We start from the raw sequence: 57,671 nt of genomic DNA, 5'->3' as shown, positions 1-57,671 counted from the left end.
AGCAGGGTTAATCAGTGGGCCAAGGATGTTGAAGATGGTGCGCGTTTTCATGGTTTGACGAACAGGCATCGCGTGACGTACACCACCGTGGTATTGAGGAGCAAATAGGAACGCTACACCAAGTTCATCGACAGCTTTACGAGTGTCTTCTGCCGTCATCGCTAGGTTGATACCAAATGAATCCAGTAGATCAGAAGAGCCTGATTTGCTCGATACACTGCGGTTACCGTGTTTCGCAACTTTTAAACCACATGCCGCTGCAACAAATGCTGAAGTCGTCGAAATATTAATGGTGTTGTGACCGTCGCCGCCTGTGCCTACGATGTCTGCAAAATCGTAGTCAGGGCGTGGGAACGGGTTTGCATTAGCAAGCAGTGCTTTCGCCGCACCAGCGATTTCTTCTGGCGTCTCGCCTTTGATTTTCAGAGCAGTCAGTGCAGAAGCCATCAGGATTGGGTCTAGTTCACCCTTGATGATAACGTCGAATAACTGTTGGCTTTCTTCTTGAGTAAGAGACTGCTGTTCGTAAAGTTTATTAATCTGTTCCATGATCGTTTCCTAGTTAGTCTTTTTATCAAGAGTGGCCTTCTTCTTAAGGCAGAGAGGTTTCTCAAGTGCCCATTCGATAGCGTTCGCTAGAAGCGTTGCACCGTAGGTTGTCATAATTGATTCTGGGTGGAATTGGAATCCACATACTTTGTCTTGTTCTTGAACCACAGACATGACCAAACCATCGACTTCAGCCGTTACCATTAGGCTATCAGATACATGCGTAGCAACCAGAGAGTGGTAGCGGGCAATAGCCAGTGGAGAAGGTAAGCCTTGGTAAGTCGCATGATTTTGATGTTCCATCATCGACACCTTACCATGAATGATTTCGCCTGCGCCTGCAACGGTGCCGCCATAAGCTTCAACGATCGCTTGGTGACCTAAGCAGATACCAATCATTGGCACCTTACCTTTTAGCAGCTGAATCAACTCAGGCATGCAGCCCGCGTCAGCTGGAGCGCCAGGACCAGGTGAAAGTAGGGCAACAGGGTTGTCTAGTTCGTTGATTGCCGCTTCCACAACCTTTGCAGAGATGTTGTTACGGTAAATCTTTACGTTGTGACCCAATGAGCGGAATTGGTCTACAAGGTTGTAAGTGAACGAGTCGAAGTTATCGATGAATACAATATCAGCCATGATTACGACTCCTTCTTGTTAGAGATGTTTTTAGTGTGTGCAGCTTGAATCGCTGAGATAACCGCTTGTGCTTTGCCGCGAGTTTCATCCGCTTCTGCTTGTGGGTCTGAATCGAACACCACGCCAGCACCAGCTTGTACTTGTGCCACACCATCTTCAACGTAAGCAGAGCGAATTACGATACAAGTATCTAACGTGCCTTCACCCGTTAGGTAACCCACTGCACCACCGTAGCTACCACGACGCGTTTTTTCTACATCACGGATAAGCTGCATTGCACGGATTTTTGGTGCGCCTGTTAGCGTGCCCATGTTCATACAAGCTTGGTAAGCATGCAGTGCGTCTAAATCTTCACGCAGCTGACCAACGACACGAGAAACCAAATGCATCACATGACTGTAGCGGTCAACTTTCAGTAAATCTGCTACGTGGCGAGTGCCAGCTTTGGCAATGCGTGCAACGTCGTTACGCGCTAGGTCGACAAGCATCATGTGTTCTGCGTTCTCTTTCTTGTCCGTACGCAGCTCAAGCTCGATACGGCTGTCTAGGTCGAAATCGATTTGGCCGTCAGGACGTTTACCACGACGACGAGTACCCGCAATTGGGTAGATCTCAATTTGGTTGGTTTCGGTTTCGTATTTCAGCGCACTTTCTGGAGATGCACCAAACAGCGTAAATAGTTCATCTTGCATGTAGAACATGTAAGGGCTTGGGTTACTTTGTTTTAGTTCTTTGTAAGCGGCTAGTGGAGCTGGGCAAGGGAGTGTGAAGCGGCGTGATGGTACGACTTGGAACACATCGCCTTTTACTACGTACTCTTTTAAGTCACGAACGGTTTGGCAGAAATCTTCATCGGAAACGCTTGGTACTGCTTCCACGTTGTCTAATGGCGTCACTTCCGTGATTGCTTTCAGTGACTGACATTGCGTTTGAATCTCAGCTAGACGCTCTGTTAATTGTGCTTTGATGCTGTCGTCTTGAGCGAATAAGCTTGCGTGAAGCAGGCCTTGGTTTTCTTGGTGGTCGAAGCGAAGCAGGGTTTCAGCGACGTAGAAAACAAAGTCAGGGCAGTTATTGGTTGCCTCTGCATCACCTAGTGGTTCAAAGTTCGCTACGATGTCGTAAGCGAATAGACCAGCCATAAACAATGCATGCTTATTATTAGCATCTTGCTCAAAGCTGTGCTGAACCAAACGCAGTGCATCGAAAGAAGAGGCTTCTCTTAAGCGGGAGTCTTCGTCCAGTTCGTTGCTTGGCTCAACAAAAGTGAGCGTCAAAACGTTATCAGTAAGGTCAGATTTGATCTCTTCTTTCACGTTTTGAGTTAGGTGTTCGATAAGCGCTTGACCGTTTTTCGTCAGGGCTTGAAAGGTTACTTCATGTTCGCGGCATACGATGCGAACAGCAGAGTCGATAAGGAGTAGGCTTGTCAGGTTCTGTTTAGATTCAATCTCAGCAGATTCCAACAGCAAACTGTCCGTTTTGTTTTCACACAAAGTATGGAAAACACTGGTTGGATCTTGCGAGTAAGGAACTGAAGTATTGATGACTTCAATAGTTCCTAGCTTTTTGATTTCAATGGCCTTGTTCACAAGACCTCCTTTATGATTCTTTAAATTTCCTGCCGTACATAGTCGCATAAAGATACCTTTCACCCAATCTAGAATATGGTCAATTCGATGATTTGTTAGTCAGTTGAATGTGAGATGTTCGACAAATTAAAAAGCCCGCTATGGAAGCGGGCTTAGTGATAACTTTTTTATAAACAAACTGTTTAATTAGAAGTATACGTTAGCCCACCAAGAACTTGTCCAAGTGCGCCACCAATTAAGCTCTGAACTTGCTTCTACTGAAGAAAGTTCTAAAACTTTATCTTTATGGTCTTGGTTAAATTCTTGTAACATGGTGAACCTATCAAATGTGACACTTCGTATTTGTGTACTAGTTAACTAGTTTTTCACTTGCGGGTCAAGTGTGTTGACACAAATATAACGATAAAAATTGAAAACAATGAAAAAGAATATATGAGAATTGATCTACATAGTCATACAACAGCCTCAGATGGCCGACTTACTCCACCTGAGCTAATTGACCGAGCGCTGAGCTTTAACATCGAAGCGCTAGCGATTACAGATCATGATACGACTGATGGGCTTGCTGAAGCGCGCAACTATATTGCGGATAACAATCTTCCAATTCAGCTGATTAATGGCATCGAAATCTCCACAGTATGGCAAAACAAAGATATCCATATTGTTGGTTTAAACGTTGACCCTGAGTCTCCAGAACTGAAAGCTCTCATTGAACAACAGAAGCAGCACCGCATTGGCCGTGCAGAACTGATTGCTCAGCGCCTTGAAAAAGCAACCCGTGAAGGGGTGCTAGAAGAGGTGAAGCTGATTGCTGGCGATGCTCCGATCACCCGCGCTCACTTTGCTAAATGGTTGGTTGATAACGGCTACGCGAAAACCATGCAGCAAGTATTCAAGAAGTTCCTAACACGTAATAACCCAGGTTATGTGCCGCCAACTTGGTGTTCAATGAGTGATGCTGTCACAGCCATTCACGCCGCTGGTGGACAAGCGGTATTAGCGCACCCAGGGCGATATGGCTTTACCGCTAAGTGGGTTAAGCGTCTATTGACTGCGTTTGTTGAAGCAAAAGGTGACGCGATGGAAGTGGCGCAACCGCAACAAGCACAACAAGAACGACGCACTCTTGCCGATTATGCTATACAATACAAACTATTAGCCTCCCAAGGCAGTGACTTCCATTATCCATCTCCTTGGATGGAACTTGGACGTAATCTCTGGCTACCTTCTGGGGTCGAAGAAGTATGGAAAGATTGGGAGTTTCAAACAGTTTCACCATCAGATAACGATGACAGTATCTAGGTGAAGCAGCTCCTTCTGATGATAGAGTCGAGAGATTCGATAACGAGGATCAATAATGAGCCAGTTTTTTTATGTACACCCAGATAACCCACAAGCACGCTTAATCAACCAAGCGGTTGCGATTGTTCGTAACGGCGGTGTAGTGGTTTATCCAACCGACTCAGGCTATGCGCTGGGTTGTCAGCTTGAGAACAAACAAGCACTAGAACGTATTTGTAAGATTCGTCGTATCGACGACAAGCATAACTTCACTCTGTTATGCCGTGACTTGTCTGAACTGTCACTGTATGCCCGAGTAGATAACGTTGCTTTTCGTCTGCTGAAGGCTCATACGCCAGGTGCTTACACGTTTATTTTTAAAGCGACCAAAGAAGTGCCAAAGCGTTTGATGAACGCGAAACGTAAAACCATTGGTATTCGTGTACCAGACAACAAGATCGCTCTAGACCTGTTAGAAGCGATGGGTGAGCCATTGATGTCTACGTCTCTTATCTTACCGGGTAATGAGACAACAGAGTCGGACCCAGAAGAAATTCGCGACAGCCTAGAACACGCTGTTGATGTTATTTTGAATGGTGGCTACTTAGGTGAACAACCGACCACAGTGATTGACTTCAGCGACGATGATGCTGTCATTCTACGCCGTGGTGCCGGTGATCCAGCGCCGTTTGAATAATCGCATTACTGGTTAACAGTCTGTAACGATACAGAGCGCCTGCCATAAGTAAATAACAAGTGCTTTTTGGCAGGTAATTTGCGATAATACGCGACCGCGATTTGGTCGCGAAAAATTCATTCGACGTCTGTGAAGACGACAATTAGGTAGAAAAGAGTAAATGAGCGAAAAATTACAGAAGGTTTTAGCGCGAGCTGGTCACGGTTCTCGTCGTGAACTAGAAGGTTTAATCAAATCTGGCCGTGTAAGTGTTAACGGGCAAGTTGCGAAACTGGGCGAGCGTCTTGAAGACGAGAACTCAGTGATCCGTATCGATGGCCATACTGTTTCAGGCAAAGCGTCTGAAGAAGTGGTTTGTCGTGTACTTGCTTACTACAAACCTGAAGGTGAGCTATGTACTCGTCATGATCCTGAAGGTCGCCGCACAGTTTTCGATCGTCTACCTAAGATCCGTGGTTCTCGTTGGATTTCGGTTGGTCGTCTTGATGCGAACACGTCTGGTCTTTTGCTTTTTACTACTGATGGTGAACTTGCAAACCGTCTAATGCACCCAAGCCGTCAGGTTGAGCGTGAATACCTAGTACGTGTATTTGGTGAAGTTACTGAGCAGAAGGTTAAGAACCTTGTGCGCGGTGTTGAACTAGAAGACGGCATGGCTCGTTTCGAAGATGTGGTTTACGCTGGTGGTGAAGGTATGAACCATACTTTCTACGTAGCGATTAACGAAGGTCGTAACCGTGAGGTTCGTCGTCTTTGGGAATCACAAGAAACAACAGTAAGCCGCCTGAAACGTGTACGTTACGGTGATATCTACCTTGATAAGAAACTGCCTCGTGGCGGTTGGAAAGAGCTAGATCTTCAAGAAGTAAACTACCTGCGTGAGCTTGTAGAACTTAAGCCTGAGAAAGAGACACTGTTGGATCTTGATCCTTCAAACACTTCTCGTAAGCGTGAGCGTTCTCGTAGCCAGAAAATTCGTCGTGCTGTTAAGCGTCACGAAGAGCGCGCAAATGCTCCAAAAGGCCGTAGCAATCAAGCTAAACGTAAGAAGCCAGCTACTCGTGGTACTACAACACCTGATTCAGGTCGTGGTGCTCCAGCAGCGAAAGGCAAGCCTCAGGCTAACAAAAGCAAGCCAAAGATGAACAATGGTCGTCCGGCTAAACCAGCTAAGCCAAGAACACGTCAGTAATTACATGACTTCTTAAGCTTAAAGCTTCATTGTCTTAAAGCACTGAATACTAAAAAACCTGCTCATTGAGCAGGTTTTTTTACATCTAAGCAAAAAGAAGATGCGGGATGCGAGTAATCGAGTATCGAAAGCATGCTTCCATAAACGCAGTAAGCATGCCTTTCGTGTACGCGCTCGTATCTCGTATCTTCTACTTATGATTCGAAAAGTTGTCACCCTTCGCCAAGCGGTCATAAAGCACCACGTTCACAGATGCTGCGAGGTTCATGCAGCCATTGGTTGGAACGTAAATCGTGTCTCGGCAGAAATCAGTGATCTCTTTCTTTAGTGTGCCATCTTCTGGGCCAAAAATATAAAACGCGCGCGGTGGGTGTTTGTAATCAGGTAGAGGCTTCGCACCTTCAATCAGATCAACGGCCACAGGCACGCAGCCTACTGGAATAATGTCTTTCAGCTCTTCAACGCCAATCAGTGGCAGCTCTAAGTGCTTCTCTTTGGTATCGGTATTGAATTTTCGCGCATGATCGTAGCGTGTGCCTGTATAGAACACAGAGTTAGCGCCGTAGCAGCCAGCCGCTCGCATTACAGAGCCTACGTTTTCAGGCGTCTTTGGATTAACTAGGCCAATGCAGGCATAGCCCTTGGATTGTGTATCTGTTTTTGCTTTGGTCATATCAGTGAATATAAAGTTGATAATGAAAGAGAGTGCTCATGCAGGGAAGTAGCGTGATAAAAATAGCCGAGCAAGTGGCTCGGCTAGATTTTTAACTCGTTTACATGGGTGCTTGTTTACTCATGAAGTTGAGCGTCAGCAGTCGAATTAGTCGCGCTTCCACAGCATGTGACAGAACTTATGCTCTGGGTCACGGCTGATTAGCATGCGAGCAAATACGTCGTCTAGAACGTCATCAGCTTCATTCACAAGACCAATGCGCACTTCTGCGTAGATTTCTTTGTCGACTTCAAAGCCAACATGTTCAACCCAATCATCACCTGTTTCAACAAGCTCTGCAGCGCCACGGTCTTCAAACTGAGCCGTGAATAGAATCACATCTGCAGGTTCAAGGTTATCGGGTGCCATCTCTAGGAAGATGTCGTATGCAGTATCAATTGCGTCGTCATAAGACATTAGGTCGTTAGCTTCGGTCATAATAAATATCTTAGCTTGCGCGGTTCATGTATTTACGTTCAGCAGTGTTTACTACTACTTTGTCGCCAGTCGCGATGTATTCAGGTACTTGGATAGTAAGACCTGTAGAAAGACGAGCAGGCTTAGTACGAGCAGACGCTGATGCACCTTTGATTGAAGGGTCAGTTTCTTCAATAACTAGCTCAACAGATGTTGGTAGTTCAAGTGTTGCAGCGTTGCCGTCGATAAGGATAGCGTACATGCCTTGAGTGTCTTCGTTGATGAACAGTAGTTCGTCTTCGATAGTTTCACCGTTGAAGATGAATTGTGTGTAATCTTCGTTGTCCATGAAGATGTACTCGTTGCCATCAACGTAAGAGAACATAACTGCACGCTTAGTTACGTCGATAGTTTCAACGATTTCGTCAGCCTTGTGGCGAACTTCAGTTTTCACGCCAGTTGCTACGTCGTTACCACGGAAACGGTAAATCTTTTGACCGCCGCGGCCACCTGGTGTTGTTACTTCGATATCTTTAACAATGACTGTTTTGCTTTCTACAGTGATAGCAAAACCTTTTTTAATTTCACTTGCTCTAGGCATTTTGTGTTTGTCCTTAGTGGGTCTATCCGCTAATTATATCTCGGAGATGCTATAAATAGGAATAGCTTGAATCATAAAGTCACCTAAGCGATCATAGAGTCACAGTTAAATCATGATTTTATTTGCCGAAACGACCTATGCAGTTACCTGTTATTGACCCTACACAGCCTTTTCAATCTGAATTCCAACCTGTGGTTAACGATCTGATTACCTTCTTAAAAGGTGGGTTAGGTTCTAATCTTCACAGTGTCTATATTTATGGCAGTGTTGCTCGTAAGCAAGCCGTAGCTGGTCGCTCAAATCTTGATGTGGTTGTGGTGACACACCGTCCGTTTCCGGATCAGCGAACCACGTTGTTAAACACCATCAAATGGCGTTTCCAAAAGAGCTTTCCTCAAGTCACTCAGGTGGCAATAAAAACCACTTTGGTGTGTGACGTTGTCGACTTCGATAATATCTTCACATGGGGCTTTATGCTCAAGCATCTATCGGTGTGTATATACGGTGAAGATCTATCAGATTGTTATGGTGATTTTGAAACCAGTTGGGAAATTGCCAAGCATTGGAATATGGACATTGAAAACTGGTTAGCGGTATATCGAAACAAAATTGCACGAGCAGCAACGCCTGAACAGCAAGTCGCAGCGCAAGTGATCATCGCCAAGAAACTGCTGCGAGCGAGTTACTCTTTGGTGATGTACCGTGATAAGTCTTGGTTCGATAATCCTGTCGAGTGTGGTCAACAGTTCTTGAAATATCATCCAGATAGAGAAGTCGAAATTCAAAGGTTGGGTATTTTACTTTCAGGTCGACTGATTCCGAAACGTTCAGTGATCGGCATTCTGGATGGGTTTGGGGAATGGCTGGTTAAGCAGTACCAGAAAACTGAATTTCGAATAGGGTAGAGATTCATACTATACAGATTAAAAAAAGCAGAGCGAATTGAACATTCCTCTGCTTTTTTTTCTGATTAAACTCAGACAATAATCTTAGAATAAACCTAATTGCTGCCCGCTAACTCGCTCAAAATCTAATCCAATAAAAGGCAAAATCGCTTCAGCTACCGGCTTAATCTGCTTATCGATGTAATGCTGATAATCGATACCACTCTTCAAATACTCTTTAGGCTCTGGGCCATTCAAGGTAATCAAGTATTCAATACGTCCTTTGTTTTGGTATTGAAGTGGGCGTCCTAGTTTTGCATTGACCTCATCTGCCATTCTAGCTGCTCGAACTTGTGGTGGGATGTTCTTTTGATACTCATGCAGCTTGCGGCGCAAACGCTTCTGGTAAACCAGTAAATCGTCATGTTTACCTGCTGAAGTTTCATCAACAAACTGCCTTACGTAGTCGGTCGGATCTTGGTCGTGGAATACCATTTCATACAAGGTTTGTTGGAACTGTTGTGCCAGTGGTGTCCAGTCTGTTCGTGCACTTTCGAGTCCTTTGAAAATGATCTTCTCTTGGTCACCATGATTGATTAAACCTGCGTAGCGCTTCTTCGAACCGGTTTCCGAGCCGCGAATGGTTGGCATCAGGAATTTGCGATAGTGAGTCTCGTATTCTAGTTCAAGAATTGAGGTCAGGTTATAGGTCTCTTTCAGGTGTTCAGTCCACCAGTTGTTAATATAAGCCACCAGTTGATGGCCAATCTCGTCGGCTTGCTCTTGGTCATAACTGCCATTGAGGGATACGAAGGTCGAATCGGTATCCCCATAAATTACTTGGTAGCCCTTGTCTTCGATCAGAACTTTGGTTTGCTTCATGATCTCATGACCACGCATCGTGATTGATGACGCCAACCTAGTATCAAAGAAGCGGCAACCAGATGAACCTAACACGCCATAGAAAGAGTTCATGATGATCTTAATGGCTTGAGAGAAGGCTTTTTCGTTGTTCTTCTTTGCAACGTCACGTGCAGCCCAAAGGTTTTCGATCATCTCTGGTAAGAAGTGTTTGGTGCGGTGAAATTGCCCACCGCGAAAACCATCAACGGCTTGGTCTTCTGCTGGGCCGATTTCCAACTTCAACCCTTCGATTAGCCCCATAGGGTCAATCAAAAACGAGCGAATGATAGACGGGTATAGGCTCTTGAAGTCGAGCACTAGTACCGAGTCATAAAGATTAGGGATGGAGTCCATCACGTAGCCACCGGGGCTAGCAATCCAGTTCTCAGGCTCTAGGTTAGGGGCAACATAGCCTGCTCTGTGTATCTGAGGTAAATATAAATTGGTAAAGGCTGCAACAGAGCCGCCAACACGGTCTAGCTCAACTCCGGTCAAGCGAGAGCGCTCAATAACAAAATCGAGTAGGTGGGTGTGTTCGAAGATTCGATTTACCAACACACAGTCTTGCAGGTTGTACTTAGCCAATGAAGGCTTATCGAACTTGAACATTCGATTAATTTCATCCATGCGATCATGGACGTTATGGATATCTTTACCTTCACCAAGCAGTTCCCGTGAAACCGACTCAAGCGACCAGGAACGAAAGTGATAGGTGGCTGTCTTCAACATATCAATACCATCCAAAACGACACGCCCGGGAATGGTTATGAAGCCTTGTTGGCTTTGTGCAGAGCTACGGAAGAAGCTAGGTTGATTATCTCGACCAATATTGAGCTTAACTTCATTCCATTCCGCCCGTTTGTGCAAGAGCCTGAAGTCGAAGTCGATGACGTTCCAGCCAATGATGATGTCTGGGTCAAATTCAGAGCACCATGCGATCATCGCTTCAAGCAGCGCTTTTTCATTCGCGACCCATTGGATATTGGTTTCAGCTTGCTGTGGATCACCAATCATAATCACTCGGCTATCCATTGGACTGTCTAAGCCAATGGAGTAGAGCACGCCTTTCTCTGAACATTCAATATCCAGAGAAACCATCGATAATGTTGGTAAGTAATTGCCCGCTCTGCACTTGGCATTGGAGACTCGACGATGCTGATTCTTTTGCACAGCCGTACCAGTAAACTCGATACTTCCTTTGATAAAACGTTCCATTAGGAATCGATCCGCAAGGCGAATATCGCTCTCAAAAGTCTGGATTTCTTCGTTGTTGAAGGCTTGTGCTAATCCCAAGCTGCTTCTCGATAGTGTTGTATAACAAGCCGCGAGAGGGGTTTGGTCGAAAGTTGCGAGCTCAAGAGGTTTAAACTGGCACTCAATGGACTCTTTGGCTGCAATCGATTCGCATGCGGCTACATCAGATTGAGCAACAAAAAATACTGGCTTTTCGTTTTGAATAGTCAGAAGAGTAGGGCCTTCAGGTGTGCTTAACCACAAGTCGATCTGTGTTCGCCCTGAAAAATCTCTCGCCTGTCTTGTAAGTACAAAGCCTTGCTGAATATCCAATGTAATAACCTATTGATACGGGGGAGTGAATACTATCATCTAGCGCCAGATTACGCACAATAGGCTGCAAAGATAGTCATTAAATACTCGTTAGTAGCAGTAAATAACGGGACTCTGTAAGCAAAAAAGTGAAATTGTCGAGAATGGCCATTTAATGGTATTGAAAATATCTTTATCTTATGTAATTTTATTGGGTGTTGTTTTAACTGGTTGATTTTTAGTGAAAGCTTGTGTTTTTAGCGTACCTTTTTATAAATAAGTACTTGCTAAAGTTAGTGTTTCAGCACATATTCAACAGAGCTTTTCTTTAGTAATTAAGTTAAGATGTACTCAATGCTGCGATCCACTGTTCCTTTGTCCGATTGTTTCAAACAGATGAAACGACACAGTGGTTGCAGAGCCAATTAATAGTGTGGAGATACAAGTTTGATAAATGTTTTCCTTGTAGATGATCACGAGCTGGTTCGCACAGGGATACGACGTATTATTGAAGACGTCCGTGGAATGAACGTAGCAGGGGAAGCTGAAAGCGGTGAAGATGCTGCAAAATGGTGTCGTACTAACAATACTGACGTTATTTTGATGGATATGAATATGCCTGGTATTGGTGGCTTAGAAGCAACCAAGAAAATCTTGCGTTTCAACCCTGATGTTAAAATCATCGTTTTAACTGTTCATACGGAAAATCCGTTTCCAACTAAAGTGATGCAAGCTGGAGCTGCTGGTTACCTTACTAAAGGTGCAGGTCCGGATGAAATGGTCAATGCAATTCGTGTGGTCAACAGCGGCCAACGATACATTTCACCAGAAATTGCGCAGCAGATGGCTTTGAGCCAATTCTCGCCTGCGTCTGAAAATCCATTCGCAGACTTATCTGAACGTGAACTTCAAATCATGATGATGATTACCAAAGGTCAGAAAGTGACGGATATTTCAGAACAACTCAATCTAAGTCCTAAGACAGTGAATAGTTACCGCTACCGTTTGTTCAGCAAACTGGATATCAGTGGCGATGTAGAGCTAACGCACTTAGCGATTAGACATGGAATGTTAGATACTGAGACCCTTTAACACTGAGATCGTATAGTGACCAACTTGTTTGACTCAGTCTCATTCCTCAAGACAGTAACCGAGCAGCCCGGCGTTTATAGAATGTATAACGCTGAGGCTGTCGTTATTTATGTCGGTAAAGCAAAGAACCTCAAAAAACGCCTTTCTAGTTATTTCCGTAAAAAAGTCGACAGTGAAAAAACACGCGCTTTAGTCAGCAACATTGACAAGATCGATGTCACTGTAACGCATACGGAAACCGAAGCTCTTATCCTTGAGCACAACTACATCAAGCAGTATCTGCCGAAATACAACGTGCTCCTGCGTGATGATAAGTCGTACCCTTATATTTTTATTAGTGGTCACAAGCATCCTCGTTTATCGATGCATCGTGGAGCTAAAAAGAAAAAAGGTGAATACTTTGGTCCTTACCCTGACTCCGGCGCTGTGCGTGAGACGCTACACCTAATCCAAAAAATCTTCCCCGCTCGCCAGTGTGAAGACACGGTTTATGCCAACAGAACTCGTCCTTGCTTGATGTATCAGATTGGTCGCTGCGCTGCACCATGTGTCAGCTCAATCATTTCTGATGAAGAGTACGGCGAACTGGTCGACTATGTTCGTTTGTTCCTGCAAGGAAAAGACAAGTTAGTGCTGGAAACGCTTATCGAGAAGATGGACACAGCAAGCCGTGAGCTCCGCTTTGAGCAAGCTGCGACTTTCCGTGATCAGATCCAAGCGATTCGACGAGTACAAGAGCAGCAATATGTATCTGACGATTCCATGGAAGATATGGATGTGCTTGGCTTTGCACAAGAAAATGGCGTGGCGTGTATTCATATCTTGATGATTCGCCAAGGTAAAGTCTTGGGTAGTCGAAGTCATTTTCCAAAGATCCCAAACAATACAGTGCGTGAAGAGGTTTTCTCTAGCTTCTTAAGCCAGTATTACTTAGCCCATAATGAGGCGAGAACCATTCCAACTCGTTTGATTCTGAACGCTGATTTGATGGAAGACGTCACTCCTATTCAGGACGCTTTATGTGAAGTGGCGGGTCGTAAGATCCATTTTAATACTAACCCTTCTGGCGTTCGTGGCCGCTACCTTAAGCTATCGAATACCAATGCGTTAACGGCGATTACCACTAAGATTAATCACAAGATGACGATTAATCAGCGTTTCAAAGAACTTCAAGAAGTGCTGTCGATGGATGCAATTAAGCGCATGGAATGTTTCGATATCAGTCATACCATGGGTGAAAGTACCATCGCGTCTTGTGTGGTGTTCAACCAAGAAGGCCCTGTTAAGCCTGAGTATCGTCGTTACAACATCACAGGCATTACCGGTGGTGATGACTATGCAGCAATGGCTCAGGCGCTTGAGAGACGTTATTCGAAGCAGCTTGATGTTGATAAGATCCCAGACATTATCTTTATCGATGGTGGTAAAGGTCAGCTTAATCGTGCTCATGAGATTATCTCTCAATATTGGGGAGATTGGCCGTTCAGACCGAGAATGATGGGTATTGCAAAAGGCGTGACGCGTAAACCTGGTTTAGAAACTCTCATTACCCTTGAAGGGGAAGAGTTTAATTTGCCAAGTGATGCACCAGCCTTGCACCTTATTCAGCATATTCGTGATGAGAGCCATAATCATGCGATTGCAGGGCATAGAGCGAAGCGCGGTAAAACGCGTCGAACCAGTGCCTTGGAAGGAATTGAAGGGATAGGACCGAAGCGTCGCCAAGCTTTGCTGAAATACATGGGTGGCTTACAAGAACTCAAGCGTGCAACTGTTGAAGAAATAGCCAAAGTGCCGGGCATTAGTCATTCTTTGGCAGAAAACATTTATCAAGCATTGAAACAATAGTAAAAATCCCGCACCATTAAAGCGCAATTAATAAGAGCCCAATAATATGCGTTTGAATATACCTAACATTTTGTCCTTACTGAGACTATTTTTGATCCCAGTATTCGTTGTTGTTTTTTACCTACCTTACCAATGGGCTCCTTTTGCTGCAGCGATGGTTTTTTGGGTAGCGGGTTTTACTGACTGGTTAGATGGCATGCTTGCTCGTAAGCTAGGACAAACGTCTCGTTTTGGTGCCTTTATTGACCCAGTCGCAGACAAAGTACTAGTGGCGACGGCTCTTATTTTGATTACCGAGCATTACCACTCAATTTGGGTCACTATCCCAGCTGTGACCATGATAGCTCGCGAGATCATCATCTCTGCACTTCGTGAATGGATGGCTGAAATCGGTAAACGTGCAAGCGTAGCGGTTTCTTGGGTCGGTAAAGTTAAGACGGTTTCTCAGATGTTCGCGTTGTGGGTGCTTATCTGGCGCTATGACGATTGGATGATTTGGGTTGGCTATATCGCGCTCTACGTTGCAACGATTCTAACCTACTGGTCAATGGCACAATACTTAATGGCTGCCAAAGACGATTTGTTAGACGAAAAACACCATTGATGAAGAAGCGAGCTAAGGCTCGCTTTTTTGATCTTTAACCTTAGGTCAAATAATCAATACTTGGATATCTAATGTGATATAGATCTCTTTTGAATAGCCGATACACAGTGTGTTTTGCACATAAAGTCAGCTATTTAGCCCGTTTAGTATGAAATCTATTCAAACGAATTAAAAATACAAAAATATTATTGACTCATCCGCTCGAATCCGTAGAATGCACCCCGTACCCAAGAGGATGGCAATGAGCGATTTGATTGGAATTACTAAGGCGCCTTGGCAGAGTGGCTATGCAGCGGATTGCAAATCCGTGGACCTCGGTTCGACTCCGGGAGGCGCCTCCATTATCTCTCTTGTTTAAGAGAATAATAATGAAATGCGACACTAGCTCAGCTGGTAGAGCGCAACCTTGCCAAGGTTGAGGTCACGAGTTCGAACCTCGTGTGTCGCTCCAAATTTTGTATGTTGATTGGCGTCAACATAAGATGGTGTTTTACTTTTCAGTAATCGGCATCGCAATAAAGAATTGCGTGCCCTGGTGGTGGAATTGGTAGACACAAGGGATTTAAAATCCCTCGACGTTCGCGTTGTGCCGGTTCAAGTCCGGCCCGGGGCACCATCTACAAGTCTTTACATTGATAAAGCAAATGCGACACTAGCTCAGCTGGTAGAGCGCAACCTTGCCAAGGTTGAGGTCACGAGTTCGAACCTCGTGTGTCGCTCCAATTTGAAAAAGGCTCATCAGAAATGATGAGCCTTTTTCGCATCTGAAACACACTAAAGCTTGAGACATCAGGTCACGAGTTGACCCCGTGTCCTAGCCGGTCGCGTCGCTCCAAATTGAAAAGCCCGAACAGAAATGTTCGGGCTTTTTCTATTTCTGCTTTACGGTTTTATTCCAATCTGATTCTAGGTCACGAGTTGACCCCGTGTACCTAGCCGGCCGCGTCGCTCCGAATTAAGAAGCCCGAATCGAAATGTTTGGGCTTTTTGGTTTCTGTCATCAGCTTATTCATATCAGCATTCTTCTTGTTCGAACCTGCACTTAAAATTCATTTCTATCACTTAGCTTTTAAAAGCGAGATTCCCTATGATCTCGTCCCTCGCGCTAGGGAATGACGGAGAAAGATTAAGTTCAAAGCCTTCGTAACACATCTTTTGGATACTTAGTTTGTCACCACCTACCGAAAGAGGCTTAAAGCTTCTCTAACAGCGTTTATATACCCACACCGTCATCCTCGGGCGTGAGGGACGAACGAACCGGGGATCTCGCTCTTCAGTTCTATATTGTCGATATTTAAAGCAATTCCTCACTCACTGCGCGTATTAATTAAGCGTTTATTAAAAACTATTGATAGTTCGTTTCACTTTATGTTACTTTCCCGCGCAATCTCGGAACGGCCGATGTTCAAAAAGAGCCGCGATTGCTTTCTGGGGGATACGCGTAATGACCATTCTTGCTGATTGGGACATTACGTAGGGTAGGTATCGGCTAGTCCTTTAGCTGATAGACGGGATACTTATGGCGCAGTTCGCCATGCTAATGGGAAACCCAACATTGAACATACTAACTACAACATTGCTAATCAGCTCAGCATTTCCAAAGGGACAAGCTCCTCATAGCTGCCCGATCCTGCAAAAATGTCCAATTCTTCAAAACAGTAGCATTACTGAACCTTGAGCTCGCGCTAACAATTTCTCACTGTCTTAAGGCAGCTTAATTTCGTATTCGTCGTTTGACTTATGCGGGCGTACAGCTATATCTCATTTCTAGACAAATATGCGTATTTCATTAAGAACTCTTGTTAATCGAGAGGGCTGGTGTGTATTTGCGTTTACTGGAGGTGAGTATGAACATATTCAAGGGAATTTTTATGACTACCGCCTTTGAAGTCGATATCAACACTATCGCAAATTCATTTTCAACTATGGTTCCTATCGTAGAGGGCACCTATGACCTAACACCTGATGCTATTTTGCTTGAGCAAGAGCAGCACGAATCAGATGTTCGCTCATACCCAAGACGTCTACCAATTGCTATCAAGCGAGCATGCGGTGCCTTGGTTGAAGATACTCGTGGACAACTATTTTTAGATTGCTTAGCCGGTGCGGGTACACTTTCTTTGGGTTATAACCACCCAGAGATTAACCAAGCACTCAAAGACCAACTCGATTCTGGTTTGCCATATCAAACTCTTGATATCACGACTCAAGCAAAAGAGACGTTTATCAAGCGAGTGAAAGCCTTTCTTCCTCAAGAGTTTTCAAACAACTCAGTGATTCAATTCTGTGGTCCATCCGGTGCCGATGCTGTTGAAGCGGCGATCAAGCTAGCCAAGCAAACCACAGGTCGCAATACCATGTTTGCTTTCCGTGGTGCTTACCATGGCATGACCAATGGCACCATGGGCATGATGGGTAACCTAGGTACAAAAGAACGTCGCAGCGGTTTGATGTCTGACGTGCACTTTATGCCTTTCCCATACAACCTACGCTGCCCGTTTGGCATTGGCGGAGAGGCAGGGGCTAACGCAAGTATTCGTTACATCGAACGCATGTTGAACGATGATGAGTCTGGCATCATGAAGCCAGCTGCAATGATCGTTGAGCCCGTACAGGGTGAGGGCGGTGTGATTCCAGCTCCTGCGTCTTGGCTACAAGGCTTGCGTCGCATCTGTGACGAACATGATATCCTACTGATTTTTGATGAAATTCAGTGTGGAGTCGGTAAAGCTGGTCATCGATTTGCGTTTGAAGAGTCGGGCGTTAACCCTGATATCTTGTGTCTGTCTAAAGCGATCGGTGGCGGGCTTCCAATGTCATTGCTCGTGTTTGATAAGAGTATCGACACTTGGAAAGCGGGCGAGCACACGGGTACTTTCCGTGGTAACCAACTGGCAATGGTGTCTGGCGCTAAAGCGTTAGAAATCATCGAGCGTGACGGCTTGGTTGAGCATGCAAAGATTGCCGGTCAACACCTACGTCAAGGTCTAGAAAAAATCCAATCTCGCGTGAACTGTATTGCTGAAGTGCGCGGTAAAGGCCTGATGCTTGGCGCTGAGATCAAGCAACCAAACGGCGAACTTAATAAATTTGGTGAGCCGAAATCGGATGGTGAACTGACATTGGCTATTCAACGTGCAGCACTAGAGCGCGGTTTAATGGTTGAGAAGGGCGGTCGTGACGGCTCAGTGATTCGCTTCCTGCCACCGATGATTATCTCTTTCGAACAGATTGATTTTGCACTGCGCGTGATGGAAGAAGCTATCATTGCGGCTGGTGGCGGTGTTCAAAAACAGCAAGCTTGTGGTGAACAGCCAAACCAAGAATGGCATAAGCATTTCATTCACACTGGCCCTCGTGGTAGTGACGAGTTTGCCAACGTGATGAACCAAACCACTCAGGCGATGAAAGCGGTTTTTGAGCAGGTTGAAACCCCTTATTCAGGACTTGATCCAAAAGCGCTAGAAGCGGCTATCAATGCTATCGACCTCGATAACCACCAACACGCTTTGGTTGATGTTGTGGACAGTACCGCTGACCTAGTCGCGGCTAACTCTATTTTTGTGCAACACCCTGACTGTATCGCACACCTTCATACGCCCCCTCTTATGGCGTCAGTCGCAGCGGAATCGATTATCGCGGCTCTGAATCAATCAATGGACTCATGGGACCAAGCATCTGCTGCAACGTATGTTGAGCAGCGCGTGGTCGATTGGATGTGTGATATGTACCAACTTGGCGAGCAAGCGGACGGTATTTTCACTAGTGGCGGCACGCAAAGTAACCTAATGGGCTTATTGCTAGCGAGAGACTGGGTTGCTGATAAGCACAATGGTCACTCAATTCAAAAGTTAGGCTTACCGGAGTATGCAAGCAAGCTTCGCATCTTGTGCTCAAACAAATCTCACTTCACGGTTCAAAAATCTGCGTCACTACTTGGCTTAGGCGAGAGCGCGGTGTGCTGTGTTGAGACAAACGCAAACGGCACCATTAAACCAGATTTATTAGATGCAGAAGTGAAAGCGCTAAAAGCGCAAGGGCTGATTCCTTTTGCGGTAGTTGGCACGGCAGGTACAACCGACCACGGTGCGATCGACGACCTTGATGCAATTGCAGACATCGCTAGCCAACAAGGTCTTTGGTTCCATGTCGACAGTGCTTACGGTGGCGCGCTTATCTTGAGTAGCCACAAGGCTCGCTTACAAGGCATCGAAAAAGCGGACTCTGTGAGTGTCGATTTCCACAAGCTTTTCTATCAAACAATCAGCTGCGGCGCGGTGTTGTTGAAAGACAAAGCGAACTTTAAGTACCTACTGCATCACGCAGACTACCTAAACCGTGAACACGATGAACTGCCGAACTTAGTCGACAAGTCTATCGCGACCACCAAGCGTTTCGATGCATTGAAAGTCTTCATGACAATGCAAAGCGTTGGTCCAAAACAGTTGGGCGATATGTACGACCATCTTCTTGAGCAAACGCTAGAAGTGGCAGACCTGATTCAAAACCAAGCTGACTTGGAGCTGCTCGCGGAGCCGTCATTATCAACAGTGCTGTTCAGATCTACTCCAAATAGCAAGCTGTCAGCAGACGGTGAGCTTGATTTAGACAAGCTCAATCAGACACTAAGACTAGAAGCGCTGACCCGTGGCGTTGCGGTACTTGGTGAAACGGTAGTGGATGGTAAAAGCGCGCTTAAATTCACCATCTTGAATCCGTGCTTAAAGACTTCAGATTTCCAATCTCTAATTAACAAAATTCAAACTCTAGCGACAGAGCTAGTAGAACAACAAGGATAATTAATACTATGGCTATTCTACAAATTGGTGCAGGCGGCGTTGGTTGGGTTGTTGCACACAAAGCAGCACAAAATAACGAAGTACTGGGTGATATCACAATCGCTTCTCGTACCATTGCGAAGTGTGAAAAAATCATCGAATCAATCAAAGGTAAGAACAACCTTAAAGATTCAACTAAGAAACTAGAAGCTCGCGCAGTAAACGCTGACGATGTTGATGCACTTGTTGCTCTGATTAACGAAGTGAAACCAGATCTAGTCATCAACGCTGGTCCTCCTTGGGTTAACATGGCGATCATGGAAGCGTGTTATCAAGCAAAAGTCTCTTACCTAGATACATCGGTAGCGGTTGACCTATGTTCTGAAGGCCAACAAGTACCACAAGCTTACGATTGGCAGTGGGGTTACCGTGAGAAGTTCGCTGAAGCGGGCATCACAGGCATTCTTGGTGCGGGCTTCGATCCAGGTGTGGTTTCAGTATTTGCAGCGCACGCGGTTAAGCACCTATTCGATGAGATCGACACGATCGACGTAATGGATGTAAACGCAGGTGACCACGGTAAGAAGTTTGCGACAAACTTTGACCCAGAAACCAACATGCTTGAGATCCAAGGCGACTCTTTCTACTGGGAAAATGAAGAGTGGAAACAAGTACCTTGTCACTCACGTATGCTTGAGTTTGATTTCCCTAACTGTGGTACTCACAAAGTGTACTCAATGGCGCACGATGAAGTTCGTTCAATGAAAGAGTTCATCCCAGCTAAGCGCATCGAGTTCTGGATGGGCTTTGGTGACAAGTACCTAAACTACTTCAACTGCATGCGTGATATCGGCCTGCTAAGTCCAGATCCACTAACATTACACGATGGTACTGTGGTTCAGCCTTTACACGTTCTTAAAGCGCTACTGCCAGATCCAACGTCGCTTGCTCCGGGTTACACAGGTTTGACGTGTATCGGTACTTGGGTTCAAGGTAAGAAAGATGGCAAAGAGCGCAGTGTGTTTATCTACAATAATGCCGACCACGAAGTGGCTTACGCAGACGTAGAACACCAAGCGATCTCTTACACAACAGGTGTTCCAGCGATTACGGCTGCACTTCAGTTCTTCCGTGGTGAATGGGCTGATAAAGGTGTATTCAACATGGAACAGCTGAACCCAGACCCGTTCCTAGCAACCATGCCTGAAATTGGTCTAGATTGGCACGTTCAAGAGCTAGAGCCGGGGCAAGGTCTACCTCTAATCCATACTTTGAAGTAATTCTGGCTCTTTGCCCTCGTTGCGTTGTCCATCGTGCTCATTTACATTCGTAAACTCCGCGCGATGTCCTAGCTACAAGGGCAAAGTTCTGCGAATTCGATCCAAAGTCATCGGAATGACAACAACGTATAATGATAAGCCGATGCATCAGCGTCGGCTTTGTTCGATTATCATGTGTCTTCGTTAGCTCGAAGGCCGCAAGGTATTAACATGCAAAACAACGAACTAAAAACGCCTTACTTCATGATCAACGAAAATAAGTTGATCGCGAATCTAGAGAAAGCCAAGCAACTGAAAGAGATTTCAGGTGTGAAGTTGGTACTGGCACTTAAGTGCTTCTCTACATGGGGTGTGTTTGACATCATCAAGCCTTATCTCGATGGCACGACAAGCTCCGGCCCATACGAAGTAAAGCTTGGGCACGAAACGTTTGGCGGTGAGACGCACGCATATAGTGTGGGTTACAGCGAAGATGACGTGAGAGAAGTGGCCGACATCTGCGATAAGATGATCTTCAACTCACAAAGCCAACTGGCCGCTTACCGTCATATCGTTGAAGGTAAAGCTTCACTTGGTTTACGTCTAAATCCTGGTGTGAGTTATGCAGGGCAAGATCTGGCAAACCCAGCGCGTCAGTTTTCTCGTTTAGGTGTTCAAGCGGATCATATCAAGCCTGAGGTTTTTGAAGATATTGACGGTGTTATGTTCCACATGAACTGTGAGAATAAAGACGTTGATGCTTTCATTGGTCTGCTTGATTCAATCTCTGAGCAGTTTGGTGAGCACTTAGATAAGTTAGATTGGGTGAGCATGGGCGGTGGCGTATTCTTCACTTGGCCGGGCTACGACATTGAAAAGCTTGGCCTTGCGCTAAAAGCCTTCTCTGAAAAGCACGGCGTGCAAATGTACCTCGAGCCGGGAGAAGCTATCATTACCAAAACAACGGATTTGGTTGTGACTGTGGTTGATATCGTTGAGAACGTGAAGAAAACCGCGATTGTGGATTCTGCAACCGAAGCACATCGACTTGATACGCTTATCTACAATGAACCAGCATCGGTATTAGAAGCGTCTGAAAACGGCAGTCATGATTATGTGATTGGTTCATGTTCATGTTTGGCGGGTGATCAGTTCTGCGAGGCGAGCTTTGATGAGCCACTGCAGATTGGTCAAAAACTTCACTTGTTGGACAGCGCAGGTTACACCATGGTGAAGCTTAACTGGTTCAACGGCTTAAAAATGCCTTCAATCTACTGCGAGCGCAGCAATGGTGAAGTGCAAAAGCTGAATGAGTTTGGCTATCAAGACTTTAAGCGTTCATTATCACAGTGGTCAGTTAAGTAATTGAGTCGCAGGTTTCGAAAAAGAAAAGAGCAGCCAGGTGCTGCTCTTTTTGATTACTTGTACCGTAGAAGCTAGTTAAATATTTTCACTAATCGAACAAGAGGGTGTGGAATATCATCTGGGTCGGTAATGACTTCTAAAGCTTCTTCAAAATCAATAATTAAACCATCATAATTGCTGTTTATTTTATGAGCGTCGGGTGTGTTAGTCCAATATGGTTCATTGGTTGTGGTTGGGAAGTACGTCAGATTGATTGCTGGTCTAGTACAGCTATAGTCAACGATTGAACTTAACTCTTTGATGTTAGGTAACCGAAAACCAGCCTGGCCGGCAATAGTGGTCAAGTCTGCATCTTTGGTTGCGATGAGCGCATCCTGCCAATTCTGATATTTAATCGCGGTACCATCACATGTGTCATTGGATTGATTATAGATTTCACCTAGGTTGCATTTTGACCAAAGTAAATTAGTCGTTACGTCGAGTAATGTGCCATCTTTACGATCAATAAATTGCCCGTCTTGATGAGAGGGCGTTTGAGTTTGTACGCAGGTTTGTGCGATGGTATTTGCACTTAACAAAGAGGCAGTTACACCTAAGATTAGTTTTAGTCTCATTATTCAATACCCCCACTTACCGCCACAATACCCGTCGAACCTGCAATGTTTTTATTACATAGCTCAAGTTCACCATTTTGAGAGTCGATACATCTAGCACTACCATCTTGCTTAACAGAACTAGAATGTGTGAAGAGTCGCTCTCCTAGATTAGGAAAGAAATCAATGGCGCCAGCAGGGACGCTGCCGACATTGAAGTTAATAAATGAGCGGGCTTCAACAGGAGACGGTAATCGCCAATCTGTAATACCGCAAGTTGAGCGACTGTTTAGGCTATCAATATAGCTAGCTGTATTACAGTAGTTGCTCCCTGAACCATCATTAATGTAAGCGCATTGAGAAGATATCGGGCCTGCGCTATACAAGAGATCATTGGGTGCGCCAGCGTAGCCACCATTTGTTGTATTGTCAGAGTCGTACCAAGTATATGTGTATGATGCGCTTCTCCAAGAGCTTGACTGGCTATCCCACGGGTAAGGGTTGGCGTCAGGGTCGTCTTTGTGGTTCTTGACCCAAGTGTCGACCTCTGATTGACTGGGCAGTGCTATCGGAGCTTGTTTCGCTTCAATATATAATCCGGTATGTTCGTCTCTAACGCAGCGCCAATCAGTAGCGCTAGGTGTTAGACGGTTTCCGTGAGCATCTAACTTGGTGTAGCGGAAGCCATACTCTCCATCCGAATGTTCGTCTCCATTTGTTACATCTAAACCAAAATCTGCATCTTGATTTGGGTGTGACGATGGAGGAGTGACACTGTCGTAGTCTGTGCCATCAAAATAAGTGACATACCCAGTATCATTGAAGTTTTTCTGCCCAGGAATATAAAATGCGAGAGTGTTTTTATTTGAATTGATAGTCGCGTTACCAACGGAAGCTATCGTGTAGATTACTGACTCACCACCTTCATCGAAGCTATCATCACGAGCAGTAAATGTGATATTCGTTGATAGAGTTTCTGCTGGTAGTTTAAGAGCTAAACCTGATATATCTACAATGAAGTCTTCGGGTGCGGCAATACCATTTTGAGTTAGGGTAAGGGTTACATCTTGAGATGTGTAATGACTTAAAACTGCTTGTTGAACAACACTGTCGCCCTCTACAACGGTACTTAAGTCGTTACTAAAACTAATCGTTGGCTGTGTATCGCTATCATTAATGGTTACTACTGTTCGCTCGTTTGAAAGTGTGTAATTTGTATTGTTGTCAGCACTAATAGAGTAATGAAGTGTCTTGTTACCCTCGTACAAATTATTGTTTACCAGATTTAGCGGCAGATCAGCGCTGGTTGCACCTGCTGAAATTTTGACGTTTTGACTGGAGATAGCATCGTAGTTTTTAAAGGTACCATCAGAGCGAGTTGTTACATCGCTTGTTGAGATTGTTAAGGTCAGATCTTCAGGTAAGGCTTCGGAAAGAGAAACAGTAATTGATCGTGTACTAGAACCAGATGATGGCTCTGAAAATGAAATCGAGTTAGGTAAGCTGATTTCAACTACTGATGGTGTATAACCTGGATCGGGTGTATTTTCATCATTATTTTCATGACCACTTTTGCATCCGCTAAACAGTGTCGCAAGAAGGACTACTGAGATGGCATTAAATTGCCAACTCGACCTTTTTCTTTCCATGTATAAACCTAAGTGACTAAATTAAAAAGATAATCTATGGTAACAAAAATATGATACCAATGCTTGGTTTCATATGTCTTGCTTATGTGTTTTTTAGGTTTTATATATTTCTTTTTGTAAACTATGTAAGGAAGGTGAAGTATCCTCCCAACGATAGGGTGTCGTTAGGAGGTTAATTCAATTAGCTCTCAACCATTACTCGAGTATCTTCACTGAGAGTTTCTAGTTCATTGATAACATCATCGATTTGAACTTCGACTGGTAGCTTCACCGCGATCTTAGAAGTGAATAGGCTTGAACTGACACCGCCACCACCGGCAATAAATACGCGCTGGCAATCCATATCGAGAATATTGATACCTTGTCTATCGAGTACATGTGTCACTTCATTGACGATACCGGCACGGTCGTTAGAATCGAGTCTTAGGTGATGAATCGTATCTTGTACATTATGTGCATGGTCTGAATCAACGAACTGGACAATCAGGTCTGGGTTAGCACTGAATGCTTCTTTAACAATCGATTCATTGATAGCTGGAAGCTGAACCTTGAGCACTCCTGCTACTTGGTCTTCAATAAAATTCACTTTACTGATGAGCCACTTGCCGTCGTTTTCATGAGTCACCGCAGCGAGTTGCTTGATCGTCGCAGGTGATGCTTTTCCGATAAAGTTTACGATAAATGTAGTGTTCATATCAGCCCCCAAAGTCTCAATTAATCATTGCTAATTAAATGTTTGATATTAAGCGATAAAGTTCTTTAATTTCAGTGTAGAAGTTTACATCGAACAATGTTTGACCTGCGTCAATTTTTGAAACTAAGCTGCGTCGCAAAAAAAGAGAATGAAGAGTAGGGCACAAAAAAGCGGCTTAAGAGCCGCTTTTTAGAACAGTTTTGGTTATTACCAAAAGTAATCAGGTCGTTGTATTAGAAGGTTACTTTAAAGTTCATACCAACAAACTGAGAATCGTATGGTGCGCCAGCATCGTAAGCGAATTTAGCGGCATCTTGGTTATCCCACCAAGGGTTAGTGTTCAGGTTGACTTCTGCGTCACCACCCCATGCATCGCTAACCCAGTGGTGGATATGACCAACAGGGTTTAGGAAGAATAGAGAAACGTCACCCATGGTTTGAGAACCCATCACTTCACCACCTGAAGCAATGATGTCTTGCTCGGTTTCTAGCATTATTTCACCCACAACCGCACCGAAGAAAGGTGTGATGAAAAGGTCTTGCCATGAAGGCACTTCAGCAAATGCTTCTACACCGTATTCCCAGAAAAAGGTAGACATCGTCCAAGAGTACATGAAAGATTCAAACTCGTTGTAACCTGCGTGACGTGCAGCTGTGTAGTAAACACCGCCAAAATATGGGTGCATCACATAGTTTAGGAAGTGTTCGTCACGGTCCCATACCGGGCCTTCAGATACGTTATCTTTCCACTTTTGACCTAGCTTACTTAAGTCGCGTTGGTCGTCGTCCCATTTAGTGATACTTTCAGGTAAGAAGGTCATTAAACCAACGGTCGCCACACTTAAGCCGAGAATGGTGTAAGTTTGACCCATTAGGTAATCCCAATCTTTCTCTTCACTTACCAAAAGGTGCTTTGGTTGTTGGATTGAGAAATCATACTCTTCGCTAGATTCGCTCAGTGCGTAATTGGTACTAGGCTTGTAGGTGTACAAGCTATCATTTACACAGTAATCTTGAGCACATTCATCCGAATAAGAAAGGTTGATTGGCTGGTCGAAGTCGTATTGGCTTGCAACCGAGTTAACTGACATTAGCATTGAAAATGCAGCAGTAACCTTTGCTAGTAACGGTGATTTGGCCACAAGGGTCTCCATGAGAAAGTGTAGAATTGATCAGGGTCACAATTATCCATTAAATGCCTGATTTAGGGAACTAATAATTTATCGCTTTTCCTAAGAAAACCTTAGATTTAACATTATTAATATTTGTTAAAAAGCAAAATAGCTCAAACTCAAACATAGACCAGTTTGTAGATAATGCAGCGTCTTTTTATGACTACAAGGGATAGAAACATGACGAAAATCGCAATGTTAAGCACAGGTGAAGAAGTTCTTCACGGAGACATTGTAGACACGAACGCGGCTTGGATGTCAGCTGAGTTTTACCAACATGGTTTTGCTTTGGCTAAACGCTCCACGGTTGGTGACCAAATGAATGCCTTAGTCGAAGAGTTGTTGATGCTGAGCTTTAACTACGATGTGGTTATCGTGAATGGTGGATTAGGCCCGACTACCGATGATATGAGCGCGGCTGCTGCAGCGGCGGCGTCAGAGCAGAAATTAGTCATGTTTCCTGAATGGCTAAAACGTATGGAAGAGATGTTTTCTGGACGCGGCATGCCGATGCCAGACAGCAACCTAAAGCAAGCTTTGCTGCCTGCGAGCTCAGAAATCGTCGATAACCCTGTTGGTACTGCTTGTGGCTTTAAGCTGAAGATTAACGATGCGACTTTCTATTTCACTCCGGGCGTACCGAGCGAGTTTAAGCGCATGGTGAGCTTTGAAATTATCCCTGACCTTGCTCGCACTTATCCTCAAGTAGTCGCGTCTGAATGCAGCCGTTTGTTTACCTTTGGTTTATCCGAGTCTGGTATTTCTGATGTGTTGGACCAATTGAAACTGCCGGAAGGTTACGAACTGGGCTACCGCTCTTACCTGCCGTTTATTGAAGTAAAGCTGTTTGGGCCTAAGTCGGATTTAGAAACTCGCGTTAAGCTACTACAAATGGTGTACAAGCTTTTAGAGAGTAACGTTGTCAGTGTTGATGAGCCTATGCTCGACCATATCGGTCATATTATGGCGGAAAGAAAGAAAACCTTGTCGGTATCGGAAGTATCAACCAAAGGTGCACTTTCGGCTTGGCTACAATCGAATGAACAAGTTGAAGATTGCTTCGGTCACTCTTGGGTAATGGCGGAGCCAAAAGAGAGCGAGCTTGAAAAGAACGACCCATTAGCCGCAACGTTTGCTCTGGCTGGCGCGACAAGAGAAAAGTGCGGCACCGAGTTAGCCTTAGTCACGGGTAAGTTAGAGGGCAATACCTTTAGTGTTGCTTTATCGAGCGAAGCGGGTGAGTGGGGACAAGTGCTGGAGTTTTACCGCCAATACAAGCGCGAAGATGCACGCACTATCATCAAAACGGTCGCTGCGGACATGCTAAGAAGACATCTAGACAATAAACCTATGTTTGGTGATTACTCTTCAGTAAAACGCGTGAAGGATATGTTTATCCCTTCAGCGATCATCAAGTAAGTCGCTTTTGTCGCTAACCAAGTTCTCTTGAGCCCAGACTTCTTGAATTAAGGTTAAGATAGAGCAAATAAAAAGGCCCAACATCTAAATAGGTGATGGGCCTTTAGTTTATCTAGCCTTCTAGATAACCAAATAACGAGTCTGTGATTACAAACCGCTTGTCATATGTAGGCTGTAGAACAAACCACGGCCGATTAACTCTGACGCTAAGAACAGTACCAATGCTAGTCCTAGGTTGACTGGATTCACTTTTGCTTTGTTGAGCATAGGTAGAATCCAAATCAGTAAGCTTGCCATTAGCAATGCAACTTGAAGAATCACATAGCTGCCTAAACCATCAACCAACTCTGAGGCTTTTGCTACTGATGTTTGAATGTCACCGATTAGGTTCAGTTTACCGACTGTCACAAGCAAGCTGATCGCAACCGCAATTACAGCCAGCATCGTGATGTTACGGTCAACCGTAAAGCGGCTGTCGTTAGCAAATACAATCACGAACTGAGACAGCAGCAAGCCACCCACAACCATTGTCATGATGAAGCTCAATGGCGTGTAGATGTTGTCCCATGTAGGTACTGTGTTGATCATGTATACGTTGATCATCGCGTACATGAAGATAACACCCAGCACCATAGCGCCAACCATCAGTGCTTTCTGGATAGCCATGCCACCTTTCTTGACTACTGATAGTAGCCATTGCAGGCCGCCAACGGCGAAGAATGCCGCACCGAAGAACACTTCGTTAGATAACCAAGCTGAACCTAGTTGGTTAAAGGCATTAAACGCGCGCAGTGGAGAGCCTAGATGCGTTGTCGAGAACATGAAACCAAGACCCATTAATGCCCATAGAATGAACATTGGAACCTTGTAGCTGTTTAGTTTCTCTTCGCCATGGCCAAGTACCAGTGCACCAATAAGCAGGTAGCCACCGACAGCCGTTTGAGCTAATACCGTAAAGAAGATCAAAGACCACTCATGAAAAATCATCTTACACCTCCTTAGGGTTTGCTAGGTGACCGCTGGTATCACCAGTTGGCTTCGCGTTTTTGTTCAGCTTAATCACGATGTTTGGCAAGGTTTCGGTTGAAGATGGCAGCGGTGCTACATCAGCACCTGAGCCGTACTTCTCGCGAAGTGTATTGATTTCGCCAAACTCCAATGCACGAAGTGGACAAGACTCAACACAAATAGGTTGTTTGCCTTCAGAAACACGTTGGTAGCAGCCATCGCATTTGGTCATGTGACCTTTCTTAGCATTGTATTGTGGAGCGCTGTAAGGGCACGCATTGCTACAGTGCTGACAACCGATACACACACTTTCATCAACCACAACTAAACCGTCTTCATCGCGTTTATGTATTGCGCCTGAAGGGCACACTTTCACACACGCAGGGTTAGTACAGTGGTTACAAGCGATAGACAGGTAGTAAGAAAAGACATCTTTCTGAACCCAGGTATCGCCATCTTGAGTGAAGCCACCGCCTGCATATTCATAGACGCGACGGTAGTTCGTTTTGATGTCGAGATCGTTATAATCTTTACAAGCAAGCTGACAGGTTTTACAACCCGTGCATTTACTTGAATCAATGTAAAAGCCGTATTGTTTCATTCCAACCTACCTTATGCTTTCTTTGGCGCTTTAATTTGAACTAGGTTTGTGTGCTGAGGATTACCCTTAGCAAGTGGGCTCGGGCGCTGAGTAGTCAGCACGTTGATAGAGCCTGCATGGTCGATCTTCTGACCATCGGGTGCGTACCATGCACCTTCGCCTAGCGCAACAACTCGAGGAAGAATCCTTGGTGTCACTTTCGCTGGAATATGAACTTCACCACGGTCGTTAAAAATGCTGACCATGTCGCCGTTTTCAATACCGCGCTCTTTTGCATCGATAGGGTTGATCCACAACTCTTGTGGTGCAGCAGCTTTGATCTCTGCAACGTTACCGTAAGTGGAGTGGGTACGAGCTTTATAGTGGAAGCCTGTTAGTTGCAGTGGGTACTTCTCTACTAATGGATCGTTATGGCCTTCGAAAGAGTCCGCGTAAATTGGAAGTGGGTGAATCACTTCGTCTTCTTTTAGCTTCCAAGTCTTCGCAATCTCAGCCAGTTGCTCAGAGTAGATCTCGATCTTGCCACTTGGTGTGGTTAGTGGGTTCGCTTCAGGATCTTTACGGAAATCTTCGTAAGCGATGTAGTGGTGGTCATAGCTACGCTTGTAGATACCCAGCTCTTTCATCTCTTCGAAGGTTGGCAGTGTTGGGTCGTTCTTACGAGTTTCTGCGTAAAGGTGCTTAATCCATTGTTCTTGAGTACGGCCTTCAGTGAACTCTTTTTCAACGCCCATACGTTTAGCAAGCTCAGTACACATCTCGTATATAGATTTTGCTTCGAACTGAGGTTCAATCGCTTTCTGTGCGTAGATGAAGTAAGGCATGTTCGATGCTTTACCATCCATACACCAGTCGTCTTGCTCTGATGTGGTTAAGTCAGGCAGGATGATGTCAGCATATTTCGCTGAAGAGGTCATGTGGTTATCAATGACAACAATCATTTCACAGGCATCTTCGTCTTGAAGAATCGCGTGTGTCTTGTTGATGTCTGAGTGTTGGTTGATGATGCAGTTACCCGCATAGTTCCAGATCATCTTGATAGGGTTTTTCAGGCGCTCGGCACCACGAACACCGTCAGTGATGTCGGTCATCTCGTGGTGACGGTGAATAGCGTCTGTCCACATGAACATTGAGATGGAGGTTTCAATTGGGTTTGGCACAGTAGGGAAGCGTACAAACGGAATGTTGATGTCACTTTCACGAGCACCTGTAGAACCGCCTGATACACCCACAGAGCCTGTCAGTAGTGACAGCATCGCGATTGCGCGACAAGCTAACTCACCGTTTGCAGTGCGTTGTAGGCCCCAACCTTGGTGGATAGCACACGGTTTCGCTGTACCCATCTCACGAGCAAGTTTAACGATAGTATCGACTGGGATACCCGTGATCTTAGAAGCCCACTCTGGTGTCTTCTCTACGCCATCTTCACCTAAACCTAAGATGTAAGATTTGTAGTCACTGTTTTTAGGTGCTGATGCAGGAAGGGTCTTCTCATCGTAACCGACACAGTATTTTGTCTAGGAACGGTTGGTCGACTAAGTCTTCAGTGATCATCACGTGTGCAAGACCCGCTACCAATGCAGCATCCGTAGATGGGCGAATTGGGATCCATTGATCTTCACGCCCACCAGCAGTATCGGTGTAACGTGGATCGATGATGATCGTTCTTGCGTTCGATTTGTTTTTGCTTTCTACGTAGTGGTGGATCAGACCGCCGCCAGACATACGAGTCTCAGCAGGGTTGTTACCAAATTGGATGTTAAGCTTAGTGTTCTCTAAGTCAGAGAAAGAGTTGTTGTTTGCCCAACCACCGTAGGTGTAACTCAAGCCTTTCGCGATTTGTGCGGTTGAATAGTCACCGTAATGGTTCAGGTAACCGCCACTTAGGTTCATAAGGCGAGCAATCAGCGTTTGTGCTGGTGGCCAAGACTTAGTGACCGTGCCACCTAGTGTGCCTGTACCGTAGTTTAGATAGATGGTGTCGTTACCGTAGTCTTTAATAAGGCGTTGCATGGTGCCAGCGACTTCATCAAAAGCCTCTTCCCAACTGATGCGCTTAAACTTACCTTCACCACGTTTACCCACACGTTTCATTGGATACTTAAGGCGATCTGGGTTGTAAACACGGCGACGCATAGAGCGACCACGTAGACATGCACGTACTTGGTGATGACCGTATTCGTCAGTACCCGTGTTGTCAGTTTCTACGTATTTGATTTCACCGTTTTGTACATGCATACGTAACGGGCAGCGTGAGCCACAGTTTACTGTACATGCACTCCATACGATTTTCTCATCCACATTTTCAGCAACTGCAGCAGCTACTGGTTTGGATTTGAAAGGCAAAGCGATACCGCCCGCAAGTGCGGCTGCACTACCTACCGCAGAAGAAGCTTTCATGAAGCTTCTTCGAGTAAGATTCATTACCCCAGATTCTTTCTTATTCGTCATTCTAAGATGCCTATTGTTATTGATGGGTAACACTTTATAGGTAGTTTTACTTTTGTATTTTAATATTTAAATGTTGATTGATAAGCATCAAATAAGTATGAAATTTAAAGTTTATGAATTGAATGTATAAATTAGATCAAAGAATGAAATGGTTTAATTTATATAATCAGTTTTAAAACCTATTACGATGTAAATAATAATGATTATCGATACGAACAAATTACTTGGTTCAATATTCTATCAAGCAAAAAGTAAAGAGCAGTTAATAGAGATTGTTCAAGCTCTCGTTGAGAACCAAGTATTATCAGAAGATTGTTTATTAGCCGTTCAAAATGAACAGGAGGATGAGTTAACAGCAGAGTTTAGCAGCCTGTTTGAAGGGGTTGGAGAGATGCCAGCACCACCATGGGGCTCGGTTTACCTCGATAAAGACCGCGTTGTGTTTGGCGAGTCAACGGTCGCGTATCGACAGTTTTTAGAATCAAACCAAATTGAATTAGATACCGGTTTAAGAGAGCCCGAAGATCAGTTTGGTCTAATGTTATTCGCTCACGCCTATTTGTTAGAAAATAATAATATAAATTCAGCTCGTGAATTACTCGAATCTCATTTATTAACTTGGTCTTTTTTATATTTAGAAACTCTAAATAAAAAGTCAGAACTATCTTTTTATAAAAAGTTATCAGTTAGTGTAATTGATTGGCTTAATTACCTAATATCTGAATATAAATTAAGCGTTTCTAATAAAAAGTTATATATTGATTAATGTCTGAACAAATAAACTCAAATAGGCGTGGTTTTTTAACTCGGTTGTCTAAACCTGTTGAAGCCGCAGCCAGTTATGAAGAGAAATCACAGCGCTTACATGCTAGGCCACCACGAGCCGTTGATGAGGTGCTGTTTGAGCGTCTGTGTGACGGCTGTGGCTTGTGTGAGCAAGTGTGCCCAAACAGTGTCATTGAGATACAAGAGGGCAGGGCACTGCTCAATTTGGATTACAACAGCTGTTCAATGTGCAACAAATGCAGTGAAGCGTGTCCGACTGGTGCACTCCACCCAACGGTAGCGCCTTACATTGATTTAAAACCTAACTTTGCTGATAGCTGCAATAACTACATGCAAATGGATTGTCACGCCTGTCAGACCGCTTGTTCAGCAGGCGCCATAAAGATTGAAGCTGGTGAACTGCCTAATGTCGCTTTAGATAAGTGTAATGGCTGTGGAGAGTGTAGAAGCGCTTGTTACATCGGTTCAGTGACGCTGAGCCTCACTCACTAAGAAAGGCCGGAGTGTCGTCGCAGTCGACAGGAAGTCTTAGTCATCAGCGGTAGAGTGAGTATTGAGAAAGCAAGGTATTCAAATAGCAATGTATTAAAATAAAAAAGGGTCCGTACTCCTAGAGGAGGCGGACCCTTTTTTCACTGTACTTCTTCAAGCTTTCGAATTGCCGTGTAATTCACGCGATTCGAAACAAGTCGAACGAATTAAGCGCGTTTTTGCTTGTTTCGGTGAATCACGTTACTCAACGACAGATCGGATTTCGCTTTGCAGATACAAGGCAAAATTTCGTTGCCTTGTGTGTAAGCCATAGCAAAACCAACGTACTCAATCTCACCAGAATCTAATGTACAGCGACAAGCACCACAGTGGCCATCACGGCAGTTGTATTCTGGCTCTAACCCTGCCTGTTCCATTGTTTCCAATAGCGTATTTGACGGGTTAGATTCAATTGAAGTTAGCTTGTTGATTTTGATTGTTGGCATTACAGCTCAAATCCTTCAAAGTCGTCAGCTTTCACTTCGTTGTCGATCTGACCAACTAGGTAAGAACTGATTTCAGCTTCTTGTGGAGCAACTTGTACGTTATCAGAAGACAACCAAGCGTTGATCCATGGAATTGGGTTCGATGTTGCTTCTGGGTAAGCAGTACCAAGACCAACAGCTTGCATACGGATGTTAGTGATGTACTCAACGTATTGGCAAAGAATGTCTTTGTTTAGACCAATCATAGAACCATCTTTGAATAGGTATTCTGCCCACTCTTTTTCTTGTTCAGCCGCTTGTTTGAATAGGTCGAAACACTCTTGCTTACACTCTTCTGCGATTTGCATGAATGTGAAGTCATCTTGACCGTTACGTAGCAAGTTGATCATGTGCTGAGTACCAGTCAGGTGAAGCGCTTCATCACGAGCGATTAGCTTGATGATTTTCGCATTACCTTCCATAAGCTCACGCTCAGCGAATGCAAATGAACACGCAAAACTTACGTAGAAACGAATTGCTTCTAGTGCGTTTACCGACATTAGACATAGGTAAAGCTTCTTCTTCAGGTCGTGAAGTGAAATTTTAACGTCTTCGCCGTTGATGTTGTGGTTGCCTTCACCGTAGCGGTGGTAATCCGCTGTTAGCTGGATAAGGTCGTCGTAGTAGAACGCGATGTCTTTAGCACGCTTTAGGATCTCTTCGTTTTCAACGATGTCGTCGAATACTAGGCCTGGATCATTCACGATGTTACGGATGATGTGCGTGTACGAACGAGAGTGAATCGTTTCAGAGAAAGACCAAGTCTCAATCCAAGTTTCAACTTCCGGTAGTGATACTAGTGGAAGTAGGGCAACGTTCGGGCTACGGCCTTGGATAGAATCAAGCAGTGTTTGGTACTTCAAGTTAGAGATGAAGATGTGCTTTTCATGTTCAGGAAGCTTGTTGTAGTCGATCCGGTCGCTAGACACGTCTACTTCTTCTGGACGCCAGAAGAAAGAAAGTTGCTTCTCGATAAGCTTCTCGAAGATTTCGAATTTTTGCTGGTCGTAACGTGCAACGTTAACCGACTGACCCAAGAACATTGGTTCTTTTAGTTGGTCATTTTTATTCTGAGAAAAAGTACTGTAAGCCATAAATGCCTCAAATGCTTTAAAGACTCGTTATAAAACGAACCCTGTTAATGCTTTAGACCCAGAGAAGATAACTTCTCTGGGCTCTTAATATTTTTACTGCGGTTTATATCTTACAACCGCCGCCTTCACAATCTTCTTCCGGCACTGTTACTGCGTCACCTTGGTCGTCTTTAGCACCATCACGAGTGTTATGGTAGTAAAGCGTCTTAACACCATACTTATATGCAGTCAGTAGGTCTTGAAGCAGCTTCTTCATTGGTACTTTACCGCTATCGTAAACACTTGGATCATAGTTAGTGTTTGCAGAGATAGCTTGGTCAACGAATTTTTGCATGATACCCACTAGGTGTAGGTAACCGTCGTTAGAACCAATGTTCCAAAGTAGCTCGTAGTTCTCTTTCAGATTTAGGAAGTCAGGAACCACTTGCTTCAGGATGCCGTCTTTCGATGCTTTCACTGATACGTAACCACGTGGTGGCTCGATACCGTTGGTCGCGTTCGAGATTTGAGACGAAGTCTCTGAAGGCATAAGCGCAGTTAACGTAGAGTTACGAAGACCATGCTCCATGATCTCTTCACGTAGCGCATCCCAATCGTAGTGCAGAGGCTCATCACATACTAAATCGACGTCTTTCTTGTAAGTATCGATTGGCAGTAGGCCTTTCGCGTAGTTAGTCTCGTGGAAAGATGGGCAACGACCTTGCTCTTTCGCTAGTTCAACAGACGCTTTTAGTAGGTGGTATTGAATCGCTTCAAAAGTACGGTGAGTCAGGCCATTTGCACTGCCGTCAGAGTACTTAACACCATTCTTCGCTAGGTAGTATGCGTAGTTAATAACACCTACACCTAGAGTACGACGATTCATTGTCGACTTATATGCTGCTGGAAGCGGGTAGTCTTGGTAATCAAGAAGTGCGTCTAGAGCACGAACAACCAGTTCAGAAAGCTCTGCTAGGTCATCCAGTTCGTTGATTGCGCCAAGGTTAAATGCTGAAAGTGTACATAGTGCAATTTCACCTTCGTCATCTTCTACGTTAGAAAGTGGCTTAGTTGGAAGCGCGACTTCTAGACATAGGTTCGATTGACGAACAGCCGCTACTTCAGAATCAAACGGGCTGTGTGTATTACAGTGGTCAACGTTCTGAATGTAGATACGACCAGTAGAAGCTCGCTCTTGCATTAATAGAGAGAATAGCTCTACTGCTTTTACTGATTCACGCTTGATTGACGGATCGTTTTCGTACTTAACGTATAGCTCTTCAAAACGCTCTTGGTTTTCGAAGAACGCATCGTATAGGCCGGGTACGTCAGAAGGTGAGAACAAGCTGATGTTGCCACCTTGAACTAGGCGAGCGTACATAAGCTTGTTCAGCTGTACGCCGTAATCCATGTGACGAACACGGTTCTCTTCAACACCACGGTTGTTCTTTAGTACTAGTAGAGACTGAACTTCACCGTGCCATAGTGGATAGAATACCGTTGCCGCGCCACCACGAACACCACCTTGAGAACAACATTTTACTGCTGTTTGGAAGTATTTGTAGAAAGGGATACAGCCTGTGTGGAACGCTTCACCATTACGGATTTCAGAACCAAGTGCGCGGATACGACCTGCGTTGATACCGATACCAGCACGTTGAGATACGTAACGAACAATTGAGCTTGCAGTTGCGTTGATAGAATCAAGGCTGTCACCACACTCGATCAGTACACAAGAACTGAATTGGCGAGTAGGCGTACGTACACCAGACATGATCGGTGTAGGTAGAGAAATCTTAAACGTAGACGATGCGTCGTAGAAACGTTTGATGTAGTCAAGACGAGTCGATTTCGGGTATTTAGCGAATAGACACGCGGCAACTAGAATGTAAAGGAACTGAGCACTCTCGTAGATTTCTTTCGTTACACGGTTCTGCACGAAGTATTTACCTTCAAGCTGTTTAACCGCTGCGTAAGAAAAATCTAAGTCACGCTTGTGGTCGATGTACGAGTCAAGTTCATCGAACTCAGCCTTCGTGTAGTCTTCCATTAGGTGGCTATCGTATTTACCCATATCAACCAGTTTTGCAACGTGGTCGTAAAGAGCAGGTGGCTCGTATTCGCCGTACGCTTTTTTACGTAGGTGGAATACTGCAAGACGTGCTGCAAGATATTGGTAATCTGGAGTCTCTTCAGAGATTAGATCCGCTGCTGACTTGATGATTGTCTCATGGATATCAGTAGTGGTAATGCCATCGTAAAACTGAATGTGAGCTTTCAATTCTACTTGTGATACAGAAACATTGTGCAAGCCTTCAGCTGCCCATGTGATCACGCGATGGATTTTTTCTAAATCGATCGTTTCTTTGCGCCCGTTACGCTTAGTAACAGTAAGTTGTTGGTTCATTCTGCTTAATTTCCCTAACAAAACTGAACAAGGCCGTGTTTTTGTCTATTTCTGTGTAATTTTTGTAAATTACGTTTCGGCTTTGTGATCTTGGTCTACCCATACATTGTAGTTCAAACACAACATATAGGGGTCATTTGTTTGTTGGGTTACAAGATAGTGCTACAACTGATATTTTTCAAGGCAAAGAAATGGGGTTGCTTGTGGATAAGTGGTGGATTGAAAAAAAACTGTAAGTGACCACTAACTGATGAGGTTAGATGTCACTTGATTGTATAAAACTCGCCTTTTAAGGATGCTTTATTTTTGCACGCAGATAAAAAAAAATCCCTTGATCTTTGGGCAAAATGAGCGATGGATTTTCGGCGATTAAATTTAAATCTAGGTGGTCAAAATGGAAGCTGGCGCACGAAATTTAGACTGAAAAAAGTCGCAAAGTTATGGTAATTGCAACTCTTTTCATTAGTCTTTTTTATTAAAAAAATTTGCGGTTGATTTATTGATATTTGTTAGGCGAAATTTTTAGTGTGAACTATGTAGTTAACGTCAACGTTTTGCCCTAAACGGTAACTGTCTGTTAACGGGTTATAGTGTAGGCCAGTGATGCCCAATTCCTGAAGGGGGGTGTTGTCTATCATCTTGATAAGTTCAGCTGGGCGAATGAACTTGTCATGCTCGTGCGTGCCTTCAGGAACAATTCTAAGCAGTTTCTCTGCGCCAACAATAGCGAACAAGTAAGATTTGAAATTACGGTTCAACGTAGAGAAGAACACGTGTCCACCCGGTTTTACCAATTTTGAACACGCAGTAATCACAGATTGTGGGTCTGGAACGTGCTCCAGCATTTCCATACATGTTACCACATCGTAAGTTTGTGGATTTTGCTCTGCATGGTCCTCAATCGTGCTTTGGATGTAATCTAGCTTGGTGCCGGTTTCTAGAGCATGAAGACGAGCTACTTCTAGTGGCTCTTTGCCCATATCTAAGCCAGTGACTACTGCACCTTCAACAGCCATGCTCTCCGCTAAAATACCGCCGCCGCAGCCAACATCGAGGACTTTCTTACCAAACAAGCCTTCGGTTTTTTCTAGCACGTAATTTAGGCGAAGTGGGTTGATTTGGTGTAGAGGCTTAAACTCGCCTTCGAGATCCCACCAGTGTGACGCCATGTCTTCGAATTTCTTAATTTCTGCTGGGTCTACGTTCTGTGATTTAGTCATAATCGGCATTTCCAAGTTAAATAATGCATCCATGAAATTGCAGGCATTATAACTTGCCTTTTCGTGCTGACCAGAAGATCTACAATTTTGCGAATTTATTGGATGTAAAGTGACCATGTTTCAGCGAGATATGATGCTGAGGTGCAATTTCTCATCAATTGATTGGCTACAAGGGTCACAAGATGGTAAAAGGATAGGGAAAGTGATGCCTCCGTAGGTAAATTTGTGTTATATTTTTCGGTCTTATACGTATTCAAATATACGATCTGACTATAGAGGGAAAATGGCTCTATGAGCGATCTAGCGAAAGAGATCACGCCCGTAAATATTGAAGATGAGCTTAGAGGTTCATACCTAGACTATGCGATGTCCGTCATCGTTGGTCGTGCCCTTCCAGATGTGCGTGATGGCCTAAAACCAGTACACCGCCGCGTTTTGTTCGCGATGAATGTACTAGGTAATGATTGGAACAAACCATATAAAAAGTCTGCTCGTGTAGTAGGTGATGTAATCGGTAAATACCACCCGCATGGTGATAGTGCTGTATACGACACAATTGTTCGTATGGCTCAACCGTTCTCACTGCGTTACATGCTAGTTGATGGCCAAGGTAACTTTGGTTCTATCGATGGCGACTCCGCGGCTGCAATGCGTTATACCGAAGTTCGTATGGCGAAAATTGCTCACGAGCTTTTGGCTGACCTTGATAAGGAAACTGTGGATTACGTACCGAACTACGATGGTACTGAACAAATCCCAGCAGTTCTTCCGACAAAAATTCCTAACCTATTGGTAAACGGTGCTTCTGGTATCGCAGTAGGTATGGCTACCAACATCCCACCTCATAACCTAGGTGAAGTTGTTGATGGCTGTTTAGCACTTATCAATAATGAAGAGATCACGATTGATGAGCTAATGGACTACATTCCTGGTCCTGACTTCCCGACAGCAGCACTTATCAGTGGTCGTAAAGGCATCGTAGATGCATACAAGACTGGCCGCGGTAAAGTTTACATGCGTTCAAAAGCGGACATCGAAGCTGACAAGAATGGTAAAGAGACCATTATCGTTACTGAGATCCCTTACCAAGTAAACAAAGCTCGTCTGATCGAGAAAATTGCTGAACTGGTTAAAGATAAGAAAGTAGAAGGCATCAGTGCGCTACGTGACGAATCTGATAAAGATGGTATGCGTATTGTTATTGAATGTAAGCGCGACGCTGTGGGTGAAGTTGTTCTGAACAACCTATACGCACAAACTCAGCTGCAAACGACTTTCGGTATCAACATGGTTGCTCTAAACAATGGCCAACCACAGTTGTTTAACCTAAAAGACATGCTTAAGTGCTTCGTTGACCACCGTCGCGAAGTTGTGACACGTCGTACTATCTTCGAACTGAAGAAAGCGCGTGACCGTGCACACATCCTTGAAGCATTGTCTCTAGCACTTGCTAACATTGATGAAGTTATCGAACTTATCAAGAACGCTCCAACACCGGCAGAAGCTAAAATTGGCTTGGTGTCTCGTGGTTGGGATCTTGGTAACGTGGCTTCGATGCTTGAGCGTGCAGGTACTGACGCAGCTCGTCCTGATTGGTTAGAAGACCAATACGGCATCCGCGATGGGCAATACTTCCTAACGGAAACACAAGCACAAGCAATTCTAGAACTTCGTCTTCACCGCCTAACTGGCCTTGAGCACGAGAAGATTCTAGACGAATACAAAGCACTTCTAGAAGAAATCGCTGAGCTAATGCACATTCTTGCAAGCACTGAGCGTTTGATGGAAGTGATCCGTGAAGAACTTGAAGCGGTACGTGAAATCTATGGCGACGAACGTCGTACAGAAATCACAGCAGCGGTTCACGATATCGACATGGAAGAGCTAATCGCTCAAGAAGACGTTGTAGTAACGCTTTCTAACGCAGGTTACGTTAAGTACCAAATCCTAAGCGACTACGAAGCTCAGCGCCGTGGTGGTAAAGGTAAGAGCGCAACTAAGATGAAAGATGAGGATTACATTGAGCGTCTGCTTGTTGCTAATACTCACGACAACATCCTATGTTTCTCTACGCGTGGTAAGACATACCGTCTGAAAGTTTACCAACTACCATTAGCAAGTCGTACTGCTCGTGGTAAGCCTATCGTTAACATTCTTCCTCTAGAAGAAGGTGAGCGCATTACGGCTATTCTGCCTGTTTCTGAGTTCTCGAACGACAAGTTCATCTTCATGGCAACCGGTGACGGTACTGTTAAGAAGACATCTCTGGATCAATTCGCAAACGTACGTGCTAACGGCTTAATCGCAGTTAACCTACGTGAAGACGATTCATTGATTGGCGTTGACATCACTAACGGTGATAGCGACATCATGCTGTTCTCTAAATCGGGCAAAGTTGTTCGCTTTAACGAGGACAAAGTACGTGCAATGGGCCGTACTGCCTCTGGTGTTCGTGGTATGAAGCTACCTGAAGACGATCAAGTGGTATCACTGATTGTTCCTTCTAACGAAGGCGATATCCTAACTGTGACTCAAAACGGTTACGGTAAGCGTACTGAGCTAGCAGAATACCCAACGAAAGGCCGTGCAACGCAAGGTGTAGTATCTATCAAAGTCTCTGAACGTAACGGCCCAGTTGTTGGAGCAGTTCAAGTTGAAGAAGGCGATGAAATGATGATGATCACCGACGCAGGTACGCTAGTACGTACTCGTGTTGCGGAAGTGAGCCAAGTTGGTCGTAACACTCAAGGTGTAACACTGATTCGTACTTCTGACGACGAGAATGTTGTAGGTCTACAACGTATCGACGAAGTAGAAGAAGCAGAGGTAGTTGAAGGCGAAGCTGAAGTAGCAAACGCTGAAACACCAGTGGTTTCTGAGTCAAGTGAAGAGCAAGCATCAGACGCTTCTGATAGCGAGCAAGACACAGAGTAACCTTTCACTTCTCTAAGAAGTTGAAACAAAAAACCGAGCCGTTGTGCTCGGTTTTTTATTACCTAAAATTCGCCGGTGACTTGTTTAAAAGTCAATAGCTAAACCTCGATCAATATTGTTTTAGTGAGAAAAAGGTAGAGTAAAAAGGTCGATGAAAGGAGAGTGGAATGGATATCTGGTTACTGATTGCTTTGCTGCTAATGAGCTTGTTCTTGGTGGTGATCATGGTTGCATCAAACAGAAATACCAATAATCTCAAAGGTAATCTTGTTATCTCACTTGTTGCAATACTAGCCAGCGTTCTAGTTTGGTTGCAGATGAAGCAAGTGACTCCTCAACTCTCTTCTGATGATGACACTAGTTACACGGCAACAGACTTCCAAAACGAACTTCAACAGAGCCTTAAGCAAGATCCTAATCAATCAGACCTGTGGTTTAAATTAGGTGGTGTCTATATGCAGAAAGGGGAGTTTGACGCAGCCTATACCTGTTACGACTACGCGATTCGTTTAGATCCAGAGGCGCCTTCTGGGCTTTACGCAGCTAAAGCGAGCGCCTTGTATTACCTGAGTTCACAGGCGATGAATGATGATGTGAAAGGACTACTAAAGCAATCTATGGTTCTTGATCCCAATGATCGTACGGCATTGATGTTGATAGCGACCGATCACTTCATCAGCATGCGCTATCAACAAGCGATCGACGCATGGACTCAAATCCTCGACTCTAACCAGAAAGGTATTGATCGTGTCCCTATTATTCATTCGATCAACCAAGCTAAACAGATGATCTATTAAGCTTGGTATCACCTCAAACCTCTAAGTTATTTACTTTCCTGCATCTCAATTAAACCGCCAGCGTTGTGGATCTGTGTAAACCCTTGAGCTTTCAAATACTGGTAAGCTTGTCCTGATCGGTTACCACTGCGGCAATACAAAACGATAGGCTGAGCTTTGTCTATGCTAGCAAAGTGTGTTGCAACCTCAGAAAGAGGGTAGTTAATCGCATTATCTAGATGCCCTTGCTTGAACTCGTCTGGTGTTCTTACATCAACGACAAGCGCACCTTCCCCTATCATTTCCCACCCTGTTTCTGCTCGTTCTGAGGCGTGAAGTCCTGAACTTAATAGTGCGATGCATAATGCTGAAAGCGAAAATAAGCGCTTCATTCTTTGTTCCTTGAATTAGCTAAAAGGTAATGTGAAGTTGGGACGGTTGAGCGTGCCCAAATCTAAAAAAACCAGCCACACTACTGTAGTGTGACTGGTTTTCTCTTATTGGTCTATTTGGAGGAACTAGTATTCGTAGCTAGCTTCACGCTTTTCAGCTTGCTCTTCCCACTTAGGTACCACAGTGTCTAAGAAGTGTTGCTTCTCAGCATTCATTTTATCCATATCCATTCCAATCACTTTTTGAGCCGCTTCCTTGGTTGAGTTATCTGGAATCTCGATTGGATCGGTAATGCCTTTCTTCGCTAATAGACGAACAATCTTAGTACGCGCGTCTGCTGCACGGTCGACAGCTGTACCTAGAACTTCTAGAGCAACTTCTGGTGCATGCATATGAACACCATGAGATGCGATAGCGTAGTCCCAACGCCATTGAGCATGACGGATATCTTGTAAGATAGGTGCCATCTCTTGTTCTGTTGCACCTGCTTCCCATGCTGCACCAGCTTCAAAGTGAGCGGCTACGATTTGCTTCTCAGCAGTAAGTTTCATGTTTAGCACTTGCGCTTTACGGCTTGAAACGATGCTACGCATGGTCTCTTTAGATTGAGTATGGCAGTTAGCACAGGTGTCTTCGAAGCGGTCAAACGGGTTACCTACCTTATGGTCGGTATAAATGGTGCCATCTTCTTTCGTCACTTTAGGCATATGACAGTCAACACAAGCAACGTTGTTCTTGCCGTGAATGCCTTCACGCCAAGTTTCGTAACCTGGGTGCTGAGCTTTTAACATCGGTGCTTTAGAGACTTTGTGAGTCCAATCTTTAAAACCGATCTCATCGTAGTACTCTTCCATTTGCTCAACACGAGTGCCTTTATCCCAAGGGAACTTAACGCCTTTCGTTGGACCAGTGAAATAGTATTCCACGTGGCACTGTGCACAAACAGAGGCTTGTTGATCAAAGCGCCCCTGTTCTTCGAAGTTCTTGCCGATCGCATCGAATGCACGTTCAACATAAGGACGAGTAACTTTTAGTGTTGGTTCGCCATTCTTAAAGCCTTCGCTCTGAGTATCATGACAGTCAGCACAACCAATAGGATTGACAATTTCGCTGCCAAGACGAGCCCATTTACCTTCGAAGTAGCCGTCTTCACCACGCTCTTCAATTACACGAGCCACGTCTGGGCTTTTACAGCTCCAACACGCCATTGGCATTGGGCCAGAGTTTTCGTCGGTTGGTCCGCCTGTACGAAGGGTTTGTCTTACATCATCAACCGCATAAAAGTGGCCGCGGGCTTTGTTGTAGTCTTTCGCGAAACCGTAACCAGCCCATAGAATAACCATATTTGGATCTTCTTTTAGTGCGTCTTCAATAGCTTCGCTCTCTGACGTTTGTCTCCATGAATGATATTGATCAGGGTGGTTTTGCTCGAACTGGTCGTTACGAGGGTCACCAATTTCTTTTTGTTCAGACGCAGCAAAACTGGTCTCGCTTGCGAGTGACGCGCTAACCATTAATAGTGCTGTGACCGAATTACGTATCCAATGCTTTTTCACAGTGATATCTCCAATATACTGATTTTTATACCAAGCGTTGTGAGTTTGCTATTCAAATTAAGAATTGGAGAATTGCTGTTTATATTAATTCATAAATAAACACATTTTGTTACGAGCCGGATGTTTGCTTGTTTTAGATCAATTAATGGTAGTGACTTTAATCACGTTGAAGTTTATATAACCCTAAAGGGGTATGTGAGTGATAGGTGGCAAGAAATTAATTGAGAATTATTATCATATATAACAGTAGATTAGCGAGCATGTCCCTGTTATAAGTAGGGTGATTGTGTTCACATATTACTCGTTGCATATTTCGCATTACCCAATTAGGGGTATATCCTAAATATAGAAAGCGTTGTGGCTTATCCAAAATAAGAATTGATATCATTTAGGCGGTAATAATATCGTTTAAGGGTACTTTTGTTTAACCGGAATATTATTTAGTTGAGAGTTAAATAATGCCGGTATAAGGAAAGGATAAAATGGGCAATATTAAATTGGCCATAGTCATAATGCTTAAATCCCTTCTAGCATTCTGCCTCTATGGTTATTCCATTCATGCTGTTGCGGAGCCCGCTGTTACGCCAGTAGGGGAGTCAACAAGACATGAAGTCGAATTAATACGTGACAAAGATTACAAGTGTGTTCAATGCCATAAAGATTCTAAAGAAACGGTATTCGGTTCACACGGTGAGAGTGCGCACGCTTTACTTGGTCGTGAAGTGAATTGTACCGATTGTCATAGTTCTATTGGCCCCGATCACCGTGATGGCGCACCTGAGGTGGTGAAGTATCGTGCGGCTCAATCACAACCCGGAACTGAAAAGGTTTTCCTCGATCCTAGCTTAATCCTAGATGCCAACAGCCAGTGTATAGATTGTCACAAGCCTGATGATCTGCGCGAAGCGAGTTGGACCCATGACGTACACGCACAAAACTTAACGTGTTCAAACTGTCACGACGTACATGCGAGTGAAGCGAAGGTACTTGGCTTAGATAAGAAGCAAACCATTAAGCTGTGTGTGGATTGCCATTCAGACTTCAACCAGAAGAAAGAAGGGGAGTAATCTATGAGCTGCTCAAGAAGAAACTTTTTAGCTGGCGCGGGTGCCGTGATCTTCACAACGGGTGTTGCGGGTACCGCAGCAGTCACTAGCCGTAAAACACTGGCTAATGTACAGGAAGATGGTACTAAACGTTACGGAATGGTTCATGACGAAACCGCATGTATTGGTTGTACTGCCTGTACTGAGGCGTGTCGTGAAGTGAACAAAGTACCTGAAGGTGTATCGCGATTAGAAATTATTAAGAGTGAGCCTCAAGGCGAATACCCAAATGTTGATTACCGTTTCACTCGTAACTCTTGCCAACATTGTGATAACGCACCTTGTGTGATGGTTTGTCCTACAGGGGCGGCCTACAAAGATGAGAAGACAGGCATTGTTGATGTGCATAAAGACAAGTGTGTGGGCTGTGGCTACTGTCTACTTGCTTGTCCATATCAAGTGCGCTTCTTCCATCCTGAAAATAAGTCGGCCGACAAATGTAACTTCTGTCGTGATACCAATCTAGCACAAGGTAAATTGCCTGCTTGTGTTGAATCTTGCCCTACCAATGCGCTGATATTTGGCGATTTAAATGACCCTAAGAGTGAGATTAATCAGGTGCTTAAATCAGAGGTGGTTTACAGAGATAAAGCTTATCTAGGTACCCAGCCAAAACTCTATAAAGTGCCACACCAAAAAGGGGAGATTTGATTATGAGTACATGGGCTACAGCTTTCCAATCAGGCACCGTGGTATGGGATTGGATCATTGCTATTTATCTATTTTTAGCAGGTATGTCAGCGGGCGCTGTTATGATCTCGATCTACCTTAAAAGAAAGGTGATTGATGGGGATCCTGCAAATAATGGTGTTTTAAAGGCAACGGCATTTCTAGCGCCATTTGGGATAATTTCAGGTTTATTGATCTTGGTCTTCCACCTAACGAAACCACTATCGTTTTGGAAGATCATGATCTTCTATAATCCAACGTCTGTGATGTCGATGGGTGTGATCTTATTCCAAGTGTATATGGTGATCCTATTTGTTTGGATCGGCATTATATTCCGAAATCAGATTGCCGTATTCTTGAGTGATCAAGCATGGTTAAAAGGCCGACTAGACTTTGTCAGCAACTGGATTGGTAAACTAGAATCTTTCGAGAACGCTTTTGAAATATTCTTGGCAGTGCTTGCGCTATTGCTTGCGGCTTACACAGGCTTCTTACTTTCTGCACTAAATACCTTCCCAATGCTGAATAACCCAGTTTTGCCTATCTTGTTCTTATTCTCGAGTTTATCTTCGGGAGCGGCAGCGTGTATTCTATTCGGTGTATTGGTATTTAAGGAGTCACCACATAGTGTCAGTATTTCTTGGATCCACGGCTTCGAACGTCCTGTTGTGATGTTTGAACTGTTTGTTCTTGTCACCTTCTTTACTGGGCTAGTATTTGCTGGTGGTCAAAGTGAGCAGGCAGTATGGAACGCCATTGGCAGTGGTTTCTGGGCGAGTTGGTTCTGGTATGGCGTGATAGGTGTGGGCATGGTTCTACCTTTGTTGCTTAATGCTGTAACACCAACATCGGCTCGCCATAGCACTGTGTATATTTTCTCTGTTACTTCACTGAGCCTGATGGGCGTATTAATGCTAAGAACGTTTGTCCTTTATGCAGGGCAATTAACTTTAGCTTAATTTCGCTCAAGTTATAAGGTCAACAGGCCCTAGCAAGCAGATGTTGGATACTGAGCATCTGCTTACTAATTCTTTGTTTCTTTGAGTAAAGAAGCTAACTACGGTTTTACTTGGTTCTGCTTAGGTAGAACCTGATTGAGGTGATATGGTCGGTTCTTTGGGGCTGTTTAGTTTAATTTTGGTCGCTGTTCTTAGCAGCATTATCGCTGTGCATTCGATGTATCAAATGCTAACTAAACAAGCACAAAATGTGGCTTTAATTCGTAGTTTCTCCCTTTCAAGCGCTTTGTTTTCCATTGGCGCTATCGTTTTACTCGGCTATGCCTTTGTCAGTGACGACTTTTCCATCCTCTATGTTGCAGAGCGTTCAAATACTCAATTACCCACCTTCTTCAAGATGGCCGCTGTGTGGGCTGGGCATGAAGGCTCATTATTATTTTGGGTGTTAACCATTAGCTGTTGGTCGGGTGTGATTGCCCTACAAAAGCAATATTCTTCGGAGTATCAGAGCCGCGTATTGTGGGTGATGAATGTGTTACTCGCGATATTCGCCTGGTTCACCTTGTTTGCTTCGAATCCGTTTGAATTGAACCCCACCTTGCCACTTGAAGGGCGCGATCTTAATCCAATGCTGCAAGACGTTGGTTTGATATTCCACCCGCCTCTATTGTATTTGGGTTATGTTGGTTTCTCTGTTGTATTGGCATTTGCTGTGGCCGCTTTGCTGGTGGACCCGATTGAGTTCGATTGGGTTGCTCATTGTCGCAGTTGGTGTTTAGCCGCTTGGATCTTTTTAACCGCAGGGATCATTCTTGGTTCTTGGTGGGCATACTACGAGCTAGGGTGGGGTGGTTGGTGGTTCTGGGACCCGGTAGAAAATGCCAGCCTATTGCCTTGGCTAACATCAACCGCTTTACTGCACAGTTTGGGCGTTGCTAAAGGTAAACAACAGTTGCTGAAGTGGTCACTTAGCCTTGCTTTCATTACGTTTTGCTTAAGTATCCTCGGTACTTTTATCGTTCGATCTGGCGTTCTCACTTCCGTTCATGCTTTTGCTTTTGACCCAACGAAAGGTATCGCGCTGTTGCTGATACTGGTTTTGGTGTTAGTGAGTTCGTTTTCTCTTCTTATTGTTCGTGGTGAATCTTTCGAGTCGAATCCAATCACCAGTTTTGCTAGCAAAAGTTTTTTGAGCTTAGTCGCGGTACTTATATTTGTACTGGCTACGGCGGTGGTGGTGTTTGGTACCTTCTATCCAATGGTCTTTGAATTGCTTGGCCTTGGAAACATCTCAGTGGGCGCACCTTACTTTAACCTTCTTATTGCGCCATTGGCTCTGCTTGCGATGGGAGTGATAGGGTTAGCACCATTGCTCAGTATTAAACCTCAAGCATCGAAAGATGTGGTTGGGTGTATTGCTTTGTTGTCCTCCGGTCTTGGCTTGTTAACTTACATTTTGCAAGTAAGCACGATCCAAGTGATTGTAGTGCTGACATGGTCACTCGCCTTTTGGGTAGTCCTTACTCATCTTTACGGATTAGTGGTAACACGCGATTCTAAGTTTCAACGTAAAGTGTGGGTAATGACATTAGCGCATGTTGGCGTTGCTGTTTTCGCAGTAGGGGCAGCCATGAACAGCTACCACTCTTTTGAACGCAGTTATAAATTGAGTCCTGGGGAGCAGGTAGAGTTTATGGATTGGACACTTTCGCACCAGGACACGGAGCTCTATGTCGCTTCAAACTTTACGGCTGAAAGAGCGATGCTTACGTTGCGCACCGATGAGCGAGCGTTTTCTATCAATCCTGAGAGAAGACACTATCAAGTCAGAGTGATGAACATGAGTGAGCCTGCTATGAAGTGGTTCTGGCATGGCGATGTCTACATCACTATGGGAGAGAAAGTCGATTCAACAGCGTATGCATTTCGTGTTCAGTACAAGGCGTATGCACGTTGGATTTGGTTCGGTGGACTGATTTCTATCTTAGGCGGATTGCTTTCACTGACTCATCGAAAAAAGAAAACCGTTAAGGCGTCACAGTATGCATACCAACGTTCGTAACAAGCTTATCGTGCTCATTACACTGACACTGATCGTGGTGTTGGCATTTTTGTTTGCATTAGAGAATAAACAGCAAACCACCACAGTATCGACATCACAAAGAGTGTTCCCTGAATTTACATCGACGGCGTTAGTAGATAGTCAAAGCATCAAAGCAAATCAGCAGCTAACGCGAGCAGACATCACACAGCACGCTTATCAACTGGTCAATGTGTGGGCATCATGGTGCGGGATCTGTAAAACGGAGCATGCGTATTTATTGGAGCTTCAAGACCAAGGTATTCCAATTATTGGGCTTAACTACCGAGATAACCCGGCCGCTGCTATTAATGTACTATCGAGTGATGGCAACCCTTATTCAAAAGTGATTAGTGATCCTCAAGGCAAGCTAGCGCTCGAACTTGGTGTAATAGGGACTCCAGAGACATACTTGGTTGATGCTAAAGGAAATATTGTGAAGAAGCTAATGGGCGTAATTAACGAATCTGTGTGGCAAGATGAGCTCGCTTTTTATTTTGATGGTGTGGATGGATGATGAGATCTTTAGCCCAAATAATATTATTCGTCTCTATGATTATCGCGATAAGTCTACCCGCATCCGCAGAAGATTTGTTTGTTCCCAGTGATAAGAGCACCAGCATTCAAGTGGAACTTTTTGAGTTTGAAAGCCCCGACCAACAACAGCGCGCCATTGCTTTAGCTAAGACACTGCGCTGTCCTCAATGCCAAAACCAGAACCTGATTGAATCAAACTCTCCGATTGCAAAGGACTTACGCCTTGTTGTATTTAATATGGTAAAAGCAGGGAAGAGTAATCATGAAATTACTCAATATATGACAGAAAGGTTTGGTGAGTTTGTACTTTATAAACCAGCGATGAGCGTTTCAAACTTATTACTTTGGCTGCTACCAAGCCTATTATTTTTGCTATTTATATATCTATCAGTAAAAAGTGTTAGAAAGCGCTCATAAAAATTGTGTATTACTGTTTACCAATTGAACTGTATTTTGTAACATTAACGGATTATAAAGGCTAAGCACTGTTATATAAGGATGTGTCTGTGGATAACGTTATCTCAAATTTAAAAAAAGAGTTCCATACTCATGTCCAGTCAGATAAATGGGCAGAAAGATACAGTGCGAAATCGAGCATCTCGACTCTGACGCAAGAAGAGTTAGCTGAGCTGGAAAATGCTTGGGTTCAACTTGTGATTTGGAAACAGACTCAAGTAAGTTAATCGTTCGGTAAAACGAGCACGATTCGCCGCAACTGATTCATTTATAACCCCATGTTGGCCATTTCAATGTGGGGTTTTTTCTTACCTGGAAGAATAGTTGTTATAATATAACAATTTTGTCACCATCGACCTTGAAAAAAATTGTTAACAGCCTCATAGTGTCTATCATTAGATAGTTAGCTACAAAATATTGCCCAGACATATAATGTAGCGTTGTTAAATACATCGAATTTTCAAGTGAGTATAACTATGGCGGAAGTGCGTGCCAGAATAGATTTCAAAGTAGGGGTAACAAGCAGTATTGATGCTGAATTACTCTCTTTTCATGGATTGAAAACAGATAAAGAGCATGTTGCTGTAATATTTAAATCAGCAGATAAAACACAAGATGTCCCTCTTGTTCGTATGCACTCTGAGTGCCTTACTGGTGATGTTTTCCACTCTTCTCGCTGTGATTGCGGTGAGCAGTTAGATGAAACGATTAGAATCATGGGCGAAACTGGCGGTGTAATTCTTTATCTACGCCAAGAAGGTCGTGGTATTGGTTTATACAATAAGATCGATGCATACCGTCTTCAAAGTGAAGGTATGAACACGTACGAAGCGAATAACCACCTAGGTTTCGGTGATGATTTGCGAGATTTCACTGAAGCGGCTGAGATGCTGCGTGCTCTAGGTATCCCGAAGATTCGTTTGGTCACGAACAACCCTAAGAAGATTAACGAACTGAAGTCTTACGGTATTGAGATCGAAGAAGTGGTGAATACGTCTGCCCATATCAAATCTGGCAACGAAAATTACCTTAAAGCAAAAGTCTCACACGGTAAGCATAACCTGGATATCTAGCCCGTTTACTTGTTGTGCCTAACACAAAAATGTTTAAAGACCTCACATATGTGAGGTTTTTTTGTATTTATCTTGCAATAAAATTGTAAGTTTGTATTATTCAAATCCGTAGTGTAAATGATAATGGTTTGCACTATTACTACGAATAATAATTTAAAGCTCAACAAGGATGCTTCATGACTATCAAATCTTTAGTGACAAAAGCCGTAACTTCGTCACTCATTTTTGCCTCTGCTTCTTCTTTCGCTGCAGTAACTCAAGATCAAGTTGTAGAACATTACGCAGATATTGCTCACGCGGTATTTGCAGACTCAGTAATCACAGCAAAAGCGTTGAACTCTTCTATCGATACCTTCTTAGCTTCCCCTTCTGCTGGCAACTTCGAAAAAGTAAAACTGGCTTGGCTTGAGTCTCGCGTACCATACCAACAGTCAGAAGTATTCCGCTTCGGCAACGTGGTTGTTGATGATTGGGAAGGTCAGTTGAATGCATGGCCACTAGATGAAGGTCTGATTGATTACGTTTCTTCTGATTACCAATACGAACTAGGTAACGAGGGCGCAAGCGCTAACATCGTTGCAAACAAAACGTTCCAAATCGGTCAAACGACAGTAGACGCGACGAACATTACGCCTGAACTAATTGCCGAGCTTAACGAGATCGGTGGTTCTGAAGCGAACGTTGCATCTGGTTACCACGCAATTGAATTCCTACTTTGGGGTCAAGACCTAAACGGCACAAACGCAGGTGCTGGTCAGCGTGCTTACACTGACTTCGTTGTTGGTGCTGAGTGTACAAACGGTAACTGTGACCGTCGTGGCGCATACCTAAAAGCATCTGCTGAGCTACTAGTTCAAGACCTAGAGTGGATGGAAAAGCAGTGGGCTAAAGGCGAGAAGGGTAACTACCGTCAAGAGCTTCTTTCTGAGTCTAGCGAAAATGGTCTACGTAAAATGCTATTCGGCATGGGTTCACTTTCTCTAGGTGAACTTGCTGGTGAGCGTATGAAGGTAGCTCTAGAAGCGAACTCTACTGAAGATGAGCACGATTGCTTCTCTGATAACACGCACAACTCTCACTACTACAACGAGCAAGGCATCTACAACGTTTACACGGGTCTATACAAGCGTGAAGACGGTACTCTACTTTCAGGTCCAAGCCTATTTGACCTAGTCGAGCAAAAAGATGAGCAAGCTGCGAAAGAGATTCAAAAGCAGTTTGACCTAGCACGTGCACAAGTAGGCCAACTAGTAACATCGGCTGAGAAAAACAACCAGCACTTTGACCAGCTAATTGCTGCTGACAACGCTGCAGGTAATGCATTAGTAAACAAAACAATTGTTGCTCTAGTATCTCAAACAGCTGCAATTGAGCGTGCTGCTGGTGTGATTGGCATTGATAGCCTAAACCCAGACACGGCTGACCACGAGTTCTAAGAACCCGAGCCAGGAACAAATGTAAGGGCTCTGATTGAGCCCTTAATTGTTTGCTAAGAAAAAAAGCCACTTCCTTATAAAAACTAAAATCAAAAATTCAGCAAGGCACTGTATGAAGTCGTATCTATCAGCCTCACTCTTAACTGCACTGTTTTTCTTATCTCCATTACACGCCCATGAAACCTACTCCGGTGGTAAAACAACCGTGAAGAAAGATGGGGCGAATGCTTTTTCTCTTCCTGCTGCTAACTTGCCAATGAGCAAGCGCTTAGATTTCAGCGTAGGCAACAGCTTCTTTAGAAATCCTTGGGTACCCGCTCCATCATCAACTGACGCTCGTGATGGTCTAGGTCCGCTATTTAACACCAACGGTTGCCAAAACTGTCATATCAAAGATGGGCGAGGCCACGCGCCAGAAAAAGGCGATGAGAACGCCGTGTCTATGCTGGTTCGCCTTAGTATCCCAGCAGAAACACCTGAGCAGCGACAAGCCTTTATTCGCGATGGTGGTATTCCAGAGCCAACATACGGCGGTCAGTTACAAGACTTTGCACTTCAAGGGGTAAAACCAGAGGGCAAGGTGAACATCAGTTACACAGATGTGCCTGTTACTTTTAAAGACGGCACGGTTGTTACTCTGCGTAAACCTTCTTTAAAGATCACTGAACTTGCTTTCGGTGAAATGCACCCTAAAACAGAATTCTCAGCTCGTGTTGCGCCACCGATGATTGGTTTGGGTCTGCTCGAGAGTATTCCTCAAGAGACGATTCTTGGTTTCGCGAAGCAACAAACAGCGGATAACCAAGGCGTATCAGGTAAAGCCAATTACGTTCTTGATGTCCGCACAAATGAAATGGCACTGGGACGTTTCGGTTGGAAAGCTGGTCAGCCAAATCTCATGCAGCAAAATGCGGCAGCATTTAACGGTGATTTAGGCTTAACAAGCAGCTTATTCCCGAACGAAAACTGCACCTCAGCTCAATCAACTTGTAATGACTATCCAAATGGCGGTGAGCCAGAAGTGAGTGACAACATCCTCGACTTTGTAGAATTCTATTCTCAACATTTGGCGGTCCCAATCCGTCGTAATGTTGATGATCCGGCTGTCATTCAAGGCAAAAAATTGTTCAAAGACATTGGTTGCCAAAGTTGTCACCAAGCTGAAATTCGTACAGCCAAGCGCGAAGGTTTGCCAGCACTATCTGACCAGTTAATCAGCCCTTATACCGATATGCTGCTGCATGATATGGGCGAAGGCCTAGCGGATAATCGACCAGAGTATCTAGCGAATGGACGTGAGTGGCGAACCACGCCATTGTGGGGTTTAGGTTATACAAAAGAAGTGAATGGCCACACCTTCTTGCTGCACGATGGCCGAGCAAGAAACGTGATGGAAGCGGTACTTTGGCATGGTGGTGAAGCTGAGATGGCGAAACAGAAAGTGTTGTCGCTGAGTCGTAGCGAACGTGAAGCACTGCTAACGTTCTTAGATTCACTATAAGCTAACTTGAACTCAGTTGGGCCAAAGGCTTGATGAGTAAAGCAAGTAAGTGAATAAATGACTGACTGCCGCTGGACTTGTAGAAATACGAGCGCAGCGGTAGTTTTCATATTTAATGAACTCATATAATTAAAAGAAAAATTAGGAAGTAAGGTAACAGCATGGCTCAAAAATTATTGTTAATGCCTTTGTCGGTTTTAGCCATGGCAGGCTGTCAGTCATCAGGGGAACAAGCTGCTTTGTCTGAGGTTAACGGTGTGTCTTATCAAGCCGACACGACAAGTCACATTAGTCGTAGTGTGTATCAACAGGAGTTTGATTCAGCAGTACTATTCGCTAAGCAATCGAGCGAATTAGAAGCCTTGATGCAAGGTTACTGTGAAACAAATAACGTTGAGTTAGATGCAGTTAAAAATCAGTGGCAGCTCACCATGAATAGTTGGATGGCACTGCAAGGACAAGAGCGTGGTCCAACAGCGGCGTTGGAAGAGAGCTGGAATGTTCAATTTTGGCCAGACAAAAAGAACACGACGGGCCTTAAAATGCGTCAGCTGACGCAACAGAATAAAGCTTGGACTCAAGACGAAATTGCACAGCAAAGCGTGACAGTTCAAGGCTTGGGTGCTTTGGAGTGGGCGCTATATGACCAGCAATCACCATTGCTTACAGATAAGGCATCGGGTTGTCTGTCTTCACAAGCAATCGCACAAAACTTAGCAATGAAATCAGCTTCAATTGCTGCAGCTTGGCAAGTAAACCCATGGCTTGCTTTGGATGAGATGCGCTGGGAATCGGAATACATCGCTCTTTTGACGAATCAGCTTGATTACAGCATGAAGAAGTTAAGCCGTCCGATGGCAAAAATTGGTCACCCGCGCCCATACTTTTCAGAGTCTTGGCGAGCGCAAACCTCTATGACTCAACTAAAAGCGAACGTTGCAGCTCTAGAGAAATTGTATCTCGCTGACGGTAACGGCCTTGATGGCTTGCTGAGAGAGAAAGGGCTCAATGATTTGGCTGATCGTGTTGCTGATCAGTTCACACTGACATTAGAGACTTGGCCAACGGATTCGAGCTTGTTCAGTTTACTGCAGAGCAAAGAAGGTTACCGAGAGGTTCTGACTCAGTACAACAAGCTAGAACGTTTGAAGTACCTGATTCATGAAGAAGTAGCGATAGAGCTGGGCGTGGTAATAGGATTTAATGCTACCGATGGTGACTGATACTACACGAAGAAACTTACTAAAAGCAGCACTTGGGTGTGCTGCTGTCCCTGTATTGCCGTTCGGATGTGCAAGCCGTTCAGGTGAAAACGCATTGAACAAACCTCAGTTGATTGGTTGTGCGCTCAATGGTCGAGACCAGTATTCCGCGGTTGTTGCTGATGAATATGGCATGCCACTGGCTCAGCTACCGATCCCCGAGCGTGGACATGGTGTTGCCATCTGTCCAACGTCATCCCACGCAGTCGTGTTTGCTCGTCGCCCAGGTGACTATTTTATGGTGTTTGACTACAAAAGTGGTGAGCAGATAAAAATGGTAGTGAAGGCTAACAACCGTCACTTCTATGGTCACGGCGTTTACTCGTTAGACGGCACACTACTGTATGCGACTGAAGGGAAAACGGACACGAGCCAAGGCGTAATTGGCGTCTACGATGTCGCGCAAGGGTATCGTAAGGTCGAAGAATTCACCGGTTTTGGCATTGGCCCTCACGAGGTGATCATCATGCCAGATGGTAATCTTGCTATCGGTGTTGGCGGTGTACACACTGATGGCCGAACACCGAAAAATTTGGATTCCATGCAGCCTAGTTTGAGCTATGTTTCATCGCAAGGTGAGCTGCTTGAGCAGGTTGAATTGTTGGATAAGAAATTAAGTATTCGACACTTAGCGCATGACGGGGCTGAGACTGTACTTTGTGGTCAGCAATATCGTGGCGAACCTGATGAATATCCTTCACTTTTAGCCATGCATACAAAAGGCGGCGAGTTCGAATCCTTGAACGCAGAGCCAGAGCAATGGGCGAGATTTAATCATTACATTGCAAGTATCGCAGCATCCGATGATTGGATTATTGCCACTTCACCACGAGGTAATTGCTACGGTATTTGGTCTAAACAAACCAAAGAGTTAGTAGAGCTATCGGCACTGTCTGATGCCTCCGGTGCTGTGCTTCTTGATGGGGAATTTAGACTGAGTTCTGGGGCGGGGAGTGTCGTTAGTCAACGCAGACCATATGAGAAATCAACACAGCAATCATCCATTCAGTGGGATAACCACTGGAGTTCTATCTGATTTATAACGTCATCTAAAAATAACATGCTGACTCCAATTTCTTTGCCATACTTATGGGATGGATAAAGGTGGAGTGAGCATGTTAGCGAAATACTTCTGTGGATTATTGCTGCTAGTTTCCATGAACACATGGAGCTATACGAGTTCTGAGGAGCGTCGGTTTATTCCGGCTGATTCAGAGCTTTCTTTCATGCTTATCTATCCCGAACTCACCCAGAGTATTTACCAAGACACCTCATTTCCATTCTTGTGGGACTCTCCAGAGCTTGTTAAAGCGTTTGAATTCCAGTTATCGCTGATTGAACAAGCGAAGATGGCACCGCTTTTCGAACGACAGCTCAAACAGATTCGTCAGTACCAATCTCGCCAGCAGTGGCAAGAGTTAGACATACTGCTCACTGACACCTTCATTTACTATCTGAGCTACGTTGAGAATGCGCCAATCATAGGTAAGGAGTGGTATTTCTCTGGGCAGCTGCACTCTAAATTGCCCGCGCCTTCACCTCATATTGTTATGAGACTGAAGAGCAGCGTCGCCAATGATTACTTATTGGAGATGGTGTTGTCTTACGCGCCACCGGTTGGCGATTTCGACCAATTCAAAGCAACCTATTCTGTTTTAAACACGGCATCAGAGCTTGGTATTGAACGTTACCGCCAGAAAGGCCTAAAACGCTTGGGAGATAAGCTTTCAGATAAAGCAACGCTGGTCGAGCGCATTGCATTGGTTGGCGTAGATACTTCAATTATCGCTGTCGACTCCCCTCGGTTTGATCGAGACTTGCAAATCGCGACCAAAGCCTTTCAGCGTATGCATGGGATTACCGCGGACGGGATTATCGGACCAGACACGATCAAGTGGATCAATATGGGCTTTGATGATCGACTCACTTCCCTAGCATTGAACGCCGAGCGTGCCCGCTTATGGCCAAGAAATAGAGATTCACTGATTGTGGTGAACGTACCTAGTTTTGATATGAAGTACTGGGAAGACGGGGAAGAGGTTTTTGAATCTAAAGTTGTGGTTGGGAGAAAATCGAGAAAAACACCACTCTTAGAGATAAAACTTGATTCGGTTATCTTAAACCCGACTTGGAACGTGCCATGGAAAATCATGGTTAAAGATATCTTGCCTAAAGTAAAAGCCGACGAGAGCTACCTTGAAACACACAACTTTCAAGTGATCGATGGTTGGCGTTCGATGGAAACCGTCGATACTACCGAGATTGATTGGCAGACGATCAACTTCAACTCTTTTCCTTATCGAATGCGTCAGCAAGCAGGCTCTAGCAACGCATTAGGTTTGTATAAGTTCAATACACCTAACAAGCGAGCCATCTATCTCCATGACACCCCAAGTAAAAGCTTGTTTAACGATGACTTCCGCGCCTATAGCTCAGGTTGTATTCGTGTTGAGCATGCCGAGGAACTCGCGGAGTTGTTATTTGCGACTAAGGTAAAGAAAGTACCCAATCAGGATGATGAACTTGCTCCCAATACAAAGGTTCGACTCAAGAAACGAATTCCGGTACACATTATTTACCAAACCGTGTTGTTTGAAGAAGAGGGCATACAGTACCGTGGCGACATTTATCAATACGATAAACAGGGTGGCTAATGACAGATATGCATAGAATGGTGATCTTGACCAAAAAATGACAACCAACCTTCTATTGATAAAATTATAATGAGTATCAATAACTAACCGTGCAAAGGTTACAAATACTAACGTTTTGCGCGTTTTTTGTGCGTTGACGCAGCAATTTCCATTATGTATCGTGCGTTTCTTGTTCGATCTAATTGGGTTTTCTTGCTGTATGTCTCAAAGTTTATTTTCACGCCGTCAGTTCCTG

At 44.4% G+C, this 57,671-nt stretch carries 49 protein-coding genes, 4 tRNA genes, 1 pseudogene and 1 other annotated feature (2 of these 55 running past the window's edge); of the genes and pseudogenes, 33 read left to right on the top strand and 21 right to left on the bottom strand.

Translation table 11 applies throughout. The annotated features are described in order from the left end of the window. From trpD to BTO10_RS16170, 4 genes are all read right to left on the bottom strand, one after another. Window positions 1-549, bottom strand: partial view of an anthranilate phosphoribosyltransferase gene (trpD, locus tag BTO10_RS16185; RefSeq protein WP_105025230.1) — the 5' portion only. It extends 447 nt beyond the left edge of the window; only the first 549 of its 996 coding nucleotides appear in the window; it begins with the start codon at window positions 547-549; the stop codon falls past the left edge of the window. 9 nt (window positions 550-558) lie between these two features. Next, complete coding sequence (locus BTO10_RS16180) at window positions 559-1,185, bottom strand: aminodeoxychorismate/anthranilate synthase component II (protein WP_105025229.1); 627 nt, start codon at window positions 1,183-1,185, stop codon at window positions 559-561. Window positions 1,186-1,187: 2 nt separating this feature from the next. Further along, the gene (locus tag BTO10_RS16175; protein ID WP_105025228.1) at window positions 1,188-2,777 is read right to left on the bottom strand and encodes an anthranilate synthase component 1; all 1,590 of its coding nucleotides are present in this window, start codon (window positions 2,775-2,777) and stop codon (window positions 1,188-1,190) included. Window positions 2,778-2,902: 125 nt separating this feature from the next. Further along, window positions 2,903-3,017: a sequence feature (Trp leader region), on the bottom strand. Continuing rightward, a complete protein-coding gene (locus BTO10_RS16170; RefSeq protein ID WP_004741253.1) occupies window positions 2,964-3,089 on the bottom strand; it encodes a hypothetical protein in 126 nt (41 codons plus the stop codon). Its footprint overlaps the feature before it by 54 nt. Window positions 3,090-3,209: 120 nt before the next feature. Here BTO10_RS16170 and rnm point away from each other — a divergent pair, with 120 nt between their 5' ends. The 3 genes from rnm (at window position 3,210) to rluB (ending at window position 5,947) form a co-directional block, all read left to right on the top strand. Further along, the gene (rnm, locus tag BTO10_RS16165) at window positions 3,210-4,079 is read left to right on the top strand and encodes an RNase RNM (RefSeq protein WP_004741254.1); all 870 of its coding nucleotides are present in this window, start codon (window positions 3,210-3,212) and stop codon (window positions 4,077-4,079) included. 55 nt (window positions 4,080-4,134) lie between these two features. Then, the gene (locus BTO10_RS16160) at window positions 4,135-4,755 is read left to right on the top strand and encodes an L-threonylcarbamoyladenylate synthase (protein ID WP_004741255.1); all 621 of its coding nucleotides are present in this window, start codon (window positions 4,135-4,137) and stop codon (window positions 4,753-4,755) included. Window positions 4,756-4,915: 160 nt separating this feature from the next. Continuing rightward, entirely contained in the window at window positions 4,916-5,947 is a 1,032-nt protein-coding gene (rluB, locus tag BTO10_RS16155; RefSeq protein WP_105025227.1) for a 23S rRNA pseudouridine(2605) synthase RluB, read from the top strand. Window positions 5,948-6,137: 190 nt separating this feature from the next. On the opposite strand, the gene BTO10_RS16150 is transcribed toward rluB, so the two are convergent. The 3 genes from BTO10_RS16150 to efpL all read right to left on the bottom strand — a co-directional run bounded on the left by BTO10_RS16150 (window position 6,138) and on the right by efpL (window position 7,677). Next, window positions 6,138-6,620 (bottom strand): RNA methyltransferase, encoded by a 483-nt coding sequence (locus BTO10_RS16150; protein WP_105025226.1) that lies wholly within the window; start codon window positions 6,618-6,620, stop codon window positions 6,138-6,140. Between the two features lie 147 nt (window positions 6,621-6,767). Continuing rightward, entirely contained in the window at window positions 6,768-7,097 is a 330-nt protein-coding gene (locus BTO10_RS16145; RefSeq protein ID WP_004741258.1) for an HI1450 family dsDNA-mimic protein, read from the bottom strand. A gap of 10 nt (window positions 7,098-7,107) precedes the next feature. Further along, window positions 7,108-7,677, bottom strand: a complete 570-nt coding sequence (gene efpL / locus BTO10_RS16140) for an elongation factor P-like protein EfpL (protein WP_004741259.1) — start codon at window positions 7,675-7,677, stop codon at window positions 7,108-7,110. Window positions 7,678-7,814: 137 nt separating this feature from the next. Between efpL and BTO10_RS16135 the strand changes: the two genes are divergently transcribed. Then, on the top strand, window positions 7,815-8,582 hold the full coding sequence (locus tag BTO10_RS16135) for a nucleotidyltransferase (protein WP_105025225.1): 768 nt from the start codon (window positions 7,815-7,817) through the stop codon (window positions 8,580-8,582). A gap of 84 nt (window positions 8,583-8,666) precedes the next feature. Here the strand turns inward: BTO10_RS16135 and BTO10_RS16130 are convergent, their stop codons facing one another. Next, a complete protein-coding gene (locus tag BTO10_RS16130) occupies window positions 8,667-11,030 on the bottom strand; it encodes a DNA polymerase II (RefSeq protein WP_105025224.1) in 2,364 nt (787 codons plus the stop codon). Between the two features lie 426 nt (window positions 11,031-11,456). Between BTO10_RS16130 and uvrY the strand changes: the two genes are divergently transcribed. The 10 genes from uvrY (at window position 11,457) to nspC (ending at window position 21,955) form a co-directional block, all read left to right on the top strand. Continuing rightward, entirely contained in the window at window positions 11,457-12,101 is a 645-nt protein-coding gene (gene uvrY / locus BTO10_RS16125) for a UvrY/SirA/GacA family response regulator transcription factor (RefSeq protein WP_004729778.1), read from the top strand. A gap of 15 nt (window positions 12,102-12,116) precedes the next feature. Continuing rightward, a complete protein-coding gene (gene uvrC / locus BTO10_RS16120; RefSeq protein ID WP_105025223.1) occupies window positions 12,117-13,949 on the top strand; it encodes an excinuclease ABC subunit UvrC in 1,833 nt (610 codons plus the stop codon). Between the two features lie 46 nt (window positions 13,950-13,995). Next, window positions 13,996-14,553, top strand: coding sequence for a CDP-diacylglycerol--glycerol-3-phosphate 3-phosphatidyltransferase (pgsA, locus tag BTO10_RS16115; protein ID WP_004741263.1), 558 nt, complete (start codon window positions 13,996-13,998; stop codon window positions 14,551-14,553). A 267-nt stretch (window positions 14,554-14,820) separates the two neighbouring features. Next, window positions 14,821-14,894: transfer RNA gene (locus BTO10_RS16110), tRNA-Cys, on the top strand. A gap of 34 nt (window positions 14,895-14,928) precedes the next feature. Further along, window positions 14,929-15,004 (top strand) — tRNA-Gly (locus tag BTO10_RS16105). 78 nt (window positions 15,005-15,082) lie between these two features. Further along, window positions 15,083-15,169, top strand: a tRNA-Leu gene (locus tag BTO10_RS16100). 30 nt (window positions 15,170-15,199) lie between these two features. Then, window positions 15,200-15,275: transfer RNA gene (locus BTO10_RS16095), tRNA-Gly, on the top strand. Between the two features lie 1,125 nt (window positions 15,276-16,400). Continuing rightward, window positions 16,401-19,352, top strand: coding sequence for a pyridoxal phosphate-dependent class III aminotransferase (locus tag BTO10_RS16090; RefSeq protein WP_181143989.1), 2,952 nt, complete (start codon window positions 16,401-16,403; stop codon window positions 19,350-19,352). A gap of 8 nt (window positions 19,353-19,360) precedes the next feature. Further along, entirely contained in the window at window positions 19,361-20,611 is a 1,251-nt protein-coding gene (locus BTO10_RS16085; protein ID WP_105025221.1) for a carboxynorspermidine synthase, read from the top strand. A 210-nt stretch (window positions 20,612-20,821) separates the two neighbouring features. Continuing rightward, window positions 20,822-21,955 (top strand): carboxynorspermidine decarboxylase, encoded by a 1,134-nt coding sequence (nspC, locus tag BTO10_RS16080; protein WP_105025220.1) that lies wholly within the window; start codon window positions 20,822-20,824, stop codon window positions 21,953-21,955. 71 nt (window positions 21,956-22,026) lie between these two features. Here the strand turns inward: nspC and BTO10_RS16075 are convergent, their stop codons facing one another. The 4 genes from BTO10_RS16075 to BTO10_RS16060 all read right to left on the bottom strand — a co-directional run bounded on the left by BTO10_RS16075 (window position 22,027) and on the right by BTO10_RS16060 (window position 26,033). Next, entirely contained in the window at window positions 22,027-22,569 is a 543-nt protein-coding gene (locus BTO10_RS16075) for an Lcl C-terminal domain-containing protein (protein WP_105025219.1), read from the bottom strand. Continuing rightward, entirely contained in the window at window positions 22,569-24,197 is a 1,629-nt protein-coding gene (locus BTO10_RS16070; RefSeq protein ID WP_105025218.1) for a Calx-beta domain-containing protein, read from the bottom strand. The genes BTO10_RS16075 and BTO10_RS16070 overlap by 1 nt, the downstream gene beginning before the upstream one ends. A 181-nt stretch (window positions 24,198-24,378) precedes the next feature. Beyond that, a complete protein-coding gene (locus BTO10_RS16065; protein ID WP_004740236.1) occupies window positions 24,379-24,891 on the bottom strand; it encodes a glycine cleavage system protein R in 513 nt (170 codons plus the stop codon). A gap of 233 nt (window positions 24,892-25,124) precedes the next feature. Next, window positions 25,125-26,033, bottom strand: a complete 909-nt coding sequence (locus BTO10_RS16060) for a DUF3943 domain-containing protein (protein ID WP_105025217.1) — start codon at window positions 26,031-26,033, stop codon at window positions 25,125-25,127. Window positions 26,034-26,243: 210 nt separating this feature from the next. On the opposite strand from BTO10_RS16060, the gene BTO10_RS16055 reads away from it, so the two are divergent. After that, on the top strand, window positions 26,244-27,482 hold the full coding sequence (locus tag BTO10_RS16055; RefSeq protein WP_105025216.1) for a CinA family nicotinamide mononucleotide deamidase-related protein: 1,239 nt from the start codon (window positions 26,244-26,246) through the stop codon (window positions 27,480-27,482). Between the two features lie 147 nt (window positions 27,483-27,629). On the opposite strand, the gene BTO10_RS16050 is transcribed toward BTO10_RS16055, so the two are convergent. From BTO10_RS16050 to BTO10_RS16040, 3 genes and pseudogenes are all read right to left on the bottom strand, one after another. Further along, entirely contained in the window at window positions 27,630-28,469 is an 840-nt protein-coding gene (locus BTO10_RS16050; RefSeq protein WP_105025215.1) for a dimethyl sulfoxide reductase anchor subunit family protein, read from the bottom strand. 1 nt (window position 28,470) lies between these two features. Continuing rightward, window positions 28,471-29,091 (bottom strand): DMSO/selenate family reductase complex B subunit, encoded by a 621-nt coding sequence (locus tag BTO10_RS16045; RefSeq protein ID WP_105025214.1) that lies wholly within the window; start codon window positions 29,089-29,091, stop codon window positions 28,471-28,473. 11 nt (window positions 29,092-29,102) lie between these two features. Then, window positions 29,103-31,542 (bottom strand): annotated as a pseudogene (locus BTO10_RS16040) (DmsA/YnfE/YnfF family dimethyl sulfoxide reductase). Between the two features lie 199 nt (window positions 31,543-31,741). Between BTO10_RS16040 and BTO10_RS16035 the strand changes: the two are divergent. Next, window positions 31,742-32,308, top strand: a complete 567-nt coding sequence (locus tag BTO10_RS16035; protein ID WP_105025213.1) for a TorD/DmsD family molecular chaperone — start codon at window positions 31,742-31,744, stop codon at window positions 32,306-32,308. Then, window positions 32,308-32,820, top strand: coding sequence for a ferredoxin-type protein NapF (gene napF, locus BTO10_RS16030; RefSeq protein ID WP_105025212.1), 513 nt, complete (start codon window positions 32,308-32,310; stop codon window positions 32,818-32,820). Before BTO10_RS16035 ends, napF begins: the two co-directional genes overlap by 1 nt. A gap of 206 nt (window positions 32,821-33,026) precedes the next feature. On the opposite strand, the gene yfaE is transcribed toward napF, so the two are convergent. From yfaE to ubiG, 4 genes are all read right to left on the bottom strand, one after another. Next, window positions 33,027-33,305: a class I ribonucleotide reductase maintenance protein YfaE gene (gene yfaE, locus BTO10_RS16025; RefSeq protein ID WP_105025211.1), complete on the bottom strand. Its 279-nt coding sequence runs from the start codon at window positions 33,303-33,305 to the stop codon at window positions 33,027-33,029. Further along, window positions 33,305-34,438, bottom strand: coding sequence for a class Ia ribonucleoside-diphosphate reductase subunit beta (gene nrdB / locus BTO10_RS16020; RefSeq protein WP_004740227.1), 1,134 nt, complete (start codon window positions 34,436-34,438; stop codon window positions 33,305-33,307). The genes yfaE and nrdB overlap by 1 nt, the downstream gene beginning before the upstream one ends. Window positions 34,439-34,541: 103 nt before the next feature. After that, window positions 34,542-36,824 (bottom strand): class 1a ribonucleoside-diphosphate reductase subunit alpha, encoded by a 2,283-nt coding sequence (gene nrdA / locus BTO10_RS16015; protein WP_105025210.1) that lies wholly within the window; start codon window positions 36,822-36,824, stop codon window positions 34,542-34,544. Window positions 36,825-37,333: 509 nt separating this feature from the next. Next, window positions 37,334-38,077 (bottom strand): bifunctional 2-polyprenyl-6-hydroxyphenol methylase/3-demethylubiquinol 3-O-methyltransferase UbiG, encoded by a 744-nt coding sequence (gene ubiG / locus BTO10_RS16010; RefSeq protein WP_105025209.1) that lies wholly within the window; start codon window positions 38,075-38,077, stop codon window positions 37,334-37,336. Window positions 38,078-38,335: 258 nt separating this feature from the next. Between ubiG and gyrA the strand changes: the two genes are divergently transcribed. Further along, complete coding sequence (gene gyrA / locus BTO10_RS16005; protein WP_004740221.1) at window positions 38,336-40,978, top strand: DNA topoisomerase (ATP-hydrolyzing) subunit A; 2,643 nt, start codon at window positions 38,336-38,338, stop codon at window positions 40,976-40,978. 167 nt (window positions 40,979-41,145) lie between these two features. After that, a complete protein-coding gene (locus BTO10_RS16000) occupies window positions 41,146-41,775 on the top strand; it encodes a tetratricopeptide repeat protein (RefSeq protein ID WP_105025208.1) in 630 nt (209 codons plus the stop codon). A gap of 26 nt (window positions 41,776-41,801) precedes the next feature. On the opposite strand, the gene BTO10_RS15995 is transcribed toward BTO10_RS16000, so the two are convergent. Both BTO10_RS15995 and nrfA read right to left on the bottom strand, forming a co-directional pair. Beyond that, window positions 41,802-42,146, bottom strand: coding sequence for a rhodanese-like domain-containing protein (locus tag BTO10_RS15995; protein WP_105025207.1), 345 nt, complete (start codon window positions 42,144-42,146; stop codon window positions 41,802-41,804). A gap of 126 nt (window positions 42,147-42,272) precedes the next feature. Then, complete coding sequence (gene nrfA / locus BTO10_RS15990; protein WP_181143988.1) at window positions 42,273-43,703, bottom strand: ammonia-forming nitrite reductase cytochrome c552 subunit; 1,431 nt, start codon at window positions 43,701-43,703, stop codon at window positions 42,273-42,275. 482 nt (window positions 43,704-44,185) lie between these two features. Between nrfA and nrfB the strand changes: the two genes are divergently transcribed. The 14 genes from nrfB to BTO10_RS15925 form a co-directional block, all read left to right on the top strand. Next, entirely contained in the window at window positions 44,186-44,770 is a 585-nt protein-coding gene (gene nrfB, locus BTO10_RS15985; RefSeq protein ID WP_008222036.1) for a cytochrome c nitrite reductase pentaheme subunit, read from the top strand. A gap of 3 nt (window positions 44,771-44,773) precedes the next feature. Beyond that, window positions 44,774-45,460, top strand: coding sequence for a cytochrome c nitrite reductase Fe-S protein (gene nrfC / locus BTO10_RS15980; RefSeq protein WP_105025206.1), 687 nt, complete (start codon window positions 44,774-44,776; stop codon window positions 45,458-45,460). Between the two features lie 2 nt (window positions 45,461-45,462). Beyond that, on the top strand, window positions 45,463-46,437 hold the full coding sequence (nrfD, locus tag BTO10_RS15975; protein ID WP_105025205.1) for a cytochrome c nitrite reductase subunit NrfD: 975 nt from the start codon (window positions 45,463-45,465) through the stop codon (window positions 46,435-46,437). 145 nt (window positions 46,438-46,582) lie between these two features. Continuing rightward, on the top strand, window positions 46,583-48,499 hold the full coding sequence (locus BTO10_RS15970; protein ID WP_105025204.1) for a heme lyase CcmF/NrfE family subunit: 1,917 nt from the start codon (window positions 46,583-46,585) through the stop codon (window positions 48,497-48,499). Beyond that, window positions 48,480-49,034 carry a DsbE family thiol:disulfide interchange protein gene (locus BTO10_RS15965; protein WP_105025203.1) on the top strand — a complete coding sequence of 185 codons (555 nt, stop codon included), beginning with the start codon at window positions 48,480-48,482 and terminating at the stop codon, window positions 49,032-49,034. The genes BTO10_RS15970 and BTO10_RS15965 overlap by 20 nt, the downstream gene beginning before the upstream one ends. Further along, complete coding sequence (gene nrfF, locus BTO10_RS15960) at window positions 49,031-49,471, top strand: heme lyase NrfEFG subunit NrfF (RefSeq protein ID WP_105025202.1); 441 nt, start codon at window positions 49,031-49,033, stop codon at window positions 49,469-49,471. The genes BTO10_RS15965 and nrfF overlap by 4 nt, the downstream gene beginning before the upstream one ends. Before the next feature lie 89 nt (window positions 49,472-49,560). Next, window positions 49,561-49,737, top strand: coding sequence for a hypothetical protein (locus BTO10_RS23525; protein ID WP_004740200.1), 177 nt, complete (start codon window positions 49,561-49,563; stop codon window positions 49,735-49,737). A 249-nt stretch (window positions 49,738-49,986) separates the two neighbouring features. Next, window positions 49,987-50,583 (top strand): GTP cyclohydrolase II, encoded by a 597-nt coding sequence (locus tag BTO10_RS15955; RefSeq protein ID WP_004740199.1) that lies wholly within the window; start codon window positions 49,987-49,989, stop codon window positions 50,581-50,583. Between the two features lie 176 nt (window positions 50,584-50,759). Then, the gene (locus BTO10_RS15950; RefSeq protein ID WP_004740198.1) at window positions 50,760-52,019 is read left to right on the top strand and encodes an imelysin family protein; all 1,260 of its coding nucleotides are present in this window, start codon (window positions 50,760-50,762) and stop codon (window positions 52,017-52,019) included. A 112-nt stretch (window positions 52,020-52,131) separates the two neighbouring features. Then, window positions 52,132-53,520, top strand: coding sequence for a di-heme oxidoreductase family protein (locus tag BTO10_RS15945; protein ID WP_105025201.1), 1,389 nt, complete (start codon window positions 52,132-52,134; stop codon window positions 53,518-53,520). Between the two features lie 161 nt (window positions 53,521-53,681). Then, window positions 53,682-54,743, top strand: coding sequence for an imelysin family protein (locus BTO10_RS15940; RefSeq protein ID WP_105025200.1), 1,062 nt, complete (start codon window positions 53,682-53,684; stop codon window positions 54,741-54,743). Then, complete coding sequence (locus BTO10_RS15935) at window positions 54,733-55,818, top strand: DUF1513 domain-containing protein (protein ID WP_105025199.1); 1,086 nt, start codon at window positions 54,733-54,735, stop codon at window positions 55,816-55,818. The genes BTO10_RS15940 and BTO10_RS15935 overlap by 11 nt, the downstream gene beginning before the upstream one ends. 79 nt (window positions 55,819-55,897) lie before the next feature. Continuing rightward, window positions 55,898-57,436, top strand: coding sequence for a L,D-transpeptidase family protein (locus BTO10_RS15930; protein ID WP_105025198.1), 1,539 nt, complete (start codon window positions 55,898-55,900; stop codon window positions 57,434-57,436). A gap of 199 nt (window positions 57,437-57,635) precedes the next feature. Next, on the top strand, window positions 57,636-57,671 hold the 5' end (the start) of the coding sequence (locus BTO10_RS15925) for a YcbK family protein (RefSeq protein WP_105025197.1). The gene runs 513 nt beyond the window's last position; 36 of the gene's 549 nt are visible here — the first part of the coding sequence; its start codon is at window positions 57,636-57,638; the stop codon falls past the right edge of the window.

Origin of the sequence: Vibrio chagasii, assembly GCF_002954585.1 — a bacterium.
Taxonomy (GTDB): domain Bacteria; phylum Pseudomonadota; class Gammaproteobacteria; order Enterobacterales; family Vibrionaceae; genus Vibrio; species Vibrio chagasii_A.
This window is presented reverse-complemented; position numbering and strand designations above follow the sequence as displayed.

Coding starts and splice junctions, on each gene's coding strand:
- BTO10_RS16180 (WP_105025229.1), bottom strand. CDS start 1,185: ATGGCTGATATTGTATTCATCGATAACTTCGACTCGTTCACTTACAAC.
- BTO10_RS16170 (WP_004741253.1), bottom strand. CDS start 3,089: ATGTTACAAGAATTTAACCAAGACCATAAAGATAAAGTTTTAGAACTT.
- rnm (WP_004741254.1), top strand. CDS start 3,210: ATGAGAATTGATCTACATAGTCATACAACAGCCTCAGATGGCCGACTT.
- BTO10_RS16160 (WP_004741255.1), top strand. CDS start 4,135: ATGAGCCAGTTTTTTTATGTACACCCAGATAACCCACAAGCACGCTTA.
- rluB (WP_105025227.1), top strand. CDS start 4,916: ATGAGCGAAAAATTACAGAAGGTTTTAGCGCGAGCTGGTCACGGTTCT.
- BTO10_RS16150 (WP_105025226.1), bottom strand. CDS start 6,620: ATGACCAAAGCAAAAACAGATACACAATCCAAGGGCTATGCCTGCATT.
- BTO10_RS16145 (WP_004741258.1), bottom strand. CDS start 7,097: ATGACCGAAGCTAACGACCTAATGTCTTATGACGACGCAATTGATACT.
- efpL (WP_004741259.1), bottom strand. CDS start 7,677: ATGCCTAGAGCAAGTGAAATTAAAAAAGGTTTTGCTATCACTGTAGAA.
- BTO10_RS16135 (WP_105025225.1), top strand. CDS start 7,815: ATGCAGTTACCTGTTATTGACCCTACACAGCCTTTTCAATCTGAATTC.
- pgsA (WP_004741263.1), top strand. CDS start 13,996: ATGCGTTTGAATATACCTAACATTTTGTCCTTACTGAGACTATTTTTG.
- BTO10_RS16090 (WP_181143989.1), top strand. CDS start 16,401: ATGAACATATTCAAGGGAATTTTTATGACTACCGCCTTTGAAGTCGAT.
- BTO10_RS16085 (WP_105025221.1), top strand. CDS start 19,361: ATGGCTATTCTACAAATTGGTGCAGGCGGCGTTGGTTGGGTTGTTGCA.
- nspC (WP_105025220.1), top strand. CDS start 20,822: ATGCAAAACAACGAACTAAAAACGCCTTACTTCATGATCAACGAAAAT.
- BTO10_RS16075 (WP_105025219.1), bottom strand. CDS start 22,569: ATGAGACTAAAACTAATCTTAGGTGTAACTGCCTCTTTGTTAAGTGCA.
- BTO10_RS16070 (WP_105025218.1), bottom strand. CDS start 24,197: ATGGAAAGAAAAAGGTCGAGTTGGCAATTTAATGCCATCTCAGTAGTC.
- BTO10_RS16065 (WP_004740236.1), bottom strand. CDS start 24,891: ATGAACACTACATTTATCGTAAACTTTATCGGAAAAGCATCACCTGCG.
- BTO10_RS16055 (WP_105025216.1), top strand. CDS start 26,244: ATGACGAAAATCGCAATGTTAAGCACAGGTGAAGAAGTTCTTCACGGA.
- BTO10_RS16050 (WP_105025215.1), bottom strand. CDS start 28,469: ATGATTTTTCATGAGTGGTCTTTGATCTTCTTTACGGTATTAGCTCAA.
- BTO10_RS16045 (WP_105025214.1), bottom strand. CDS start 29,091: ATGAAACAATACGGCTTTTACATTGATTCAAGTAAATGCACGGGTTGT.
- BTO10_RS16035 (WP_105025213.1), top strand. CDS start 31,742: ATGATTATCGATACGAACAAATTACTTGGTTCAATATTCTATCAAGCA.
- napF (WP_105025212.1), top strand. CDS start 32,308: ATGTCTGAACAAATAAACTCAAATAGGCGTGGTTTTTTAACTCGGTTG.
- yfaE (WP_105025211.1), bottom strand. CDS start 33,305: ATGCCAACAATCAAAATCAACAAGCTAACTTCAATTGAATCTAACCCG.
- nrdB (WP_004740227.1), bottom strand. CDS start 34,438: ATGGCTTACAGTACTTTTTCTCAGAATAAAAATGACCAACTAAAAGAA.
- nrdA (WP_105025210.1), bottom strand. CDS start 36,824: ATGAACCAACAACTTACTGTTACTAAGCGTAACGGGCGCAAAGAAACG.
- ubiG (WP_105025209.1), bottom strand. CDS start 38,077: ATGGATGCATTATTTAACTTGGAAATGCCGATTATGACTAAATCACAG.
- gyrA (WP_004740221.1), top strand. CDS start 38,336: ATGAGCGATCTAGCGAAAGAGATCACGCCCGTAAATATTGAAGATGAG.
- BTO10_RS16000 (WP_105025208.1), top strand. CDS start 41,146: ATGGATATCTGGTTACTGATTGCTTTGCTGCTAATGAGCTTGTTCTTG.
- BTO10_RS15995 (WP_105025207.1), bottom strand. CDS start 42,146: ATGAAGCGCTTATTTTCGCTTTCAGCATTATGCATCGCACTATTAAGT.
- nrfB (WP_008222036.1), top strand. CDS start 44,186: ATGGGCAATATTAAATTGGCCATAGTCATAATGCTTAAATCCCTTCTA.
- nrfC (WP_105025206.1), top strand. CDS start 44,774: ATGAGCTGCTCAAGAAGAAACTTTTTAGCTGGCGCGGGTGCCGTGATC.
- nrfD (WP_105025205.1), top strand. CDS start 45,463: ATGAGTACATGGGCTACAGCTTTCCAATCAGGCACCGTGGTATGGGAT.
- BTO10_RS15970 (WP_105025204.1), top strand. CDS start 46,583: ATGGTCGGTTCTTTGGGGCTGTTTAGTTTAATTTTGGTCGCTGTTCTT.
- BTO10_RS15965 (WP_105025203.1), top strand. CDS start 48,480: ATGCATACCAACGTTCGTAACAAGCTTATCGTGCTCATTACACTGACA.
- nrfF (WP_105025202.1), top strand. CDS start 49,031: ATGATGAGATCTTTAGCCCAAATAATATTATTCGTCTCTATGATTATC.
- BTO10_RS15955 (WP_004740199.1), top strand. CDS start 49,987: ATGGCGGAAGTGCGTGCCAGAATAGATTTCAAAGTAGGGGTAACAAGC.
- BTO10_RS15950 (WP_004740198.1), top strand. CDS start 50,760: ATGACTATCAAATCTTTAGTGACAAAAGCCGTAACTTCGTCACTCATT.
- BTO10_RS15945 (WP_105025201.1), top strand. CDS start 52,132: ATGAAGTCGTATCTATCAGCCTCACTCTTAACTGCACTGTTTTTCTTA.
- BTO10_RS15940 (WP_105025200.1), top strand. CDS start 53,682: ATGGCTCAAAAATTATTGTTAATGCCTTTGTCGGTTTTAGCCATGGCA.
- BTO10_RS15935 (WP_105025199.1), top strand. CDS start 54,733: ATGGTGACTGATACTACACGAAGAAACTTACTAAAAGCAGCACTTGGG.
- BTO10_RS15930 (WP_105025198.1), top strand. CDS start 55,898: ATGTTAGCGAAATACTTCTGTGGATTATTGCTGCTAGTTTCCATGAAC.